Origin of the sequence: Mesorhizobium sp. M2E.F.Ca.ET.209.01.1.1, assembly GCF_004010375.2 — a bacterium.
Classification (GTDB): domain Bacteria; phylum Pseudomonadota; class Alphaproteobacteria; order Rhizobiales; family Rhizobiaceae; genus Mesorhizobium.
Window position 1 is genome coordinate 1 of the sequence record NZ_SADP02000010.1, and the last position, 57,435, is coordinate 57,435.

Consider the following 57,435-nt stretch of genomic DNA (forward strand, 5'->3'; position numbering starts at 1 on the left):
CAAAGCCAACCGCACGGAGTTCCAGTTGAGCGACGGCGACCGGATCGAAATCCTCTCGCCCATGCAGGGCGGCTAGCATGTTGGAGCTTTATGGAACCGAGCTTTCGTCGCGCCTGCTTCTCGGCACCGCTCAATATCCTTCGCCGGCCATCCTTGCCGATGCAGTCAAGGCGTCGGGCACGTCGGTGGTGACCGTCTCGTTGCGGCGTGAGATGGCGGGCGGTAGAGCCGGCGAACAATTCTGGTCGTTGATCCGCTCGCTGGGCGCCAGAATCCTGCCCAATACCGCCGGCTGCCTCTCCGTCAAGGAAGCCGTCACCACCGCGAAAATGGCGCGCGAGGTCTTCGGCACCAACTGGATCAAGCTCGAAGTGATCGGCAATCACGACACGCTACAGCCGGATGTGTTCGGTCTGGTTGAAGCCGCCCGCATCCTGTGCGAGGACGGCTTTGCGGTATTCCCCTATACCACCGACGATCTCGTTGTCGCCGAGCGGCTGCTGGAAACGGGCTGCAAGGTCCTGATGCCGTGGTGCGCACCGATCGGTTCCGCCTTGGGACCGGTCAACATGACGGCGCTGCGCTCGATGCGCGGATATTTCCCTGGCGTCCCGCTGATTGTGGATGCGGGGCTCGGACGGCCGTCGCACGCGGCCACCGTCATGGAACTCGGCTTTGACGCCGTGCTCCTGAACACAGCGGTCGCCAAGGCGGCATATCCGGTCGGCATGGCGCGTGCTTTCGGTAAGGCGGTCGACGCCGGTCGTGAGGCGTTCAGTTCGGGAATGCTCGAACCGCGCGACGTCGCCGTGCCATCGACACCGATGGTCGGCAGGGCCGTTTTTTCATGAAGCTCGATCCCTTTTATCTGATCGTCGACAGCGCTGCCTGGATCGAACGGCTGGTCCCACTCGGAGTCCGGCTTCTGCAACTGCGCATCAAGACCGTGGATGAGGCTGGGTTGCGCGCGGAGATCCGCACCGCGAAGGCCTTGTGTGCTCGATACCAGTGCCAACTCATCGTCAACGACCACTGGCGCCTGGCAATCGAGGAAGGCTGCGACTTCATACATCTCGGCCAGGAGGATTTGCAGACCGCTGACCTCTTGGCGATACGGGCAGCCGGCGTAAGGCTCGGACTGAGCACACATGATCATCAGGAGCTGGAAACGGCGATGGCCGCCGAGCCTGACTACATAGCGCTTGGACCCATCTATCCGACCATCCTGAAGAAGATGAAATGGGCGCCGCAAGGGGTCGAACGGATCAGCGAATGGAAGCGCCAGGTCGCGCCGTTTCAATTGGTCGCCATTGGTGGCCTCAACCCTGAGCGGCTCGACGGTGTCTTTGCGGCTGGCGCGGACAGCGCGGCGGTGGTGACCGACATCACGCTCAACGACGACCCCGAGGCGCGCACGCGAGAATGGATCGAAAAGACGGACCAATGGCGCTGAGGCGAGAACCACATGTGCTTGTCGTCGGTGGATCGGACTCCAGTGGCGGTGCTGGAATTGCACGCGATATCGAGACGATCTCTGCCATTGGCGTGCGCACCTGTCTCGCCGTCACAGCGCTAACGGTGCAAACGCATGACGCCGTGATCGAAATCTATTATTCGCCACCTAGCCTGGTGGCCAATCAGATGTGCGCCGCGCTGCAGGCCAACGACGTGGCCACAATCAAGATCGGCATGCTGGCGACTGCCAAGATCATTGTTGCCGTTGCCGCAGTGCTGCGCAAATTTCCGCATGTCCCCGCAGTACTCGACCCTGTGCTGGCCTCCACCTCAGGCCGCGCACTTCTGCAAGCAGGCGCTATCGCTGCCATGAAGCGCGATCTTATGCCGCTTTGCTGCATTGTCACGCCCAACCTCCCTGAACTGGCGCTCCTTAGTGGCTCCGAACTGGCAGTGGATGAGGACGGAGCGCTCCAACAAGGAAAAAGACTGCTGGCCGCCGGCCCTCAAGCCCTGCTGATCAAGGGTGGGCATGCGTCGGGAACCCGGTCGACCGATATTCTGTTACGCTCCGGGCACGAACCCATCCGCTTCGATGCACCGCGCCTTGCCACATCGATGCGCGGGACAGGTTGCATGCTGGCCAGCGCGATTGCGGCGCATCTGGCGAAGCCGAAGCCGCTCGAAGACAGCGTGCGCGAAGGCAAGCTGTTTGTCTTGGAGAGGCTTCAGAAATGCCGGCTGAATAACCACAGCGTTCTGCGTCCAGCCAAGCAGACCCATTTTCCAGAATTTTTCCCGTAGCGAGACTAGAGAAGGGGCTACTGCTTCTCTATGCCATCCTCACAACGCGTTGAGTTTCTCACTGCCAATTATGCGACTTTCGAGGTGCAAATAGCGAATATCGAGTTCTTAGTGACAGAAACGACCGGAATTGGTTGCGTGGATCACCAGGTCGCTACCGATTGGGTCAGCGACTCAATAGAACGTCACATCTCTGTCCACACTCGAGCTTATTTGCCGCAAACGCGTCGAGCCCCGCGTCAATCGGTCTTATAATAGTATCCGGGGCAGCTCCAAAGCTGTGGCATCGGCTACCCGCCGGCCGTGGCGCTTGCTGTTCGAGCGTCGGACGCCGCCTGCCATTGAACATCTGATGGGCTATTGGGTGGCGGCGACACACTCATCCAGGTGCAACTGGCTTTTTCAACTCGGGAACCAGCAGAAGCCTTCGCTGCGTCGCAACATTTGGATTATGTCGTACAGCCCGATCTTCCAGAGAAAACAAGACCTAACGTTCGAAACCTGTCACGCAACCAACCACCGAATGAAAGATCCAGCGTGCGATCGCAGGGAGGTAAGAATAACCGGTCTGGCTTTCCTATCGCCGGTCCAGGTTAAGACCAACGACGTCGTCACGACATCAACACAGTGCGCGAAGCGCTCGTATTCCTGAATCAGTGGCCAAAAGCGCGTCGGGGACCGGTATTCAGTTGCGCGGTGAGAAGCAGCAACGCAGCGATCGCCGGACAGATGACACCCGAGCAGGCGCGGCAAGCATTGTGGGATTTGCCAGGATTGCCGGCGTGCTGGCCAAATCTGATTTCGTCGTTGGTGGCGACTGATTTAAAGCTGCAGGAAGATCACCGCCGGTAACGCGTTGGCCCGCTGCTCGCCAAGACGGAAAGAACGCCGCCTTGTGAGTTCCAATAATGGGCGATGCGGGAATTGCACATGTCTGTGCCCATCTGTCCGGCCGAAATGCAAATGGCGTCACTGGCGAAGGTCAGCGAACGCGGCACGCAGGGCTGGATTCTTTTGACTTGCGGCAAGCCGACATAGGTGCTGGCTTGATGTCTCGGTCACTGCGACGTGTCATGCCGATTCATTCGTCAGCTACCATGACGATGCGGCGCGTCGCCTGCGATCAGTTGATCGAACCGCGGTGCAATTCGGGACGCTTCGTCGATCCCGACAGTTGCGCAAAGGGAAGCCAAATCAGCGACTAGAGGCAACGTGGCTACGGATTCGAAGGGACCCCGCTGTTGCCGAAGAGGTGACTGGTGGAATGTCAAAGATCACCTCGTGAAAGGCCATTTGGGGCCACCTAATGATAAAGCCGGATGCCGCTATCGGGTCCTGGCACGGGAATGACGGTCCGGCCCTACGGTGGATCGAGTTCGGTTCATGTCGCTTCGCAAGGAGGATGTGTTCCGGCGTCTGCCCGAACCCCTCTTTCTCGCATTCTGCGAGGTTGCGCGATCGGGCCGCTCGGTCTCTGTGCTGATCGCCCCTCCTGTTGCCATCGATCGATTCCGCTTCCGGTGCGCACGCACGTGTCGCGCGTGGCAATCATGCAAGGTCGTGAATCATAGGAGGATGTACATGCTTTTGTCGGATTTCGGCCGCATCGGGTTCGATCCGTTTGTGGAAATGCGGCGCATGCAACAGGAAGTAAACCAGCGTTTGGCCGGGCTGACCGCCAGCGCCGCTCAGGAGTTTCCGCCGATCAATCTTTGGACTGGCGAGGACAGCGTGGCGGTGGCCGCGGAACTGCCGGGGATATCACCTGACGAAATCGGCCTCACGGTGCGCGAGAACATTCTGACATTGAAGGGAACGCGCGAGCCTCGAACGGAGGACGAGAAATCCGTCTGGCACCGCCGTGAGCGCGCCTATGGGACCTTCTCCCGGACAGTGCAATTGCCATTCCGCGTCGACCCGGAACGGGTCGAGGCGCGTTTCGCCAACGGGCTGCTCGAAGTCGAGTTGCACCGGCCGGAGGCGGATCGGCCGAAGAAGATCCAGATCAAGGGATAGAGGGAGGCAAGCATGGCTCAGGAACGCGGATCGGCCGTCGCACCATGCTGCTCAATGCCCGCAAGGTGCTTTACGACCATAGTTCGGCCATCACCATCCTTCTCGCCTTCAATGACATAACGGCCCGTCGTATCATCGAGCGGGAGAAGGAAGAACTGCTCGGTCGCACCGAAGACCTGCTTCGGCAGAAAGACGTCCTGCTGCGCGAGATGGAGCATCGGGTTGCCAACAGCCTGCAGATCATTGCCTCGATCCTGTTGCTGAAGGCACGCTCGGTGACGTCGGAAGAGACGCGCCAGCATCTCAAGGACGCCCATCAGCGCGTTCTGTCCGTGGCCGAGGTGCAACGCCATCTCCACACCTCCGCCGGCGTCGACGAGATCGATGTCGGCTCTTACCTACCGAAATTGTGCAGCAGCCTCGCCTCGTCGATGGTCGGCGAAGCCCAGCCGATCACGGTCACCGTAATGGCCGAAGGCGGCAGGATAGATTCGCAAAGGGCAGTCAGTCTGGGACTAATTGTCACCGAACTCGTGCTCAACGCCATCAAATATGCTTTCCCCAAGAAGAGAACCGGCGCTCGCATCCAGGTGAGCTACGAGACCGCGGGCAGTGACTGGAAACTGACGGTTTCGGACAATGGCGTCGGCAAGATCGCCAACGACGTACCGGCTACCGGACTTGGAACAGCCATCGTCGAAGCACTGGTGAAACAACTGGAGGCCAGGGTGGAGATTATCAGCGATATTGACGGCACCAGCGTGTCGGTCACCCGGGCGACGTTCACCTCGCGCGTGCCGCGAGCGGCGTAAAAACCGTTACTACGATGCTGCCTTCCGGACATCGCCTGATGTCCAGGGGATCTTCTGCCGCCACGGCCTTGTCCCCGGAGCGCAGGACTGCCAGTCGCATCGCATAAGCCGAAACCTCTCAGTCGGTTGAGGGCGCTTCCGATGGCCAAGATCCGCTTTTTTGGCGTTCAGCCGGTGGGACCAAGCTCTGAAGCTGACGCTGCGCAGGTCTTTGCGTGGATGACTCGGTGCGGTCGGTAAACTCGAAGTGGCGGTTGTGTGCGTCAAGTTCTGCAAAATGGGGCGGCCACGATGCTGGTCATGCGGCTTGGCGTAGAGCGAGCTTCTTGTGCTCGCGCAGGTCGTCAATGTTGATGTAGGGCCTCCATCCAGTTTTCGTTGGTTTCGACAGCCGGCGCCCTGACGAGGCGCAGGCAGCTTTCGGCGTTGGGGAAGATGCGCACGACATAGGTGCGCCGGCGGATTTCCTCATTGAGCCGTTCAAGCATGTTGGTGCTCTTGAGATGCTTGTGATGCTGGCGCGGCAGGCAAAAGAAGGTCAGCGTGCGCTCGATGGTCTCCTCCACCGTCGTCCATCTCGGCCTCGAGCACCTCCTGCATCACCGCACGGATCATTTCGTGAAGTCCGTCCGGGTCTGAAAGCAGAATGTCTTTGACGGCAGCGCTGGCGGTCTTACTTTCAATCTTGGTCATGGTGGCGTTCCTTCGCGGGAATCGGCGACATGAACAATCACCAGATCCCATGGCGACGGATGGATAGCGGCGCGTGCTCTGGCAGAGTGACGCTGCTAACAAACACCCCGCGGAGGAACACCATGCATGTAGTGGCCGACCGATCCGAAACTCTGACTGCTATCCGGACTGGTCTGGGCGCAATCTTCGTATCGCTGGAGCTCAGCCGTTCAACCTGGCTGATCTCGTCGTTGTCGCCAGGTGGCGGCGAGAAGTTGTCGAAACACAGTGTCCCCAGTGGTGATTTATCCGCCTTGTTCCGTCGCTTCGATAGCGTGCGAGAGAAGGCAAGAGCACGCATGGGGCCAGACTTCCCCGTCGTCGCTATCCAGGAAGCCGGGCTCGATGGCTCCTGGATCCATCGGGTTCTGAGCAAGGCGGGGATCGAGAGCTACGTCGTTGATCCCGCTTCTATCGCAGTGTCTCGTCGCAGTCGCCGAGCCAAAACCGATAAGATCGATGGTGAAACGCTCGTCTCTCCTTGCCTTCAAGCGAGGCGAACCGCGCATATGTGCAATGGTCAAAGAGCCAACACCGGAGCAGGAGGATCGCCGGCGTATCTGTCGTGAACGCAAGGTACTGACGACCGAACGGGTATATAAAACGCCGCTCACTCAGAATGGTCTCGTCGCCCGAGCCCAGCGGCCGTAGGCGGGATGTTGGTGCAGCCGTGAAGAGCAGCGACCGAATGTGAGGTTGATCTGCTCGGTTACGAGCAGAGTCCTGCAAGTCGGGTTCAACCTGGATCCCATAATCGATATGACAAGCTAATCCCACTTTGACCGGCGCTCAGCACACCTAATTTCGAGCCGCGCCGACCTACACACCCGCTATCGACATGATCCGAGTGGCGGCCTGAACTAGGCCGGCAAACTCATGTTCGTTGGCACTGTTTTTCGCTTGCATCCCGGTTAGGCGGGGACAGACGCCCTACTGCGACGCCTGCCCGGCTTGTCCGTGTCTCGCTCGCCTGACGTTTCGGGTTCGGTCTCAATGATCTCGCCCGCCACCACGGCGCGGGTCCGCTCCAGCATCGCGGGGATGTCCCGCGCGGGCAGCGGGCGGCTGAGCAGGAAGCCCTGCGCCTCGGTGCAGCCTTCTCTTCGGACCCGTTCCAGCTGCTCCACGGTCTCGACGCCCTCGGCGGTGGTCTGCATCCCGAGGCTGTTGCCGAGGCTCGTGACCGCTCGAATGATGGCGACGGAACTGTCGATATCTCCGGCGTCCGTGATGAAGGATTGATCGATCTTGATCTTGTCGAATGGGAACGAGCGCAGATAGCTCAAGCTCGAATATCCGGTTCCGAAGTCGTCCATCGCGATATGAACGCCGAGCATGTGGATATGTTGCAGCATCGAGAGAGTCGCCTGGCTGTTGGCCAGCAGCACTGTCTCGGTGATCTCAAGCTCAAGCCGGCTGGGGGGCAGTCCCGAGATATCCAATGCCTCGACGATGGTGGAGAGCAAGCGCGCGTTGCGAAATTGCGCCGGGCACAGATTGACGGCGACCTTGATGCTACCGGGCCAGCTTGCCGCGTCGAGACAGGCTTGCTTGATAACCCATTCACCGATCGGGACGATGAGGCCGATGTCCTCGGCCAGCGGGATGAATTCTCCCGGGGATACGATGCCGCGCGTCGGGTGATGCCAGCGCAGCAGCGCCTCGAAGCAGCTGACCTCGCCGCGGTCGAGATTGAGGAGCGGTTGGTAGTAGATTTCGAACTGCTGCCGCACCACCGCTTCGCGCAGGTCGAGTTCGAGAAACCGCCGCGCCTGCATGCGCGCATCCATTTCCGGTTCGAAGAACCTGTAGGTTCCGCGGCCTTCCGCCTTCGCCCGGTAGAGCGCCATGTCGCCGGTCTTGAGAAGTTGGTCGGCGTCAATGCCATCGTCCGGCGCGATCGAGATGCCGATGCTGGCGCTGATCATAACCCCGTGGCCATCGACGACATAAGGTGCGCTCAGCCCATCAATGACCCGTTGGGCAAGAGCTGTCGCCTCGACCGGCTGATCAACCGCGGTTTGAATGATCACGAACTCATCGCCGCCGAGCCTTGCCACGGTGTCGCCTTCACGGGCCACCTGTTTCAGTCTGGCGGCGACCTCCTTCAGCAAGGCGTCGCCAACCGGGTGCCCCAGCGTGTCGTTGACCATCTTGAAATGATCGAGATCGAGGCAGTGGAAAGCAATCTTGCTACCATCACGCCGCATCTCGACCAAAGCCTCCTCGGCGCGTTCGCGGAACAATATGCGATTTGGAAGCTCGGTAAGTCCGTCGTGGCGCGCCATGTATGAAATCTTGGCTTCGCTCCGCCGCAAGTCGGTCACGTCATGGTGAGTGGCAAGCCACCCGCCGCCCGGCAGTGGCTGATGGATGAGGTCGATGGTGCGTCCGTCCCTGAGTTCCACCAGGCTCACCGTCCGCTCTGCGCGATCGATGGTCTCCGTCAGCTGCTGCACATACTTTTCCGGGTCATGGCCGGCATAGAGGCCCGCCGCGATCCGGAACCGCATCAAATCGATCCACGGCGTGCCGGGACGAGTCAGGGGCTCCGGCACATGGTAGAGATCGGCGTAGCTTTGGTTGCACAGAACCAGCCGCCTCTCCGCATCGAACATGCAAAGCCCTACGGGCATATTGGCGGCGGCCGCGGCCAATTGCTGCCGCTCCAGCTCGGCTTCTCGGGCCAAGGCATCGCTGCGCTCCAGGCTGGCCCGGTAGCCGGCAAAGGCCGAGAACAGCACTCCAACCTCGTCCTGCCGATCCCTTTTCAGCGCAATGAGACTCGAACGGCGCTCGCCCTGCGCCAAGCAACGCATCGCCTCGGTCACGGCGAGGATCGGCTTGCTGACATTGTGGCGTATCCAGGCGACAAGCCCACCAAGACACCCGGCGGCAAAAAGAACTGCCAGCCAAGTCAATCTTTGCGCAACGGTGTAGGTCCTGTCCGCCATCACCGCCGCGGCCGTGCTGCGCTCGTTGGTGAGGGCCAGCAGGTCGTCCAATCGCTGCGTGGCGGCGGCAACGGTCGGGAGCGATACCGTCTCGAACTCCTTGACAGCCATTGTTCGCCCTCCTGTTTCGAGGAGCGGGAAAATCGATGTCAGGGAATCTTCGTAGGCCGTCCATAGGTTGACGAACTGGTCGAACAGCTGCTGCTCGGCCAGCGATCCGGCACTCCGGCGATAGGCGCGCCGACCTTGCAGTATTTCGTCGCTTTCCCTCGCCATCTCCTTCTCAATGCCGGCTATCTGCGCAGCCTCGGCAGTGCGCACGCGCAACGTCGCATAGAGCTGGTGTTCCGCGAGGTTGCGCTTCATCTCGCCGACGATCTGGACCTGGGGCAACCAAACGCTGGTGATCTCGCTCGTGACCTTGTTGAGTGATCGCAGTTGCGCGACCCCAAATACTCCCACGGCCACGACGCACAGCAGCGCCAGCCCAAAGCCCAACGAGAGCTTGGTCCCGACGCTAATGTCCTTTAGCCCTCTCATCTAGAAAACTGCAAACGCAAGACCAGTCCTCGTCAAATAGCATCGAGCTTTAGCGAATAGTAAAAGTATTCCTAGTGTCGCGTCTAAGGTATTAATGCTGGCTTAAGACTGCGTAATCCCCTAGAGGATCGACCAAACCACGTTGTAAAAGGCCGGCGGATGAAGCTCACCGATTTCCATATGATCCGATGACGGGCCTACAATGAGATCGAGGTGCTCGCACCTAGTCTTGGAAGCCGCTTGCAGCTTCTTTCACCGCACCGTGGGATCGGCCTTCGATCCCCTTCGAATGTAGCGAGGCCAGCCCATATTATGCACGACGATGGGGCTTTGAGGCTGGCAGTCGAATCTATGATCGGCAGTGTTCATCAGCCGAGGAAGGAGCGCCGCGGCGCGCGCCGAGGCGGTGCGCGAACTCGAGCGTGATCGCCGAGATCGAGGCGAAGGAGCCGCTCGAAGCGCTCGACACCTTCATGGCGCAGAACGCATCGATGATCCAGGCCCAGCATGCAGCCTCCAGCTTCGATGTCCATCGGGTCCTTCAGGCCATGGACCACGAGCCGAGACCGCCGCAAGGCGATGCCGGACTGATGCGGCTGCCGGTGGTCGACATGCAAGGCCGGCCGCTGGCCAGCGAAGCCGAGTTGCGCTATTCCATTTTCCACCGCTTGACCTCGGGCGCGGTGAAGGTGGTGGCGGTGCAGCTAAAGGGAACTCCGACTGGAGCCATGCTGACACGCACGTTCACCGTGGAGGGCGTGCCCTACCGCATGGACCTGTTCGGCGGCAGCAAACTGAAGCCGCCGCAAAAGAGCCTGAACCAGCTTGCCTCTCACCTGCCTTTCACGGCCGCAGAGGCCCCAAGCGGCAAGCTTTTGGCGATCCCCTATGCCGAGACGGCTCCGGGTACGGCCTTTGAGCAGCTGTCGCGGGCCTGGGCGCCGTTCAAGGAAGCCTATTACTATACCCAGCGCCGCGGATTTGCCGCGCCGCCGGGCATCCCCGACATTGGCCCCCATGATTATGCGCTGGAAGGGTGCTTCAAGCTGTCCCTTCTGCCCGACCATCCCGCAGGCGCAGTGCATCCCTTCCGGTTCGAGGGGCGAGACGGCGAGATCGCCTTGCGGCCGCATGACGGCTGCGGCTTCATTAGGGCCTCACTGGCCGAGCGCATGCCGTCCATTGCCCGGGCTCGCCACGACGCTCCCGAGCGGATGCCTGCCTATGCCGATAAAAGGCAATCGGCGGTACCGCCCTCGGCGCTGCAACATTATCCGCGTAGCGTCGAGGTAGCACAGGAGACCCGCGAGAAGGCTCAGGCTTGGCTCGAAACCCATCAAAGCCTCACCGCCGAGGAGCTGTTCCGGACGGTCACGGGCGGGCATATCGAGGGTTCGAGCGCTATCGCCGTGCCGTCCAGCGACGAATGCCTGCATGTGCCGACGGGCAAGAGCAAGACCTTGACCCGTGACGCTGGCGTGCTTGTCGGACGCTCCCCCTATGACAAGCCCAACCTGCGCCCGTTCGCCGCCGACCGGGTCAGGTCGGCGCGCGATGGCGACCGGACCGCGGCGTTCCTGGATCGGTGCGTGGCCTTCCAATATAGCTTCAACTTCGCGCACAGGTCGGGGGCTGGGCTTGCCGCCGACGATCCGACCTTCTTTGCCAAAGGCATCTTGATCGTTGTGCCCGACGAAATGTGGCCGGCGGACTTCGCCGAGCGCGGGGTCGTGATGTCTGCCGAGGACGTAAAGTGCCATTCGTACTGGCTGGAGGAAAAGGACCGGGTCAAGGCCGACACCGCGCTCGAGTGCGTCGGCATCCTGCAGGCGACGGAGGTGTTCGCGCCCGGCTCTTTGGTTGCGGTTCCAAGCGTCGAACAAAAAATGCTCGACGGCGATTTTGATGGCGACACCGTCGTCATCATTGGCGACCAGCCTCGCCTTTACGAGCATGTGCGCCAGTTCGACGCGCAGCTGCAGGCGCGCGGCATCGCCTCGATGAAGCCGCCGAAGTCGCACACGCCGGCCATTGAGAAAAGCGGCTACCAGTTCACCCGGTCCAAGCAGATCCTGTCGGCCACCGGGCTGGTGCTGGAGACCTACAGCTGCCTGCAGCGCAACGTGCTGGCGCAGCCGCTGGAGGCGCAACGCTGGTTTGCCGAGCGTGCCATCTTCGGCACCTACGAGGGCATTCATAATGAGCTCAAGGCCGACATCCGCGCACTGTTGCAGGAAGATCGGCCGGATGGCCAGGCCCTCCATGAGCTCATCGCCAGGGCGAGGGAAGACAGCAAGGCCGCCAGGCATCCGGTGGCCTGCGAACTGGCCGCGTTGTTAGTGGCCGAGCTCCAGGACTGGAACCTGCAGCTCAATAGCGAGCCGGCTCATGAGCAGTCGGAAGTCAAGCTGCATGAAAGCGCCATCAATCTGTTGAGCGTCGGCATCAAGGTCGGCACTGACGCCTACAAGTCCGATACCGGTGCGCGGGTGTTCATGCAAAAAACCACCGAATTGCAGCGGCTCTTGGAGCAGAGGCCGGGCTTCAAGTCGGCGCCATATGTCAAGGCGCAGGCGGCAAAGCTCCACCAGGGCCGGTTCGACGTCGATGGCAGCCTGGCGGATCTGAAGGACAACCCCACGCTGGCGGCATCGGTCATGGAGGCCTCGATCAGACTCGCCGTCGAAAAGCGCATTCTGCTCAGCGCCTTAGCAATCTCGGCCGAAGACGACCGCGCCAGCACGATAACGCTGAGCAGCGAACAGGCCCTTGAGCGGGCCAGGCTCGAAGCCGCCCCCGCCGAAGCGCAAGAAAGCGCGATTACCAAAAATTGTGCATGCGGTTGCCGAGCTTTTGCGGCAGGACGGCATCGAGGTGAAGGTGCCGCATCTTGACCAACGGTCGGGCGGGCAGGTCTGGATAGCCGACGAGTTGACCGGCCAGAGCGTGAGCACGGCGCCGGAGGCCCAACTGGTCACCAATGCCGTGCGCCATGTCTTCGAGATCCCGGACGAGGCTTTTACGCGCGCCTTCAGGAAGGCGGCACTGGCCTTCGAGGAGCGGGACTGCAGCGAGGTCGAGACCACCAACTGGGTCATCAGGATGGACAGGCCGCGGTTACGCGGCGTTCACACGGCGTTCAGAACCGCGCAGAACTATCGCTTCGAGGTCGAGTTCCCTACGCCGGCCAGTTATCGGGCCGAGCTCGCGCACCGCGCGCAGAGCTCACAGCTAGTCCCCATTCCCCGTGGTGCCTGGGAGATATTACACTGGGACTCGTCAGGAGAAAGCAGGTCGAGGGCGGCAGGGACCTCCAGGTCGCCCATCGTCGCAAGACAACAGATTGCGGTCGCTCGCTCGCCGCAAGCCGGCGAGATCCTCGCGGCCCTCGGTACGCGGCCGGTCGTGCTCGTCGGCATGCCGGCGAGCGGCAAGTCGACCATCGGCGCCCAGCTTGCCAAGGAGTTGGGGGTGGAGTTTGTCGACATCGATAAGCATATCGTCGCCGATCACGGCAATCTGATGGAGATGTTCGCCGACCCTGGCCGTGGCGAGGCGCACTTCAGGGACCTGGAGACCAAAGAGCTCGCCAAGCAGCTGGAGAGAGGCCCCATCGTCATCGCAACCGGCGGCGGCTGCTTTGGCAAGGAGTCCAATCAAGCCCTGATTCTTAATAAGGCGAGGTCGATCTGGCTCGACACCCGAGCTGAAAGAGCTCCGCAGGCGCCTCGAGAGGGACACCAGCCGGCCGCTGCTGCAAGGCGCCGACATCGAGCAGAAGGTTGACCAGCTGTACGAAGAGCGCAGTCCGTTCTACCAAAAGGCCGATATCAGGTTGCCCCTCGTCCCGCCCTTTCAAAAAGACAAGAAGGACGCCCGCATTTGCGTGAAGGAACTCTACGCTTTCCTGTGCAGCGACAGAGAAGCCGCTCTGCCCGCTGCCGAGATATCACATGTCTCCGGTGCTTCCGGCACCGCCATCAGCATGTCCCCAACAGCTCAGCGCATGCACGATGATCATCACAACGGCTACGATTGCGGGGGCGGCGTCGTGGAAACCATCCAGGCGCCGGCGGCACTATTGAGTGAAAGGGAACGGCCGCCGCTCCTCGACACCCTCACCGCCGACCCGCAGCCTTTGCTGGCCGGCAATAACGCACGAGCGAATTTAGCGTCTTCCACGAGAAGCAGGGAACGCTCAAGTCGAGGACGATAGCTTAGGCGTCGCAGGTTTGGTGCAGGGTGCGGGTTCGCACCGAATGCTAATAAAAGTGGGAAACGCATGCATAAGTCGTGAGAAGCCTGATGGCCGAGTTGATCCGGCCTGGATGACACAAACGTACAAAGACGAACCGCCGGTGCCGGGTCGCGCGCCAAATCCTGGTGATCGACCGGAAAGGATCAGCTCCGAGTCTAAACGGCATCGTCAACTTAATGAAGCGCGGATACTATGACAGAGTGACCCAATCCACCGCCGCGCCATTGCGTCGGTTTCGACAGATAAGATGGATTGGGCAGGCGAGCTCAAAAGAGCGATTGTAAATCGCAGTTGTAGCAGTGTAACAAACTGCGTAACAAAAAGCGCGAAAAGATTAGCATTTTCAGCAGGATAGGCGTGAAACCGAATCCCTCCCTCTCCGCCATCCTGCTTCGCTCTCCGAGCTTCGCAGGACAAGTCCGCGAATTCTTCTCAACGCGAAGCGGGATGTCCTCCGGACAGCTTGCAGGCCAACCGAGCTATTGAACGCTCCGCTCGCGTACGGTCACGCCGTCGCCCACCCGGTCGCTCGGGTGCAGCACGACCCGATCGCCTTCCGACAGACCGGATTCGACCTCGGCCATCCTGTTGTCCCGGTGGCCGATCCTGACCACGGCCGTGCGCGCCCGTCCGGCCTCGGCGAGATACACGGCCCAGTCATCGCCCTGCCGGAACAGTGCCGCTACCGGGACGCCAAGGACATTGTCGCCCCGCCAGCTCGTCACGTGCACGATCACGCGATAGTCGTGCCCAAGTTGCGACCACATTTCGGCAGGTTCGACGATATCGATCTCGGTGTGGACGCGCTGCTCCTCGATCCCAAGCGCCGAGACCTTGAGAAACCCGGCCGGGTCGATCCGCGTCACCTTGCCATGAAGCGCGGGCCCACCCCAACCGTCGATACGAACGGAAGCACCGGGCCTGATCTGGACCGCGTCGGTCGAGAGCAGGTCCGCCGCCACCTGCAGATCGCGCGGGTCGCCGATCTCGACAAGCGGCGCGCCCGGTTGGACCATGCCCTCGCTCTCCTGAACGATCTTCAGGATGCGGCCGCTTACCGGCGCACGAAGCTGGATGCAGCAGGCCGGATCCGATTGTGCAACATCTCCGGCAGGCTGGCCCAGCCGTGCCTGCATCATCGCCTGTTCATTGCGCCGGACTTCGACCTGCGCCTTCGCGCTCGCCGAGGCTGCCTCGTTGGTGTCGACTTCGAACTTCGCCTTGTCGAGGGCGTTCTGCGAAATCGCCCCGGACTTGGCCAACCTTTCCGCGCGATCGAGTTCGGTGCGCGAATATGCAAGCGCCGCCTCGAGGCGTTTCACCTCCGCTTCCGCGAACGTCACGGCCGCTTCTGCCGCGCCAAGCGCCGCCAGCAGCTCTTCGTGCGTGCGAACATCGTGAAGGCCGGGGATGGTCGGCTGCATGACCGCCACCACCGTCTCGTCCTTGGCCACCTCGTCTCCGACATGATGCGGCGGCGAAATTCTGAGCACCTTGCCGGCGATCGGCGCCGACATCGTATAGACGTGCCGCACCTCGGTCTTGGCTTCATCGTCGACGGTCACCTCCATCGGACCCTTGGCTAGCGTCGCCAGGTCGACGGGAATCGGCTGCGGCCATGCGAACCAGACCGCGGCCGCCGCGATCAGGCCAAAGGCCGCAATGCCACCGATTCTCTTCATCCAGTTGGTCACCGATTTGGTGCGCATGGTCTTCAATCCCGCGTCTTGAGAACAGCAACGAGGTCGAGTTGATTAACCCGCCTGCGGACGATCAGGGCGGAGAGCACAGCCGCCGTAACGACGATCGCGCTGGCGAAAACATAAGTGGCAGGCTCGACAACCAGGCGTACACGCATCAGTTCGCCGGCCAGGTTCGTCTTCATGATCCAGGCAAGACCATAGCCGAGGGCCCAGCCCGGCGGCTGCGCGATCAGGGTCAACAGCGCGAGTTCAAGCAGAAGGATGCCGAGCACTTCGCCGCGGGTGAAGCCAAGCACGCGCAGGCTTGCCAGTTCCCTGGCTCGCTCGGACAGGGAGACACGCGCGTTGTTGTACACCACGCCGAACGCGATCACGGCCGCGAGCCCCGTGTAGATGCTGGACATCGTCGTGACCAGAAGTGCCACGGCGTCGCGGAACGTGGCGAGGGACGCCGTCTGCAGAGCTAGGCTGCTCACGACCGGCATGGCCTTGACCGCCGCGTAGAACTCATCCTGTCTGGTCTTGTCCAGGCTGACGCTCACCCCGTTCGCCATCGGCGCTTCACGCAGCAGCCTGGCGAGCGCTTCCTCATCCATCATCCCGCGCATGCCGAGATAGTCCTCGACCAGCGCCGCCACCGGAAGCGAGACCGTCCGGCGCTCGCTGTCGAGCAGATCGACCTCGACGGTGTCGCCAACCCGCACCTTCAGTATCTTGGCCAGCATGGCCGAGATCGCGAGGCCCGATTCCGGCAAGACCACCGGCCGCAGGTCCGCATCGATGATACGGTTGAGCTCCGCCCCGCGCGGCCTGGCGCGGATCATGATGCGGCGCTCGACATGGCCATTCCGGATGCGGACCTGGACTTCTCGATAGGATTCCGCATTCAGCACTCCGGGAAGCCTCGCAATCTGGAAGGCCACTTCCCGAGGGCGCTTCTCGAAAAAGCTGACAGTGGCGTCCTGTCGATCCGCAAGGAAGTAGGTAACGTCGACGAGCTGCTCCATCGTGCCCTTCGTGAAGAGCGACACGATCAGGATCGCCGTCGCCAGCGACATGCCGAATGCGGTGAGAAAAGATCGAACTGGATGATGCGCGATGTTGCGCAGCATCATTCTCATCGGCTGCGAGACAAGGCCGGCCGCGCTGAGGCTCAGTGGCAGCGTTCGCCGGAAAACCGGCGGAGCCGGCGGCTGCATGGCAACCGCGGGAGCCAGATTGACGACTTCGCGCAAGCCTCGCAGCGCGCCGATTGCCGCGGCAAGCGCGCTCAGTCCCGCCGCCGCGACGTAGAGATCGGGGCTCTTGGTGAACAGGAGAAACGGGAAGCGGAAAAAGTCCGCGAACACTCCGGTCACATAGCTGCCGAGCCAGGTGCCGATCAGGCTGCCGATGACGATGCCGGCCGCCGTGATGACGCCTACAAATTTCAGGTAGTGCAGGACGATGCCGGCATTGCGGTAGCCGAGCGCTTTCAGGAGTCCGATCTGTTCGCGCTCAAGCGAAACGAGGCGGCTGAGGGTGAGGTTCACAAGAAACGCCGAAACCAGCAGGAAGATCGGCGGCAGCGTGCGGCTCATGTTGTTGAGCATGTCGAGCTCGTGGTCGAGCCAGGCATGCGACGTCTGGTCCTTGCGCCCGTAGGCAGCGTACCCGCCATAGCGATCGAGCAGCCTGTCGAGACGCGTCATCACCTCGCGCTCCGACGTTCCCGGCAGCAGCTTCAGCGACACCGACGAAAAAGCGTCTTCCAGATCGTAGGCGCTGGCCAGAGCCCGTTCGGACATCCAGATGACGCCGAAGCGGTGGCCGTCGGGCATGATGTCGCCGGGGCCGACGGCATAGATGTACTCGGGAGAAAGCGCGATGCCGACGATCGTCAGATCGCGCCTGCGACCGTTGAGGGTCGCCGCGAAGCCCGAGCCCAGGGTGAACCGATGCGCTTCGGCGAAGGTCTCGTTGACGACGACCTCATCGTCCCGGCTCGGATCTGGTGTGCGGCCCGCACGCATATAGAGGCGATTGAGCTTCGGCTCGCCGACCTCGGGCAGCGAGATGACCACGCCGGTGGCCGGAGCCGTCAGACCCGGTGTTTCGAGCAGTGCGAACTGCGCGATGCGTGCATCGACGGTCGCCACACCTGGAATCTCGGCGATCCGGCCGAGGAGAGCTTTCGGCGCCCGCCGCACCGTGGCGAAGACATCGGCGAAGCGGTAGCGCTCGTAATAGGCCGTCCTCGTCTCATCGAGAGAGCGGTAGGAGCCGACGGCGAGGAGAAGCGTTGCCACGCCGCCGCCGACCACCAGCGCGATGGCCATTGCCTGCGCCCAAAGGCGGACGAGGTCGCGAAACAGCTTTATGTCCAGGGCGCGCATGGCGTCACCACTGCAGCTCGGCGACAGCGCGCCGGGCCTCGTTTGTGACGGCTTTCGATATCTGCCCGTCGCTGAAGAACAGAACCCGGTGCGCGACCTCCTGAATGATGGCGTTGTGGGTGATGATGACGGTGGTCGTGCCGAGCTCGGCATTGACCTTCATCAGCGCATCGATCACCCGAACGCCCGTCCTGGAATCGAGCGCGCCTGTCGGCTCATCGCAGAGCAACACCTCCGGACGCCTGGCGATCGCGCGGGCGATGGCGACGCGCTGCTGCTCGCCGCCTGACAGCTGCGCTGGGAAATGATGCATGCGCGGTTCCAGCCCGACGAGAGCGAGTGCTTCCTCGGGGCGCATCGGATCGTCGGCAATCTCCGTGACCAGCGCGACGTTCTCGTAAGCCGTGAGGCTGGGGATCAGATTGTAGAACTGGAACACGAAACCGACGTGGCGGCGGCGATAGGATGTCAGCCCCCGGTCATCGAGGTCGGTTAGCCGCAAGGCCTTGAAAAACAACTCGCCGCTGCTCGCGTGATCGAGCCCGCCCATGATGTTGAGCAAGGTCGATTTTCCGCTGCCCGAGGGCCCGAGCAGGACGACCACTTCCCCTGCCGAAATCTCCAGGCTCACGCCGCGCAGCGCGTGCACTTGCGTCTCGCCCGAGACGTAGGTCTTGGCGAGGTCCTTCGCGGTGAAGACAAGGTCGGACATGCGATCACTCCGCCCTGCCTGCCCGCATGGCAGCTTGCCTGAGCTCGACCAGGAACATACCCACGCCCGCGGCCCATAGGATCGCGATAGCCAGCAAGGCCCACCGGAAATCGGATCCTATGACGAAGTTGACAACGACCATCCATCCGATTGAGGCGACGCCGGCGGCGAGCACGCCCAGAAGAGCCGACCGCTCGTGCCGCCGGAACGACGTCGCGGCGATCGTGACGGTCAGAATGCCCGAGGCGACGGCATACCCGCCAAGCACCTGAAACACGCGCTCGAGCCATGATGCCATGCGTGGCTGCCCGGCCTGAAGCTGTTGCAGCGACAGGCCGACGAACCGCATGTCCTCCGGCAGGAGCGGCGGCCGAAGGAACATGAAGAACGCGCCGATGCAGACGAGCGCCACACCGAAGACGGCGAGCAGGATCGCCGAGAACGGCCAGGATCGGCGGTGCCGCGTCATGGCGCCAGGCCTCGTCCAGGGCCGCCGACCGACCCGCCGGAAAACCGGTTCCAACTCGGAATGAATCCCGGAACCTGTGTCATGTATTTGCGGTAAACGTCGCCGAATTCGGCAATCGCTTCACGCTCCTCGGCCCGCGCCAGCCTCACATACATCACGACCAGCACCGGGAACATCGCCAGCGTCAGCAGCGTCGGCCACTGAACGAGGAAACCCAGCATCACCAGGATGAAGCCGGCATATTGCGGGTGGCGCACGTAGCTGTACGGGCCGCTGGTGGCGAGAGAATGGTGCTGCTGAGCGTCGTAGAGAACGCTCCATGCGGCCGCGATCAGCCAGAACCCACCGCCGATCAGGACGAAGCTCAGCAGATGGAAGGGGCCGAAATGCGGATTGATCCGCCAGCCGAACATCATTTCCAGAAGGTGTCCGGCATCGTGCGAGAACCAGTCGATCCCTGGATAGCGGGACTGCAGCCAGCCGGAGAGCAAGTAGATGGTGAGCGGAAAGCCGTACATCTCCGCGAACAGCGCGACCAGGAAGGCGCTGAACGCGCCGAACGAGCGCCAGTCTCGCCCGGTCTGTGGCTTGAAGAAGCTGTAGGCGAACAGGATGAAGACGGCGGAGTTGACAATCACCAGGCTCCAGAGGCCGTAGGCCTGCATGTCGGAGCTCATGACGAATTCCTTTCGTCTGACCGGTTGCGGTGGCCGCCTCCATGCCCATGTCCTCCATGCCCATGGCCTCCATGACCGTGTCCTCCATGCATGAGGAAGTGCATGAAGACGCAGCCGAGCGGCAGCAGGTAGAACAGCGCGCCAAGCACATGGGCGCGGTGCTCGGTGAAGAGCAGGAACCCGCCGATCGCAAGGAAGCCAAGCAGGACAAGGCCTGCCCGGGAGGTCAGAAAGGAGCCTTGCGGCTGGTCGTGGTCCGAATGGTCGTGCATTGACATCTAGGTCTCCTATTCGACGATGAGGCGGCCGCGGAACATGCCCATGGGGCATGCGAATCCGAACTCGCCTTGTTCCTTGGGGATCAACTCGACGGCGACGGTTTCACCGGTCGGAAGATCGGCGTTTCTTCGGGCGAGTAGCCGCCGTTTGCCAGGATCGCTTCCTGGCTCGCTCACGGCGCAGGCCTTCAGAGAACGGAACGAGGAGGCCGAAAGGCTTCGTCAGGCCTGGTCAGCGCGAAACCGGATTGATCGAAGAAAGCTGGGGCGCCGGGCCTAGCTGCGGAGGCGACAACAGGGGAGGCTGCTAGAGCAACTGCCGAACAACCGAAGCAATGTCCACCCATGCACTGGCCGCAATTGGCATGGCCGTCGTGGCAACCTGTCTCATCCGGATTTGATGCCGACAGAACGGCCGCCGAGGCCAGCCGGCCCGCCTTACCATCGGCAACGGACTGGACGACCTTGGCTGACAAAAAGTCTGGCGATGCGCCGAACTCGTGCGCTTGCGCCGAGCCCGTCAGAAAGAGGAAAAGAGCAAGCCCGAACGCAACCATGATCGCACCGAAGGTACCGCTTGCGGTCCGATGGTTTCGCTGCCAAATGTGACAAGATCGTCCAAGCACAGCAAGGCTTCCAAGCCGTTCACCTTGTGCATGATCGCCCCTTCAGCCCGAATGCGCTTTGATGTGCGTCAATTCAATCGACTCCCTCGTGGGGGCTTCATCATGCCGTTCGACATCATGGTGTTAGACATCGAACCGCCCATCATCATGGGCATCGCCGGCCCAGCGCTTGGATCCGTCGCGGCAGGGAGCGGCGAGGCGTCTCCGCTGCCGGCTGGATGATGGGCATCGTTCGCGAGAACGGGCGCCGAGAGAGCGAGGACTGCTCCGATCGCCAAGGTCCCGAAGCGGGTATTCATATCATTCTGTCTCATGGTCCTGTCCTTGAAATCGGTTAGGCGGCGTAGTCGACGACCGTCATCATGCCAGTCGCCATGTGATAGAGGTGATGGCAGTGGAACGCCCATGTCCCTGGGTTGGCGGCGTCGAACGCCACCGTCACCTCGCGCATCGGCGGCAGCCAGACGGTGTCGCGCACAGCTCCCGCGAAGCGGCGGCCGTCGATGGCGACAACCTGGAAATGATGGCCGTGCAGGTGCATGGGATGGCCCATCATGCTGGCGTTGCGCAGGACGAGTTCGATGCGCTCACCCTTTCGCACGGCGATCGGCTTATGGTCGCCCCATTTCCTGCCGTTGAGCGTCCAGGAGTAGCCCTGCATGGTGCCGCCAATCTCGACGGCCTGGTTCCGGTCCGCGGACGCCAGGGCCAGAGGCTTGGCGGCGACGAGGCTGGACTCGAATGCAAGGTCGAACGCGGCTGTCACCTGGACGCCAGCCGGCGCGATGCGCTTTACCGCGCCGCCCCTGGTCGCCAGCACGAAACCAGTGCGCTCGACACTGCCCTCCCGCAGCGCCAGGATCGGCCAGGCTCCCGCCTCGTCCGGAATACGCAGCCGGATGTCGAGGCGCTGGCCCATGGCGAGCGGAAAGCGGCGACCGCGCACTGGCGTGACGGGATTCCCGTCGACAGCGATTGCTTCGCCTTCGATCGACCCGGTGTCGATCCAGAATGCCGTGGCGGTCGCGCCGTTGATGAGGCGCAGCCGGACAGTGCCGTTGCGTTCGACAGCAAACAGCTGTGGATCGTCCAGCGTCCGGTCGTTCGCCAGGTAGGCGTCGTACTGGATGTCGTTGACATCCATCGGCATGGCCATGCCTTGCCCGCCCGACATGCCTTGCATGTCCATGCCTGACATGCCCGACATCGAGTGTCCGGCCATGCCACCGTTTCCCGATGCAGGCGCCGATCCGGTCAGCCCGGCCAGCAATTCCTCAGGCGTCTTGAAGCTGAAGTCGTGGAACAGCACCACCAGGGGCTGCTCGTCCGCGCCTGCCTCCGCCGGGTCTGTGACGATCAGGGGCGCGGCAAGCAGCTGCTGTTCCTGCAGTGTGTGGGCATGCATCCAATGCGTGCCCGGCGTCGCGATGGGGAAGCTGTAGTCATAGGACTGGCCCGGCTGCAGCAACGGTTGCGGCAGGTCGGGCACGCCGTCCTGTCCGAACGGCGGCGTCAGGCCGTGCCAATGGATCAAGGTCGGCGCGTTCAGCGCATTTTCGAGCCGGACCTGGAAGTCATTGGCGGCCGAGGTGACAAGCCCATGGGTGCCGTCGGGCTGGACGAGACCGAAAACATTAGCGGCACGGCCGGCCACCTCGATGATGCGGGTATCTGCCCCGATGACGCTCGCGGAGGCTGCCTGTACAGCGCGGGGATAGATCAGCGGCAGGACGACGCCCGCGGCGCCGGCAGCCACCGTGGATGCCAGGAACTGGCGACGGGATATGGATTGCATTGCAAAGCTCTCATGTTCGTGACTCGAGGGCCGGATTGACCGGCGGCGAAGCGCACGAACGCGAGGGCGCGCGTGCGCTCAGGCGGTCACGACGAGCTTTGGAGGGCGCAGCCCGACAGGCACGTCACTTGGGGAGGATACGAAAGGCGGCGCCGTCGCGACGGGATGGCTTCCCGAAATCGCGACGAAGAGATGGACGTCAACCGGGACGCAGAATGAGCAGCTTGAAGCCGAGATGCAGCATGTGCCTTGATGGGGCGCATGGCCGAAATCCTTGCACGGGGCGGGACCATCATGTCGGATCGCTGCGGAGCCATGATTATGCTCTGCGGCCCACTGGGCGCCAAGCGGAGCCGCGGCCGAATTGGCATGGCTGGAAAGGACGGTGGTGAACGCCATCAGCAAGGCGAGGCAGACGGCTAGCCAACGCGAACCGTCGAATCCTGACCAGCGCTTCATTTGAACGCCCAGCCTTGTCCGGATGCCTTTCCAATCCACAATTAAACCTCCAAGTGGCGGCGAACGCCATCTTGGGGTTAATCATATCCCCGAGACGTGAGCCGGGATTTGTTCCAGATCAAGGGCTCAAGGCTCTGGAAAGTCGTGAAGCGGCACACATACGCGTGACAGAAATCCGACCATCGTCGATAATGGTATGATCTCAAGGGATCATCCTGCGGAGGATCGTTTGACATGCGCTTTGGGCGGAATCCAACGGTCTCCGGTCGCCTTTCGGATCGACTGTTGACGGCGCGAACCATCGCGGCTGCCCTGGCAATTGCGTTTTCCGTCTCGCCTTCGCACGCGGCACAGCATCGTCTGCCGAGCGGTTACAAATGGGGCCGCTGCCTGCTTGTCGTTCACGGCGAGACCCGCATCTCCGGAAAATGCTCCTATCAGATCGAGCAGGGCGGCGATTTCAACATCCAGGGGCCCAACCAGGTTTTCGCAGGTACCGACTATCCCGACACGCATAGCGGGGCCGGTGAAATGTCGAAGGATTACTGGGCCGTCGTCTACAAGGACGGAGATTCTTGGGCAGGCTATGCCAACGGGGACATTCGCGAGACGCATGGCGAGGTGGGCGATTGGGGAGAGCTTCGCCGCGAAGGCGCCTGCTATATCGGAAAGGACGTCAAGATCTGCCTTTGGCGTTAACCAGCTCAAGGCGATTGCGGGGGTGAATCCAAGCAGATCGAATGGCGGCGAGAAGCCGGTCGCCGCCATCCTCCAAATCATGGAATGTGTTCACGCGGGGCGGTGTATCGCCGAGGCCCCGACGGCGAGGCTTTTGACCGCGAGAAGGCACACGCTTACTGCCCGCGGATGTGCTATATTTCACAGACGCGAACGTCTTTGAATGAAATTGCCAAGGGGACTAGCAGCAGAGCCGCGACTTGAGTTGAGGGTGCGCGCCATGAGGTTCTGGGCCGCCATCGTTGGTTTCTTCCTCCTGACCGCGGCAGATCTGCTGCTGCAGCCCGGTGCCCTTGCCGCCCAGGGCAACCGGGTCGCGCTGGTCATCGGCAACAGCAAATATGTCTATGCGCCCGCTCTCCCCAATCCCGCGAGCGATGCCCGCCTGATGGCCGACGTGCTGCGCAAGGTGGGGTTCAACGTCATCGAAGGCGTCGATCTCGACTATGCCGGAATGCGGGATCGGCTGAACAAGTTTACCGAGGCATCCTACGACGCGGATACGGCGCTGATCTATTATGCCGGCCATGGCATGCAGGTGAACGGCAAGAATTACCTCATCCCCGTCGATGCCGAGCTTACCGCGCCGGCGCACCTCAAGACCCGCACCGTCCAGATGGACGAGCTGCTGGCCGCTCTCCCGCCGGACCCGGCGGTCGGCATCGTCATTCTCGACGCCTGCCGCGACAATCCGCTGGCGAGGACCTTGGCGGCCTCCTTGCCGAAAAGCCGCTCGACCACTGCTCCGGGCCTGGCGCCCATTGATGTCAGCGGGTCGGACGTCGGCACCGGCGGCGTGCTGATCGCCTTTGCCACCGACCCCGGCGCCGTATCCTATGACGGCGGCGGCGCCAACAGTCCCTATACGGCCTCCCTTGCCAAGCATCTCGCCGAGCCCGGCGTGGAACTCCAGAGCGCCCTGACCCGCGTGCGGGGCGAGGTGACGGCCGAGACGAACGGCAAGCAGCGGCCCTGGCACAATGCATCGCTCGGCCGTGAGGTCTTCATCGGTCCGCAGACGCCGCAGCCGCCGGCACCGGTCCAGCCGGCTCCGCAGCCATCTGCGACCGCGACGCCGGCGGAGTCCGCCAGCAGCGACGGGCGCGGATGGGAAATCGAGCAGCGGGTGTGGGACGAGGCTTCGAAGCGCAACACGCTGGCGCATTATGAAGCCTATCTGCAGCAATTCCCCAACGGGGCGTTCGCCGATCTGGCGCGTCTCAACATCGACCAGCTCAAGAAGCAGCCAACCACCGTGGTCGCCAACACACAAAGCGAGACGTCGGTCGGCAACCGCCGTGGAATCTCCGGCCGCCGCGCCCAAGCCGGAAGCCGACGCCGGGACCGAACTGACGGAAAGCGCGATCGGGCTTGATCGCCAGGGCAAGGTCGACTTGCAGGAACGGCTTCTGGCGATCGGCTACGACCTGGACGCGGCCGACGGCGACCTCGGCGCCAAGACCCGCCGCGCCATCGGCCAGTGGCAGGAGGCGAATGGCTTGCCCCCGTCCACCTTCCTCACCCCGAAGCAATATGCCCGCCTGAAGCTCGACACGGTCGACGCGCTGAAGACGTACCGAGCCGAGCGGGCGTCCGAAGCGCAAGCAAAGAAACAGGAAAGCGTCGTGCCGCAAAGGCCGCAGAAACCGCAACCGGTCGTCCGCGCCAGGCCGAGGCGCCAGGAGCAGCGCGAGGCTGCCAATCCAGGACCGGCGCCGAAGCCAAAGGCAACACCAGCGCGGAAATCCGCATACCACATGTGCAACGGGATTGACGGCACCTTCGAAATCCCCGCAGCGCAGAGATGTCCTTTGAGCGGCTACGCCAACCACTGAAAAGGTCTCGGGCTTCCACCGATCCCGGCGTCAGTTCACTTGCGCCTCGGCCGCGCCCGGACTTCACCGAACTCCACATCCGCCTCGCGGATGAAATCGCGCAGCATTTCCATGTCCCAGGACAGCGGCCGGTCGTCGCTGTAGTGCGGGATGCGTCGGCGCACGGCTTGGTAGATCGCATCGGTGCCAGGTGCCCGCGCGGCCTTGCCGGACAGGAAATCATGCGCCTGCGCGGCGGCCATCAGCTCGATCGCCAGGATGTATTCGGCGTTGTCGATGACGGCCAGGAGCTTGTTGGCCGCCACTGTCGGATGGGCGAGGAAATCCTCCTGCAGGCCGGACGTGACGCCACCATCCGTCGCCGCCGGCGCGGCGAGGCGCCGATTGACGTTGCTGAGCGACGCGGCGGTGTACTGGGCGATCATGAAGCCCGAATTGCAGCCGCCTTCGGCGGCGAGGAATGCCGGCAGATTGTTGAGCAGCGGATTGACGAGGCGATCGATGCGGCGCTCGCTCATCGCCGCGACCTGCGCCAGCGCGATCGTCAGACCGTCGGCGGTCTGCCCGAGCGCGGGAGCCACCGGATGCGCCTGCGAAAACACTTTCGGTTCATCGGGCGTGCCGGCCACGGCCGGGTTGTCGGTCACCGAGGCCAGCTCACGGTCGACCAGCAGTGCCGAGCGCTCCAGCACCTCGCGCGCCGCGCCATGCACATGCGGCACCGCGCGCAGGCTGAGCGCGTCCTGCGTGCGGCTGCCTTGCGCCGCCTGGATCAGTCCGCTGCCGTCGAGCAGACGCCGCAGCGAGGCGCCGACCGCCTCGATGCCAGGTGACGGTCGCATGGCCAGCACGGTTTCGTCGAAGGCCGCCATTTGCCCGCCGGCGGCTTCCAGCGTCAGAGCCGCCGCCGCATCGGCCCAGGAGAGCAGACGCTCGGCGCGAACCAGCGCGATGCTCGTGAGGCCGGTCGCGCATGCCGTGCCGTTGACGAGGCTCAAGCCCTCCTTGGCGCCCAGCACCAGCGGCTCCAGGCCGATCTCGGCCAGCGCCTCGCGGCCGCTCATCTTGCGTCCGGCGACCGTCGCCCTGCCCTCGCCGATCAGCACCAGCGCGATATGGGCATTGTGCGTGAGATATCCGGCCGATCCTCGCGACGGAACGTCCGGAACGCAGCCGCGCTCGAGCAAGGTGAGCAGGTTGCGCACGATCTGCGGCCGCACGCCCGAATGGCCATGCGCGAAATTCGCCACCTGCGCGGCAATGACGGCGCGGATGCTGCGCTCGGGCACCAGTTCACCGACGCCGCAAGCGTGGCTGAGAATGATGTTGCGCGACAGCTTCTCCTGCAAGGCCGGCGCCACCACCTGGCTAGCCAGCGCCCCGACCCCGGTGTTCACGCCATAGGCGCGAATGCCCTTCTCGACGAGGCTTGCGACGATCTTGTTGGCAAGCGCGATGCGATCCCAGCCGGCCGGCGCCAAGGCCAGCATTTCGCCGTCGCCGACACGCGCGATGTCGCGCCAGCTTGCGGCATTGTCGATGATTACTGTCATTGCGAACCCACCCAGGCTGATAGCCGTCGAAAAGTTTGCGCCCTGCGACAAGTCCCCAGCGGCAGGGTGGTACCTAAAGCTTCTCGAACACGGCCTTTGTCGGAATTTCGCCGTGGCGGCGGGCAAATTTGAAAATATTAGCGCAACTCGGCTGGTCCCGATCAGCTTCCGGCGTTTGCGGCCCCGTAGTTGTCTCTCGATACTGGCGGCAGCGGGAGACCTAGGTCGCCTGATGCGCGGCGATCGCGCTCAGGAAAACCTCGCCGAACTCCTTAAGCTTGGCGGCGCCCACGCCGTTCACCTCGGCGAATTCGTCGAGGTCTTGCGGGCGGCGCTCGGCCATGTCGATCAGCGTGCGGTCGGAGAACACCACATAGGCCGGCACCTGGCGCTCCTTGGCGAGCCTCAGCCGCAGCGTCTTCAGCGTCGCCAGGAGCGATGCATCGACGCCCTCGCCGTCAATGGCGGCGCCTTGCGCGGCGCGCTTGCGGCCGCGCGCGAGACGGTCCCGGCCCTCGACACGATAATCGAAGGTAACCTCGCCGCGCCCGAGCGCGCGGCCGCTTTCCGAGATGACGAGACCGCCATGGCCGTCCGGATCCGGCACCAGGAAGCCGCCGGCGACCAGTTGCCGGATCAGCGACAGCCAGACCGGCTTCCTGTGCATGATGCCGGTCCTGAAGCTGGCGAGCTTCTGATGGCCTCTCGCCAGCACCTTCTCGGTCTCATGGCCGAGCAGGATATCGATGACATGGGCGGCGCCGAAACGCTCGCCGCTCTGCGCCACGGCCGCAAGGATGACGCGCGCCTCGGCGCTGCCGTCGGCGCGCGGCGCCTGGTCAAGACAATTGTCGCAATTGCCGCAGGCCTTCGCCTCCTCGCCGAAATAGCCGAGCAGCACCTGGCGCCGGCACTGCGCCGTCTCGCAATAGCCGATCAGCGTGTCGAGCCGGCGATGCGCCCGTCTTTTGTGCTCGGGCGAGGTATCCTCCTCGTCGATGAACATCCGGCGCGTGCGGATGTCGCCGGCGCCGTAGAGCATATGTGCTTCCGCCGGCCGGCCGTCGCGCCCGGCGCGGCCGATCTCCTGGTAATAGGCCTCCAGGCTGCCCGGCAGATCGGTGTGGAAGACATAGGCGACATCGGGCTTGTCGATGCCCATGCCGAAGGCGATGGTCGCCACCATGACGACGCCCGACAGGGTCATGAAGGCGTTCTGGTTCGCCTCGCGCGCCTCCTTGCTCATGCCCGCATGGTAGGGAAGCGCGCGCACGCCGCTCTTCTCAAGGAAGGCGGCCATCTCCTCTGTCTTGCGCCGTGACAGGCAGTAGATGATGCCGCTTTTGCCCTGGTGCCGCTCGACGAAGCGCAGCAGCTGGCGCTTGCTGTCCTGCTTGGTCTCCATGGCCAGCTTGATGTTGGGACGGTCGAAACCCAGCACCAGGGTTTCGGCGCGCCCGGCAAACAGCCGCGCCTCGATATCGCCGCGCGTGGCCTCGTCGGCGGTCGCCGTCAGCGCGATGATTGGCACGTGTGGAAACACGCCGCGCAGCTGCGACAGGTCCTCATATTCACGCCGGAAGGCCGGGCCCCATTGCGAGATGCAATGCGCCTCGTCGATGGCGATCAGGCTGACATCGAGCCGCGACAGCGCGTCCAGCATCCGATGCGTCATCAGCCGTTCCGGCGCCAGATAGAGCAGCCGCGTCTGCCCGGACGCCACGCGGCGCCAGGCCGCGACATTGGCCTCGCGGTCGAGCGAGGAGTTGATCGTGTCGGCGGCGACACCGGCGAGACGCAAGGCGGCGACCTGATCCTGCATCAGCGCCACCAGCGGCGACACCACGATGGTGAGCCCGCCCTTGACCAGCGCCGGAACCTGATAGCAGAGCGACTTGCCGGCGCCCGTCGGCATGACCGCCAGCACATGCCGCCCGGAGAGCAACGCCTCGATGACGGCGGCCTGCCCGGGGCGAAAATCATCGTAGCCGAAGACATCCTTCAGGACGCGACGCTTTGGATCTTCAAACAGGGTTTTCAAAACCGGCGTCACGGCAATCTCTTGCGTTATGAGGCTTGGGGAAGGTCGTAGCCGAATTCTCGGCAGAAAGCCTCGATGCGGTCGAGAAACGACCTCGGCAAGGTGTGGAGATAGGTGCGGAATTCCTCATTGCGTTCCCATTTCCGCAGCGAGCTCCGTCGAATCGGATTGTTTGGATCGGAGCTGAAGCGAAGCCTTGCCGCAAGGCCGAATGCATCGGCAATTGCCTGCTGCGCCGCATCGGGTCCGGCAATCAGGTCCTCATAACGCAGATAGTGGATGGCGCGCCGTGGCTGGGCCCGCCTCAGTCGCAGCAGCCCGTCATACTCAGCTTCCCAGCGCCCGGTCGTGACGTGGAAGCGGCGCACATGCATCGTCTCGGGATGCTGGCTCGTCAGCACATCGAAAGGATGGCGCACGCAGTAGATCAGGCCGATTTCAGCCGGCAAATGGCTGAGCAGTTCATGACTTTCGGCGGTGCGCTTGACCACGACATTGGCTTCCCGGCGCTTCAGGTCGATCAGCACCGGAAACGGGGCTTCGCCGCCGAGGACATAGGTGTCGTCGAAGCACGCCATCAGGTCGCGGGTCAGCGTGGTGCCGCTGCGCGCGCAGCCGGCGATGAAGATCCTGTTTGGCTGCTTCGGCCTCTTTCGGTCGAAAACCCGGCCAATCGCCTGCGCCAGGCGAGCGGTCTGGTCTTCGAGAGCGGCGACGGCGCGCGATGCCGACATCGGACGCGCTGTCTGCGGGCAAATTTCGGCCAGTGCTATGCCGCTCTCGCCGGCGGCTGCGTAGAGAAGCCAAACCCGCCCGTCTTCCTCGAAGATCGCGGGATCGCGCAGCGCGTTTTCCCTGCCTTCGGCGGGGCCTGTCCGGCTTCTGCGCAGCGGCAGACCCGCCCCTTCGAAATCAGTCCCTGGTCTCAGCAGCTCGATCCTTTCGCGCACGGTCCAGCGCCGCCAGCCGCGCGAGAGATCGACCGTGCCATAGAAGATCCGCTCCGGCTGGTCGCCCTTGCATGTATGGAAAACCCGCAACCAACGGCCTTGTTGCTGAACGGCGACATGCCTCGGCGCCAACCGCCCCCGTGAAGCTTGCAGCAGGACAGGCCCTTTCTCGAAACCGGAGAGGCCATCGCTCGACCGGCAAAGCGTGACGACGTCCGTGCCAAAGAGGCCGTACCACCAATGGCCATGCCGGAAGATCCGCGCATAGGATGGTCCAAGCGCTCTGGCACGGGGGCTGAAATGCAGCCCGTCGGCGGATGTGGCGGCGAAGGTCGTCTGCGCACGGCCGCCATTCCCGGTCGGACCATGGAAATAGAGGACGATGCGCCGGTTCTGTTCGTCGACATGCAGGTCGGGGGAAGCGATGTGTTCCTTAAGAAAAGGACATTCGGCAAGCGACAGCACGCCGCGAGGGTGGATATGCCAAGGACCTTCCAAAGCGTCGGCATAGGCAAGCCGGATATAGGTGCCGTTGTGATGCGCGAAGTAGAGGTAGTAGGCGCCAAGCCTGCCGGGCACCCAGCCCGGCATCTTGATCAGCGACGGACCGTTTATGTTGGCGCCGTCGTCGCCGGGCAGCATGTCCGGCGTGATCAGCGCGCCGAGCCGCCTTGCCGTGATGCCGCCGGGACGTTTGTGCCGCTGGATGTCGCTCAAGCTCTGCTTCCCGAAATCGAACAGCCGCCAGATAAGTCCATTTCCGGATTCGCGCCAATGGCTGGAGGTGTTCAGCCGGCGATAGCAGCCGGCCTCGACCGGCGTCTCTGTCTGGATCAACCATCACATCGGATGCGGAATTCCGTCGACTCGGCTTGCGATGCTATGGTCCGACCAGCCCGCTGCCGAGCGGCGGCAGACTTACAGGAGCCTTCGCATGATCGATCCCGCCACGCTCATCACCTATATCGCGGTCGTGTTCGGCTTCGTCTTCATTCCGGGACCGGCGACGCTGCTCACCGTCGCGCGCGCGACGAGCTCGGGCACGAAGGTCGGCATCGCCACCGGCGCCGGAGTCGCCGCGGGTGATGTCATCCACACCATCATGGCCATTATCGGCATCTCGGCCATCATCGCCGCCTCGGCGGTGCTGTTCGGCATCATCAAATATATCGGCGCGGCCTATCTCGTTTATCTCGGCATCCGCGCCATTATCGAAAAGGCGCCGGCCGACCTGGCGGGCAGGTCGCTGCCAACCTCGGCGGGCCGAGCCTTCCGGCAGGCGATCCTGACCGAAGTGCTCAACCCGAAGACGGCTCTGTTCTTCCTCGCCTTCCTGCCGCAATTCGTCCACCCGCAAAGCGGTTTCGTGGTGCTGCAGCTGATGGTGCTGGGCATCATCTTTGTCCTGCTCGGCCTCTTCAGCACGGTCGTCTTCGCCGTCAGCGCGGGCGGCCTGGGTTCCTTCCTGCGCCGCAACCCGGCGGTGCTGAAATGGCAGGGCAAGGTGGTCGGCGGCATCTATTGCGCGCTCGGCATACGGCTCGCGCTGCAGCAGCGCTGAACGAGCGGCTTACGCCAGCAAGGTCGCATCGCCTCCGATACGGCCCAACAGCGCCGCGATTAGTTTCCGCAGGCCCGTCGTCCTCGGTTCAACCGGGCAGAGTTCGGCCAGCGCTATGCCGCTTTCGCCGGCTACGGCATAAAGCAGCCAGGTCCGCCCATCTTCCTCGAAAATGGCTGGATCGCGCAGCGCATTCTCCCTGCCCTTTGCAGCGCCCATCCGGCCACGCCTGAGGGGCAGATCGGCGCCCTCGAAATCGGTGCCGTGCCTAAGCAGCTCGGTCCTGCCGCGTACCGTCCAGCGCAGCCAGTCGTCGGACAGATCGATACTGCCGTAAAGCACACGTTCGGGCGCGTCGCCCTTGCGTGTGTAATAGACGATCAATGAGCTGCCGTTTTTCTGCACCGCGACATGCCTGGGCCGAACCCGCCATGAGCCGGGCAGCACGACCGGTCCCTCCTCGAACCCGAAGAGGCCGTCGTTTGACCGGCGGAGTTGCACGTTGGCCGTGCCGAAGAGCCCATACCACCAGCCATCATGCCGAAACATCCGCGCGTAGAATGGTCCAAGCGGTTCGGGATTGGCTGTGAAACGCAGACCGTCGGCGGACGTGGCCGCGAAGGTCGTCTGCCCCTGGCCGTTCGAGGCCGGACCGTGGAAATACATGACGATCCGCTGGTTTTGCGCATCCACATGCACGTCGGGTGACGCAATATGCCCCGTGAGGAACGGACACGCGGCAAGCGAAAGCGCGCCGCCTGGATGGATCCGCCAGGGACCCTCTATCGCATCGGAATAGGCAAGCCGGATGTAGGTGCCGTTGTGATGCGCGAAATAGAGATGGTAAGCCCCGAGCCGACCCTTTGCCCAATCGGGCATCCTGACCAGCGACGGCCCGTTTATGTTGGCGCCGTCATCGCCAGGCAGCATGCCGGGCGTGATCAAAGGCCCATGTCGTCTGGCCAAAAGGCCAAATGCCGGCGTCATCCGCGAGCCCAGTCCGGCATATCATAGCCGAACTCGTCGCAGAACCCTTTGAGGCGTGCGAGAAATATTGGCGGCAGCGTGTGCAGATAGGTTCGGAACTCTTCGTTCCGTTCCCATTTCTTCAGGGAGGTCGCCCGTATGGGATTGCTTGGATCGTCGCTGAAGCGGATACGCGATTTGAGGTCGAATGCCTGCGCGATCCGCTCCTGCACCGCATCTGGCCGGGCGATCATGTCTTCATAGCGGGCATAGACGATCGCACGGCTGGGCTGTGCCTTCCTCAGCCGCAGCAAAGCGTCATATTCCGCCAGCCAGCGTTCGGGCGTGACGTGGAACCGGCGCTGCCCCCTGCTCTCCGGGTGCGAACTTGTAAGCACGTCGAAAGGGTGGCGGACGCAATAGATCAGGCCTATCGCGCGTGGCAATCTCGCCAGATGCGCATGACTCCGCTCGGAGCGCTTGACCACAAGGTTGGCTTCCGGGCGGTCCATCATGTCCAGATGGACGTATCTCGCTTCGGCTTGATGGACGAAAGTGTCTTCGAAACATCCCATCAGGCGCTGTGTAAGCGTCGTTCCGCTGCGCGCGCAGCCGGCGATGAATATCTTGTTGTAGCGCGCCGTGTCCGATTTCACCCACAGCCGCCACAGCCGCTTCAAGTCCAGCGCCAGTCGCCGTATCTCCCTGATCGGTCGCCTGGCGGCCTCGCGCAAAAGCGCTTCTGACTTGCGTACAAGGTCCATTCCCGACTCTCTCTCGCCGGCTATGTTTCCGCTGCCGGCGCCGGCATGCGAGGTCGAATGATCATCGCCGATCCGCCGTCTCTTTGGCCGATATGCCGGCAAAGTTCCAGTCCTCTTCGTTAAGCCAATCTTCACCCTGTTGCGGCACGGTTGGCCCTCCTGCGGCGATGTTTCGAGTACCGCGGCGGCGCCACAAGCGCCCAGGCAACAAGCCCGCGCTTCACGGCGCGGGCTTTTCGTTTTGAGTAGCCGGCCAGATCTTTGTTTTTGCCCAATTTTAGGCGGACAGGAAACAAATTACCGCGCCAGCCAGCCGCCATCGACCGGTACCACCGCGCCATGCATATAGTCCGACGCCCGCGCCAGCAGGAAAACGGCCGCGTCGCCGATGTCGTCGGGCCGTCCCCAGCGTCCGGCGGGGATACGTCCGAGGATGGCCGCGCTTCGCTCGGGATCGGCGCGCAGCGCCTCGGTGTTGTTGGTCTCAATATAGCCCGGCGCGATGCCGTTGACGTTGATGCCTTTCGCCGCCCACTCGCAGGCGAGCAGCCTTGTGAGGCCAAGCACCCCGTGCTTCGAGGCTGTGTAGGAGGCGACGCGGATGCCGCCCTGGAAGCTCAGCACCGAGGCTATGTTGACGATCTTGCCGCGCCGGCCCGGTTCTGCAAGCACGCGCCTCGCAAAACCTTGGCTGAGCCGAAAGACCGTCTTCAGGTTGACGTCCATCACCTCGTCCCAATCGGCCTCGCTCAGGTCGACCGCGTCGGCACGCCGGATGATGCCGGCATTGTTGACTAGCCCATCGAGCGGGCCGCTCCCGTCCCAGACCTGGTCGAGCATCGCGGCGGCCCCGGCCGGATCGCCGAGATCGGCCTGCACCGCTTCGAAGCTGCCGCCCGCGGCCGCGACCTTGCCGGCCGTGTCGTCCATCGCCGAGCGGCCGACGCCGACGACCAGGCCGCCGGCGCGCGCGACCGACATGGCGATGCCTTGCCCGATGCCGGTGTTGGCGCCGGTGACGAGGATGCGCTTGCCCGTGAGGCTGAAGGGGGAAAGATCGCTCAAGCTCGTTCTGCCTTTCGCTTGGCGTCGCTCGAAGGATTGGTCGTTCCGTGGCTCGCCCCCTTCACAGGCGATACGCCTTCTTGGCAAGTGTATAGGCCAACTCCGCGGCGAGCTCATGCGCCTCGTCCTCGCGCAGCCGATGCTCGGCCACCAGCCGCGCCAGGAAGGCGCAATCGACGCGGCGGGCAACGTCGTGCCTGGCTGGGATCGACGGAAAGGCGCGCGTGTCGTCGTTGAAGCCGACGGTGTTGTAGAACCCTGCCGTCTCCGTGGTCATCTCGCGAAAGCGTCGCATCCCTTCCGGGCTGTCGTGGAACCACCAGGCCGGCCCCAGCTTCAGCGCCGGATAGACGCCGGCGAGCGGCGCCAGCTCGCGCGCGTAGCTCGACTCGTCGAGCGTGAACAGGATGACCGTGAGGTCGCGTTCCAGCCCGACGCAGTCGAGCAGCGGCTTCAGCGCCGTCACATAATCCGTGCGCGTCGGGATATCGAAACCCTTGTCGCGCCCGAATTTCTGGAAAACAGAAGGCGAATGATTGCGCCATGACCCGGAATGAATCTGCATCACCAGGTCGTCGTCGCGGCTCATCTTGGCCATTTCGGTCAGCATCTGCGCCCTGAACAGCCGCCGCTCGCGCTCGTCGTCGGAGCCGCGGCGGATACGGTTGAACAGCTCCTCGGCCGCCGCGCGGAGAGATTGGCGGTCTCGGCGGTCGGATGGCCATGGTCGGACGAGGTGGCGCCGAACTCCTTGAAATAAGCGCGGCGCTTCCGATGCGCATCGAGATAGCCGGTCCAGCTGCCGGTATCGCAGCCGGTGATGTCGCCGAGGCGATTGAGATTGGCCGAGAACCCTTCGAAATCGGGATCGACCACCGCGTCCGGCCGGTAGGCCGTGACGACGCGGCCGCTCCAGCCGCTGTCGCGGATCATCCGGTGCCATTTGAGATCGTCGAGCGCGCCCTCGGTCGTGGCGATCACCTCGATGTTGAAGCGCTCGAACAGCGCGCGCGGACGATAGTCGTCGCGCTCAAGCAACGCGGCGATCCTATCGTAGGTGCGGTCGGCGCTGGCTGCCGTGAGTGGCTCCTCGATGCCGAACAGATGTTCGAACACATGGTCGAGCCAGAGCCGGGTCGGCGTACCGCGGAAGAGATAATAATGTTCGGCGAAGCGCCGCCAGATCGCCCGGCCATCAGTCTCGACCGGCGCGCCATCGAGCGTCGGCACGCCGAGCTCTTCCAGCCGCACGCCCTGGCTGAACAAGATGCGAAGGATGTAATGATCGGGCACGATGAGCAGCTGTGCGGGGTCCGGAAACGGCTCGTTGAGCGCATACCAGCGCGGGTCGGTATGACCGTGCGGGCTGACGATGGGCAGGTCTTTCACGCCGGCGTAAAGGGCGCGGCCCAGCGCGCGCGAATTCGCCTCGGGCGCAAGCAGCAGATCGGGATCGGTCAATGGGGCCACTTGGCTCCTCCCGGATTGCGTTGGACCATGATCTCGAACCGAAGGTCGGCGAACGCAAAAAGCGGGAACCGGTTTTCGGAAAAGATCATGCTCCGACAAAGAGTTAGATCGCAATAGCGATTCAACGAGACGTCATTCTGACCTAACGGTGAATCTGTCAGAGGCAATGTCAACATACAAAACGATCGGTAGCATGGCAGCTCTCGAAAGCAACGCAGCCATTGTGCGCGCCGACATCGAATGTTACGTCGCTGCCATCGTTTTTCGCCCGGCGTCAGGCGGGCAACCCGATCGGAGACTTCGCTTCCCATGAACGGTCGCCTGTCCAACGTCACCATCGCGAAGCTGCCGGCCGAAGTCCTGGTTCCTCGCTACGCCCGCAATTCTGTCACGCCCGGCATCGTCCATCTTGGCGTCGGCGCCTTCCACCGCGCCCACCAGGCGGCCTATGTCGACGCCTGCCTGGCGGATGGCGAGAGCAATTGGGGCATCGTCGGCGTCTCGCTGCGCAGCCCCGACACGCGCGACGCGCTCAAGCCGCAGGATGGGCTCTATACGCTGGCGATCAGGGACAGCGCCGGCGAACAGCTGCAGGTGATCGGCTCGATCCAGTCCTTGCTGGTCGCCCCGGAAGACCCTGGAGCGGTGCTCGCCGCGCTGACCGACCCGCGCATCCGTATCGTGACGCTCACCATCACGGAAAAGGCCTATCTCAGGGCAGCCGATGGCAATCTCGATGGCGGGCACCCCGATATCGTCCACGACCTCGCTAATCCCGGATCCCCGAAAACGGCGCATGGGTTTCTCGCCGAATCGCTTGCGCGTCGTCGCGCCGCCGGGACTCCGCCCTTCACGGTGCTCTGCTGCGACAACCTTCCGGCCAACGGCGCCACCCTGCACCGGCTTCTCATCGAATTCGCGAGGCTTCGCGATGCCGATCTCGCGCGCCATGTCGCCGACGAAGTCGCCTTCCCGTCTTCCATGGTCGACCGCATCGTGCCGGCCACGACGGATGCCGACCGGACGCGCATCGGCCAACAGCTCGGCGTCGAGGATGCCTGGCCGGTGATGACCGAGCCGTTCCGGCAATGGGTGGTCGAGGACCGTTTCCCGGCGGGCCGACCGGCCTGGGAGAGATTCGGCGTCACCATGGTCGAGGATGTCGGCCCCTTCGAGGACATGAAGCTGAGGCTACTCAACGGCGCGCATTCCGGCATCGCCTATCTCGGCCTGCTCAGTGGCCACGCCACCGTCGACCGCGCCTTCGCCGACCCGGCAATAAGGCAGTTCGTCGACGGGCTGTGGGCAGAAGCGATCCCGACCCTGCCTCAGGACGCCGGCCTCGACACGACCGCCTATACCGCGGAGCTTGCGCAGCGCTTCTCCAACACGGCGCTCGCCCACCGCACGGCGCAGATCGCCAATGATGGCAGCCAGAAGCTGCCGCAGCGCATCGTGGCTTCCGCGCTTGCAAGGCTCGAAGCGGGCGCTGCTCCGGAACGTCTGACGCTGGTGGTAGCCGCCTGGATCGCAGCTTGCGCGGCGCGCGGCAGGACCTTGCCGGAAAGCCACTTCACCGATCCGCTCGACGCGGCACTCGATGACCTGTTCGGCCGCAACCTGCCGACGGCAGAGATGGCGGCGGCCGTCTTTGATCTGGCCGGCTTTGCCATAGGCCACACGGAGCGCCAAAGGTTGATCGAGTTTGTCGCCACGCATCTGGTCCATTTCAAGCAGGGCGGTCCGAAGCTGGCCCTTGCCGCGCTCGGCATTGGCAACGAGCCGCCCAGGCTGGCCGATTAGCTATTCGCCCGCCTGCTCGTCAGGGATTGCGCCCCAAGCAGTGCGAAACTGGTCTCGCAACACCAAACAAAAAAGCGGGGCAAGCCCGCTTTTTCAATCTCACATTTTCAACAACAATCAGGCCGGCAGCAACGCGCCTTCCAGCGTGGTAAGCTGGGCGAGGAACTGCTCGGCGTTGCTGCGCGCCACATCGTCCTTGGCGTCGGCGGCGTCTTCCTTGGCGTCCTGGATACGACGCGCGAGATCGGCGCGGTCGATGTCGTTCACATGCACCGCCGACTCAGCAAGCAGCGTGCAGCCGGACGGCAGGATGTCGGCGAAACCGCCGAACACGACATAGCGGTCTTCCTTGCCGCCCGCGGCCTTCACCGTGACGACGCCGGGCTTGATGGTGGTCATGACCGGCGCGTGCTGCGCCATCACCGTCATCTCGCCTTCGGCGCCCGGGATGACGACAGACTCGACCTGCTCGGAAACGAGCAGCCGCTCCGGCGAGACCAGTTCGAACTTGAAAGCTTCAGCCATGCCTGTCTAGCGAGTAGGGAATAGCGAGTAGCGAGTAGTGAAGAAACTCGGCCGACCCACTGATCCCTATTCGCTACTCCCTATTCGCTATTCGCTTCGTTTACGCCGCTTCAGCCGCGAGGCGCTGTGCCTTCTCGACCGCCTCGTCGATGCCGCCGACCATGTAGAAGGCGGCTTCCGGCAGGTGGTCGTAGTCGCCGGCGCAAAGGCCCTTGAAGCCCTTGATGGTGTCGGCGAGGTCGACCAGCTTGCCCGGCGAACCGGTGAACACTTCGGCGACGAAGAACGGCTGCGACAGGAAGCGCTCGATCTTGCGGGCGCGGGCAACCGTCTGCTTGTCCTCTTCAGACAGCTCGTCCATGCCCAGGATGGCGATGATGTCCTGCAGCGACTTGTAGCGCTGCAGGATCGACTGCACCTGGCGGGCGACCTGGTAGTGCTCCTCGCCGACGACCATCGGGTCGAGCATGCGCGAGGTGGAATCCAGCGGATCGACGGCCGGGTAGATGCCCTTTTCCGAGATCGCGCGGTTGAGCACGGTCGTCGCGTCAAGGTGCGCGAAGGAGGTCGCCGGCGCCGGGTCGGTCAAGTCGTCGGCCGGAACGTAGATCGCCTGCACCGAGGTGATCGAGCCCTTGGTCGTCGTCGTGATGCGCTCCTGCAGCGCGCCCATGTCGGTGGCCAGCGTCGGCTGGTAACCCACGGCGGAAGGAATGCGGCCGAGCAGCGCCGACACTTCCGAACCCGCCTGGGTGAAGCGGAAGATGTTGTCGACAAAGAACAGCACGTCCTGGCCCTGGTCGCGGAAATATTCGGCGACGGTGAGGCCGGTCAGGCCGACGCGGGCGCGCGCGCCCGGCGGTTCGTTCATCTGGCCGTAAACGAGTGCTGCCTTCGAACCCTGGCCGCCGCCCTTCTTGTTGACGCCCGATTCGATGAACTCGTGATAGAGGTCGTTGCCTTCGCGGGTGCGCTCGCCGACGCCGGCGAACACCGAGAAGCCGCCGTGAGCCTTGGCGACGTTGTTGATCAACTCCTGGATCAGCACGGTCTTGCCGACGCCGGCGCCGCCGAACAGGCCGATCTTGCCGCCGCGGGCGTAAGGCGCGAGCAGGTCGAGAACCTTGATACCGGTGACCAGGATCTGCGCTTCCGTCGACTGGTCGACATAGGCTGGGGCCGGCTGGTGGATGGCGCGCAGCTCGACGCCGTCGACCGGACCGGCCTCGTCCACCGGCTCGCCGATGACGTTGATGATGCGGCCGAGCATGCCCGGACCCACCGGAACCGAGATCGGCGCGCCGGTATCATAGACGTCCTGGCCGCGGACCAGGCCTTCGGTCGAGTCCATGGCGATGCAGCGCACAGTGTTCTCGCCGAGGTGCTGGGCCACCTCGAGCACCAGGCGGTTGCCGACATTGTCGGTTTCCAGCGCGTTCAGGATGGCCGGCAGATGATCTTCGAACTGCACGTCGACGACGGCGCCGATGACCTGGCGGACCTTGCCGGCGGCACCGACGCGCTTCGTCGCGACGCTGGCTGCCTTCGCGGTTGCCGCCTTGGCCGGAGCCGCTTCCTTGGCCGGAGCGGCGGCCTTCGCGGCTGCTGCCGGGGCCTTTGCCGCCTTCGGGGCTGATGCCTCCTTGGCCGCGGTCTTCGGGGTAGCTGCTTTCGCCATCGTCTTTGCCCTTTTCGTCTATCCGTTGTTCACGCCGCTGCGAGGTCTTGGGACCCCGCCCGCGCGCGCCTAGAGCGCCTCGGCGCCCGAAATGATTTCGATCAGTTCCTTGGTGATCTGCGCCTGCCGCTGACGGTTGTAGGTAATCGACAGCCTGTTGATCATGTCGCCGGCATTGCGCGTCGCATTGTCCATCGCGCTCATCTTGGCGCCCATCTCGCCGGCCGCGTTTTCCAAGAGCGCCCGGAAGATCTGCACGGCGATGTTGCGCGGGATGAGGTCGGAGAGGATCTCGCCCGGCTCCGGCTCGTATTCGTAGACGGCGGTGGCGCCGTTGCCGGCATCGGCAGTGGCCGAGGCCTGAGCCGCCGGGATGACCTGCTGTGCCGTCGGGATCTGGCTGATCACCGACTTGAACTGCGAATAGAACAGCGTGCAGATGTCGAAGCCACCCTCGTTGAAGAGGTGGATGACCTTGCGCGCGATCGCATCGGCGTTGGCGAAGCCGAGCGTCTTGACCTCGCGCAGGTCGACGCGTTCGAGGATCAGCGAGCCGTAGTCGCGGCGCAATATGTCGAAACCCTTCTTGCCAACGCAGATGATCTTGACCTGCTTGCCGTCGGCGAGCAGCCGCCGGATGTGGTCGCGGGCGAGGCGGGCGATCTGCGAGTTGAAGCCGCCGCACAGGCCGCGCTCGGCGGTGCAGACGATGAGCAGATGCACGTCGTCCCTGCCGGTGCCCGTCATCAGCGCCGGGGCATCGCCGCCACCGCCGATCGCCTGGGTGATGTTGGCCAGAACCGCGCCCATGCGCTCGGAATAGGGTCTAGCTGCTTCCGCGGCCTCCTGCGCGCGACGCAGCTTCGCCGCGGCGACCATCTGCATCGCCTTGGTGATCTTCTGCGTCGCCTTGACCGAGGCGATGCGGTTACGAAGGTCTTTTAACGAAGCCATGCTTCAAACCTGATCCCGTGCGTCCGGCTTCTTCTTAGGCGAAGGTCTTGGCGAAAGCGTCGATTTCCGCCTTCAGCTTGGCGCGCAGATCGTCCGACAGCGCCTTCTCCTTGCGGATGCCGTCGAGCACGTCCTTGCCGGCCGAGCGCATGTGGCTGAGCAGGCCATGCTCGAACTTGCCGACCTGGTTGAGCGGCAGCTTGTCGAGATAGCCATTGACGCCGGCGAAGATCACCGCGACCTGCTCTTCCGTCTTGAGCGGCGAGAACTGCGGCTGCTTGAGCAGCTCCGTCAGGCGCGAACCGCGGTTGAGCAGGCGCTGCGTGGCGGCGTCGAGGTCGGAGCCGAACTGCGCGAAGGCCGCCATTTCGCGGTACTGCGCGAGCTCGCCCTTGATCGAGCCTGCGACCTGTTTCATCGCCTTGACCTGCGCCGACGAGCCGACGCGCGACACCGACAGGCCGACATTCACCGCCGGGCGGATGCCTTGGAAGAACAGGTTGGTCTCGAGGAAGATCTGGCCGTCGGTGATCGAGATCACGTTGGTCGGGATGTAGGCCGACACGTCGTTGGCCTGCGTCTCGATGACCGGCAGCGCGGTCAGCGAACCGGCGCCGTTGTCGTCATTGAGCTTGGCGGCGCGCTCCAGCAAGCGCGAGTGCAGGTAGAAGACGTCGCCCGGATAGGCTTCGCGGCCCGGCGGGCGGCGCAGCAAGAGCGACATCTGGCGATAGGCGACGGCCTGCTTCGACAGGTCGTCATAGCTGATCAGCGCATGCATGCCGTTGTCGCGGAAATACTCGCCCATGGTGCAGCCGGCGAACGGCGCCAGGAACTGCATCGGCGCCGGATCGGAAGCGGTGGCGGCAATGATGATGGAGTAGTCGAGCGCGCCGCGCTCTTCCAGCACCTTCACGAACTGCGCGACGGTCGAGCGCTTCTGGCCGACGGCGACGTAGACGCAGTAGAGCTTTTCCTTTTCCGGACCGTTGTCGTGCACCGACTTCTGGTTCAGCATCGTGTCGAGGATGATGGCGGTCTTGCCGGTCTGGCGGTCGCCGATGACCAGCTCGCGCTGGCCGCGGCCGACCGGGATCAACGCGTCGATGGCCTTGAGGCCGGTCGACATTGGCTCATGCACCGACTTGCGCGGAATGATGCCGGGCGCCTTGACGTCGACGCGCTTGCGCTCAGTCGCCTTGATCGGGCCCTTGCCGTCGATAGGGTTGCCGAGCGCGTCGACGACGCGGCCAAGCAGGCCGGGGCCGACCGGAACGTCGACGATGGCGCCGGTGCGCTTGACGGTGTCGCCTTCCTTGATGTCGCGGTCGTTGCCGAAGATGACGACGCCGACATTGTCGGCTTCGAGGTTCAGCGCCATGCCGCGGATGCCGCCCGGGAACTCGACCATCTCGCCGGCCTGGACATTGTCGAGGCCGTAGACGCGGGCGATGCCGTCACCGACGGACAGAACCTGACCGACTTCGGAGACCTCGGCCTCCTTGCCGAAATTCTTGATCTGGTCTTTCAGAATTGCGGAAATTTCCGCGGCGCGGATGTCCATCAGCCGACCTCTTTCAGTGCAAGCTTGAGCGAATTGAGTTTGGTTTTGAGCGACGTATCGATCTGGCGCGAGCCCATCTTGACGATCAGGCCGCCGAGCAGCGACGGATCGACGGTCATGGCGATGGCCACGTCCTTGCCGGCGATGCTCTTCAGCGTCGCCTTCAGTTCAGTCTGCTGCGCGGCCGTCAGCGCATGCGCCGAGGTGACCTCGGCGGACGCCTCGCCGCGATGGTCGGCGGCGATCTGGCGAAATGCCTTGATCATGCCGGGCACCGCGAACAGGCGACGGTTCCTGGCGACGACGCGCAGGAAATTGCCGACGAGACCGGTAATACCTGCCTTGCCAACGATGGCTGCGATGGCCTTGGCCTGGTCCTCGCTGGAGAACACCGGGCTGTTGATCAGCCGCTTGAGATCGTCGCTGTCGTTGAGCATCGCCTCGAAGCCGGCGAGGTCGGCCTCGACCTTGGCGACTGAATTTTCCTGCAGAGCAAGCTCGAACAGCGAGCCTGCGTAGCGTTCTGCGACAGCTGAGATTGGCGATGACGATTGGGCCACGGACCGTCTTTTCTCTTGTCTGACAGGCCGCAGATTGTTGGCGCGAGCGAGAACTCTGGCTAAATCTTTGACCTTACTGCATTTTTCCAAGCACGGAGGCGCGGCTTCCGCTATCCCCGGTCGAAAGTCGATTGCCGTCTAGCACAGGCTTTTTAAGACCGCAATGCATCGTCCGGCATGGTTTTCAGGCACTTTTGTCGCATCAGGCGGTGAAGGCCAAGCTCAAGCGCCGAATTCACGGCACGAAGCCGAAGGCAAAGGCCAGCGGCAGCGCCGCCAGCGCCAATTCAACCACGATCGAAACCCAGTTGAAAGGGGTGTTGGCGCCGTCCGACATCATCGACAGCAGCCGGCCGAAGGCGGTGAACAGCCAGGAGAAGCCCAGCGCCATGTAGAGCAGCGGCTGCGCGAGCAGGATGCAGCACAGGCTGACGCCGAGATAGAAGCCCGACATGCGGCCGCGCCCTTCGGCGATGGCCGCCGCTTTCTCCGGCCTTGGCTGCAGACGCAGCACGCGAAACGCAAGCCCCGGCGCCAGGAACAGGAAGAGGCCGAGGACCAGTGTCACGACGGCGCTCGACCAGGCCAGCCATTCGCCCTGGCTCGCGGGCCACGGAAACGCAAAGTCCATAAGGTCCCCCTCGTAAAGTCTTGTTCTGAAATTGCCGGCATTCTAGCGGAGGAAAATGGGCACGCCAGATGGCCGCCGGCACATTAGAAAAGAAGCATCAGACGAGCGGCCGGTCACGACAGCGCGAAGTCGATGGCGGCCTCGGCATGGATGCGCGTCGTGTCGAAGACCGGAATGTCGAAATCGCCCTGGCCGATCAGCATGGTGATCTCGGTGCAGCCCATGATGACACCGTCCACCTGGTCGGCGCGCCGCATCCGGCCGACCTCGTCGAGATAGGCGGATTTCGAATCGGGTTTGACGATGCCCTGGCAGAGCTCGTCATAGATCACCTTGTGCACCATATCGCGGCCGGCCTGATCGGGCACGATCGGCTGCAGGCCATATTTGTCAGTAAGCCGCCCCTTATAGAAGTCCTGCTCCATGGTGAAGCGCGTCGCGAGCAGCGCCGGCCGCTTCACACCGGCTTCAACCACGACGCGCCCGGTAGCGTCGGCGATATGGATGAGCGGGACCGATACCGCAGCCTGCACCGCGTCGGCCAGCTTGTGCATGGTGTTGGTGCAAATCACCAAGCCCTCGGCGCCTCCAGCCTCCAGCTTGCGCGCGGCTTCCACCAGAAGCGCGCCGGCGCCTTCCCAGTCGCCCGCATGCTGCCGTTCGGCGATCTCGGCGAAATCGAACGACCACAACAACAGCTTCGCAGAATGCAGCCCGCTCAGCCGCTCGCGCACGATCTCGTTGAGCAGGCGATAATAGATCGCCGTCGATTCCCAGCTCATGCCGCCGATGAGGCCAAGGGTTTTCATGAGCGGCACTCCGTTGGGACTATGGCTTTATAGAAAGCTCTGCGGGTCGATGTCGACCTGCACGCGCACCGAGCCGCGCAGCTTCGGGCCCTCCGCCAGCATAGCGCGTATGAAACGCTGCATGTCGGCGCGCCGCTCGCCCTGGACAAGCAAGCGGAAGCGATGCCGTCCGCCGATCAGCGACAATGGCGCCTCGGCTGGGCCGAGCACGAACAAGTCCGAAGCCTGGGGCGCTGCGCGCCGCAGGCCGCGCGCATGGCCCTCGGCCTCGCCCCGCGTCGCCGCGCTCACGATGATGCCGGCGAGCCGGCCGAACGGCGGCAGTCCTGCCCGCTCGCGCTCGGCAATCTCGCGCTCGTAGAAGGCTTCCGAATCGCCGGAGACGATGGCCCGCATCACCGGATGGTCGGGCTGGTAGGTCTGGAGCAGGCCTAGGCTTTTCTTGCCGGTGCGGCCGGCGCGGCCCGTCACCTGGCTGAGCAGCTGGAAGGTGCGCTCGGCGGCGCGCGGATCGCCATTGGCAAGCCCGAGATCGGCGTCGACCACGCCGACCAGCGTCATGCCCGGGAAATTATGTCCCTTGGCGACAAGCTGCGTGCCGATGACGATATCGGCCTCGCCATTGGCGACGGCCTCGAGTTCGAGCCGCAGCCGGCGCACGCCGCCCAGAAGATCCGACGACAAAACGATGGTGCGCGCATCCGGGAAATGCCCCACCACTTCCTCGGCAATGCGCTCGACACCCGGCCCGCAGGCCACGAGGTGGTCGAGCGTGCCGCATTCGGGACAGGCCTCCGGCCGCCGCTCATTGTGACCGCAATGATGGCAGACGAGTTGGCCGCGAAAGCGATGCTCGACCAGCCAGGCCGAACAGACCGGGCAGCCGAAGCGATGGCCGCACACCCGGCAGAGCGTCAGCGGCGCGTAGCCGCGCCGGTTGAGGAAGAGCAGCGACTGCTCCTTCCTCTCCAGCGTGCGCTGCATCTGTTCAAGCAGGACCGGCGACAGGAAGCCGCCGCGAGCCGGCGGCGAACGTCGCATGTCGATCGACTTCAAATCGGGGAGTGCAGCTTCCGCGAAGCGCGACGACAGCACGGCCCGGTCATAGCGGCCCTGGCTGGCGTTGACCCGGCTTTCCACCGACGGCGTGGCCGAGGCGAGCACCACCGGGAACCCGCCGATATGGCCGCGCACCACCGCCATGTCGCGGGCATTGTAGAAGACGCGGTCCTCCTGCTTGTAGGCGGGATCGTGCTCCTCGTCGACGACGATCAGGCCGAGTTCCTTGAACGGCAGGAACAGCGCCGAGCGTGCGCCGGCGACGACGCGCACGCCGCCTTCGGCCACTTGCCGCCAGACGCGTTCGCGCATCCTGGGCGGCAGGTCTGAATGCCACTCCGCAGGCTTGGCGCCGAAACGGTCCTGGAAGCGTTCGAGGAAGGCATGGGTCAGCGCGATTTCCGGTAGCAGGATCAGCACTTGCTTGCCCTTGTCGAGGGCCGCCGCAACCGCTTCGAAATAGACTTCCGTCTTGCCCGACCCGGTGACGCCGTCGAGCAGGGTGACGTTGAAGGCTTCGGCAGCGATTGCCGCGCGTAGCTTCTCCGCCGCAGCTTCCTGGTCTGGCATCAATTCCGGCAATGCGTGAGAGGGGTCGGGCGCCGCCACCACCGGACGCGGCGGGATCATCACCGTCTCGAACACGCCCTGCGCCCGCAGGCCATCGATCACGGTCGAGGAGACGCCCGCCGCATGCGCCAGTCCCGAGCGCGTCCAGGCCAGCCCGCCTTCGGCCGTCTCCAGCACGCGTCGCCGCGCGTCCGTCAACCGGTCCGGCTCGGCCAGCGTGCGCTGCAATCCCTCGATCCAGGGCTCCGGGTCGAAAGCCTCCGGCGCGCGCAGCAGCATCCGCGCGACCATGCCGGGGGCAGACAGCGTGTATTGCGCGATCCAGTCGACGAAGCGGCGCATTGCCTTGTCGATTGGCGGGCAGTCGAACACCTCCTCGATCGCCCGCAATTTCTTCGCATCGACCGTCTCGACCGCGCCGTCCCAGACGATGCCCGCGACCTGGCGCGGCCCGAGCGGCACGCGCACGATCGAGCCCGGCACCACGCGCATGCCCGGCGGCACGGCATAGGTGTAGGGCCGTTCGGCCGGCATCGGCACCAGCACGGGCGCGGCTGCGACAAAGGGCGAATCTTCCATCATGAGGCGTGACCTTGCCCCGACTTTGCTCTAGATCAAAGGGGACCCTCTTATGTGCCCGGCCGACGCCGGGCGATCCCCAAGGAGACAGCCATGAAGTTTTTTGTCGACACCGCTGACATCAAGGAAATTAAGGAGCTGCACGATCTGGGGCTTCTCGACGGCGTCACCACCAACCCGTCGCTGATTCTGAAATCGGGCGGCAAGATCGCCGAAGTCACCAAGCAGATCTGCGACATTGTCGAAGGCCCGGTCTCGGCCGAGGTCGTGGCGACCGAATTCAATCAGATGATGGCCGAGGCCGAGGTGCTGGCCAAGATCGCGCCCAATGTCTGCATCAAGGTGCCGCTGACGCTGGACGGCCTGAAGGCCTGCAAGACGATCCGCACCGAGATGAAGCGCATGGTCAACGTCACGCTCTGCTTCTCGGCCAACCAGGCGCTGCTCGCCGCCAAGGCCGGCGCTTCCTTCATCTCGCCCTTCGTCGGCCGCATCGACGACACCGGCTCGGACGGCATGGAGCTGATCTCCGAGATCCGCACCATCTACGACAATTACGATTTCAAGACCGAGATCCTGACCGCCTCGGTGCGCACGGTGAACCATGTCAAGCAGGCGGCGCTGATCGGCGCCGACGTCGTGACCGCGCCGCCGGCGACGCTGAAGGCGCTTGTCAACCACCCGCTGACCGACAAGGGCCTCGCCGCCTTCCTCGCCGACTGGGCCAAGACCGGCCAGAAGATCGGCTGACGCCGACATCTTGTCACACCAGAAAAAGGCCGGGTGACCGGCCTTTTTTGTGGCTAGCGCGGCGCTCGGAGCCCGTTTCGAAACTCGCTCCTGCGAGTCATATGAAGGTGTTTTCGAGAACCGGAGCGGAGCGTACGTTCAGTACGTGAGCACCGGAAGCGCAGAAAACGCGTTCAGATGGCCGCGGGAGTAGAGTTTCCAAACGGGCTCAGGCTTTCTTGCCGTGCCTGGTTAGATCCTGCGCGATCGACAGCCGCAGCAGGTCGGCCAACTCGCGCGCCGCGCGGTTCTCGGCGTCGATTTGTGCCCGGTAGGCCGCGAATTCCTGGCGCGGCCGGTCGAAGGATGAGGGAATCGAGCGCTTGCCGACGGCGATCACCGTGTTGGTCGCGGCATCGCGCAACACATAATTGGCCGTCAGCGTGACCGTGCCCGCCGTCGGCTCGTCTTCCTGCGTCTGCACCTGCACGATGGCCGCCGATTCGACCAGCTCGGTGACGCCGAGGTCGAGCGAGTAGGCCGGCGAGGCCGGCTCGCCCGAGCCTTGCCCGAAAGCGAAGATCAGATTGTTGCGCACCTGCTGCGCGTAGCGCGTCTTGACCGGCTTGATCGAGATCGAGGCGAGCTCGGCGGACGCGCTGAGCTGCGATCCGGGCGAGAGCGGCTGGTTGGAATAGAGCGGCCGCACCGTGCAGGCCGAGACCAGCGCCAGAGCGGCGGCCATGCCGTAGACCGCAAGATGGCCGCGCAGGCGGATCGCTTGTGACTTCACCGGATCAGGCAACGACATTGACGATCCTCTGCGGGACGATGATCACCTTGCGCGGAGCCTTACCTTCCAGTGCTTTTTGCACGAAGTCGAGAGCCAGCACCGCTTTTTCGACGGCACCTTGATCCGCGTCGCGGGCAATTGTCAAATCCCCGCGCTTCTTGCCGTTCACCTGCACCGGCAGCACGATCTCGTTGTCGACGACCAGCGCCGGATCGTAGACCGGCCAGGGCCGCTCGGCGACCATCTCCGTGCCGCCCAGCGCCTCCCAGCATTCCTCCGCCAGATGCGGCATGACCGGCGCGATGATGTGCACCAGAATCTCCACCGCCTCGCGGCAGGCGCCCTTCAGCGCCGCGTCGGCCTTGCCCTCGGCAACGTCGTTGAGCGGCGTCGCCAGCGCATTGGCGAGCTCGTAGATGCGGGCGATCGCACGGTTGAAGCCGAGCTTCTCGATGTCCTCGCCGACCGCCTTCAGGATCTTGTGCGCGGCCTTGGACACGGCGCCCGCCTCGCCATCCTTCGCCGCCGCCGGCTTCACGCCGGGCAGAGATTCGGCGGCAATCTGCACCAGGCGCCAGATGCGCTGCACGAAGCGATGCGCGCCGGCGGCGCCGTCGTCGGTCCATTCGACATCGCGTTCCGGCGGCGAGTCCGACAGCATGAACCAGCGCGCCGTGTCGGCGCCGTAACCGTCGGTGATCTCTTCGGGGCTCACCGTGTTCTTCTTCGACTTCGACATCTTCTCCAGCGCGCCGACCGTCGCCTCCTCGCCGGTGGCGATCTCGACGGCGCGGCGCTTGCCGTTGACGTCCTCGAGCCTGACCTCGCTCGGCGACAGCCAGCGTCCGTTGTTCGACGGGCCGCCGACACGGTAGGTCTCGTGCACCACCATGCCTTGCGTGAACAGGCCCTTGAACGGCTCGGCGAGGTTCAGGTGCCCGGTCTCGCGCATGGCGCGGGTGAAGAAGCGCGAATAGAGCAGGTGCAGGATCGCGTGCTCGATGCCGCCGATATACTGGTCGACGGCCAGCCATTCGTCGGCCGCTTTCGGCTCGGTCGGCTCATTCGCCCAGGGCGCGGTGAAGCGCGCGAAATACCACGACGAATCGACGAAAGTGTCCATCGTGTCAGTCTCGCGCCGCGCGTCGCGGCCGCATTGCGGGCACTTCACATGCCGCCAGGTCGGGTGACGGTCGAGCGGATTGCCCGGACGATCGAACTCGATGTCGTCGGGCAGCTTCACCGGCAGGTCAGCCTTCGGCACCGGCACGACGCCGCAGGCTTCGCAGTGGATCATCGGGATCGGGCAGCCCCAGTAGCGCTGGCGCGAAATGCCCCAGTCGCGCAGGCGGAAATTCACCTTGCGCTCCGCCATCGGCCGGCCGCCGATCGTCTTCTGCTCCAGGAGCTTCGCCACTTCATCGAAAGCCTTCTGCGGCTTCATGCCGTCGAGGAAGCGCGAATTGATCATCACGCCGTCATCGACATAGGCCTCCTCGATGACCTGGAAGGTCTTGGCGTCGCCGTCTTCCGGCATCACCACCGGGATCACCGGCAGGCCGTATTTGTTGGCGAAGTCGAGGTCGCGCTGGTCGCCCGACGGGCAGCCGAAAATGGCGCCGGTGCCGTATTCCATCAGCACGAAATTGGCGACATAGACCGGCAGTGTCCAATTCTCGTCGAACGGGTGGACGACGCGGATGCCGGTGTCGAAACCCTTCTTCTCGGCCGTCTCCAGCGCCGCTACCGAGGTGCCCATATGGCGGACCTCCTCGATGAACTTGGCCAGCTCGACATTCTCCTCGGCGGCCTTCCTGGCCAGCGGATGGTCGGCGGCGACCGCCATGAAGGAAGCGCCGAAGATGGTGTCGGGCCTTGTCGTGTAGACTTCCAGCTCATGCGCATCGCCAACCGGCTTTGCCAGCGGCCAGCGGATCAGCAGGCCTTCGGAGCGGCCGATCCAGTTGTGCTGCATCAGCTTCACCTTCTCCGGCCACTCTTCGAGCAGGTTGAGCGAATCCAGCAGATCCTGCGCGAAGTCGGTGATCTTGAAGAACCACTGCGTCAGCTCGCGCTGTTCGACCAGCGCGCCCGAGCGCCAGCCTCGGCCGTCGATGACCTGCTCGTTGGCGAGCACGGTCATGTCCTCCGGATCCCAGTTGACCTTGGAGGATTTGCGCGTCACCAGCCCCTTCTCGACGAAGTCGAGGAACAGCATCTGCTGGCGGTGGTAATAGTCGACGTCGCAGGTCGCGAACTCGCGCGCCCAGTCGAGCGACAGGCCCATCATCTTCAGCTGCTCGCGCATCACCGCGATGTTTTCGTAGGTCCAGTCCTTGGGATGGACCTTGTTTTGCATGGCGGCGTTTTCGGCCGGCATGCCGAAGGCGTCCCAGCCCATCGGATGCAGCACGTTAAAACCCTTGGCGCGCTTGTAGCGCGCCACCACGTCGCCCATCGTGTAGTTGCGGGTATGGCCGATATGGATCTTGCCCGACGGATAAGGGAACATCTCGAGCACGTAATATTTCGGCTTGGGATCGTCGTTGCGAGCCTCGAACAGCTTCTTTTCGGCCCAGGCCTTCTGCCATTTGGGCTCTGACGTGCGCGGATTGTAACGTTCGGTTGCCATCGGATGTTTTTCACTTAAAAGCAGGTGCGCGGTGCTGGATTAGGGCGTGTTGATATTCAGGTCAGGCCGAGCCGAAAATGGCGGGTTCCGAGAACCGGAGCGGAGCGTACTTAAAGTACGTGAGCACCGGAAGCGCAGGAAACCGGCATTTGCAGGCCGACATCACCTCAATATCGACACGCCCAGCCGGCAGCCGAGACAAATGTCGTCGCGGTGTTCACCATGGATTGCCGGACCCGTCAACTGCGGCGAGCCGGCCCGGCCATGAAAACTATAGGCAGGATAGTGGCATGACGAGCGCCGTGGAGCAGCTTCAAGCGGTCAAGGCGAAGATCGTGGGCGCCGAGCGAGAGGCGAAACGCGAGCCCGGCGCCGTCACGCTGGTGGCAGTGTCGAAGACCTTCGCGGCCGAGGATATCCGGCCCGTCATCGAGGCCGGCCAGCGCGTTTTCGGCGAGAACCGCGTGCAGGAAGCCCAAGGCAAATGGCCGGCGCTGAAAGCGGCATTTCCCGATCTGGAGCTGCATCTGATCGGCCCACTCCAATCCAACAAGGCCAAGGAAGCCGTCGCGCTTTTCGATGTCATCGAGACCGTCGATCGCGAGAAGATCGCCGCGGAGCTTTCGAAGGAAATGGCAAGGCAGGGCCGGGCACCAAAACTCTATGTCCAGGTCAACACCGGCTCCGAGCCGCAAAAAGCCGGCATCGAGCCCCGCGAGGCGGTCGCCTTCGTCAAGCGCTGCCGCGACGACCATGGCTTGGCCATCGAAGGTCTGATGTGCATACCGCCGGCCGATGAAAACCCCGGCCCGCATTTCGCGCTGCTGGAAAAGCTTGCCCGCGAGGCCGGCGTCGAAAAACTGTCGATGGGCATGTCCGGCGACTACGAGACCGCGATCGCCTTCGGCGCGACCAGCGTCAGGGTCGGATCGGCGATCTTCGGCAGCCGGTGACGCCGTCACCCGCTGCCTTTCGCTGGAGTTGATTGATAATCCGCTGCTGCCGCGTTATATCTAGCCAAGCTAGCTAGGAGCTGCGTATGAACTGGCATCTTCAGGACGCGAAGAACAATTTTTCCAAAGTGGTCCAGCGCGCGCGAACCGAGGGGCCGCAGACCGTGACGCTTCGCGGCGAACGGGCTGCAGTCGTGCTGTCCGTGGAGGATTACGACCGCCTGGCCGGGAACAAGAAATCGCTTGCTGAATATCTTCTTACCGGTCCCGGATGGGACGATGAGTTTGATAAGGAAATCACCCGGCGCTCGGATACGATGATCCGGGACGTCGACCTCTGATGTATCTGCTCGATACGAACATTGTTTCAGACGCGCAAAGGCGGCTGCCAAAGCCGACCGCCTGGATAGCTTCGATCGATCCGGCGTCGATCAACCTTAGTGTCATTACACTGGGTGAGATCGAGCGAGGAATCGTCAAACAGCGCAAGATCGACCCTGAAAGGGCGGCTCGGCTCGATATCTGGCTGCGAGAACTTCGAAGAGACAATACGGACCGCATTCTCGCGATCACGGAGGAGGTCGCCCTTGCCTGGGGTCGCATAACGGCGGGACGCACACGGGGGAGCGCCGACTCGCTTATTGCGGCGACCGCCCTCGTGCACGACCTGATCCTGGTCACCCGAAACGTCGCCGACTTCGAGGGCGTCGGTGTCACAGTCCTCAATCCCTGGGAAGTCTGACCGTTCTGGGATCCGCCGGCAGGCAACTTCACGCCAAGTTGACCACCGTGGTTGTGCCAGCGCTTGAAACGAAACGGGCCGTTCCTATATGCCTGTTGTCATTCAATCCTTCTCTCGGGAAATCTCACCATGCGTTACAATCAGCTTGGCAACACCGGCCTGTTCGTCTCCGAACTCTGCCTCGGCACCATGACGTTCGGCGCCGCCGGCGAGAATGCCCAATGGGGGCTGATCGCCAGCCTCGACCAGAAGGGCGTCAACGAGATCGTCGCCCGCTCGATCGCCGCCGGCGTCAATTTCTTCGACACGGCGGATGTCTATTCCTTCGGCCAGTCCGAGCAGCTGCTGGGACAGTCGCTCAAGGACCTCGGTGTAAAACGTTCGGACGTCATCATCGCCACCAAGGTGCATGGCGCCATGGGCAACGGGCCGAACGAACGCGGCTCCTCGCGCGGCCACATCATGGATTCCGTCGACGCCAGCCTGAAGCGGCTGCAGCTCGATCATATCGATCTCTATCAGTTGCACGGCACCGATACGGTGACGCCGATCGACGAGACGCTGCGCGCGCTCGACGATCTCGTCGCCAGCGGCAAGGTGCGCTATGTCGGCGTCTCCAACTGGCAGGCCTGGCGCATCGCCAAGGCGCTGGGCATTGCCGAGCGCAAGGGTTTTGCCCGCTTCGAGACCATCCAGTCCTACTACTCGATCGCCGGCCGCGATCTCGAGCGCGAGATAGTGCCTTTGATCAATGAAGAGAAGCTCGGCCTGATGGTCTGGTCGCCGATGGCCGGTGGGCTGCTTTCCGGCAAATACGGTCCCGGCGCGCCGGGCAATGGCGAGGGCCGCCGCGCTTCCTTCAACTTCCCGCCGGTCAATGAAGACCGCGCCTGGGCGGCGGTCGCCGTCATGCGCGAGGTGGCGAAGAAGCACAAGGTCAGCGTCGCGACCGTGGCGCTGGGCTACGTGCTGGCCAAGCCTTTCGTCATGAGCGTCATCATCGGCGCCAGCCGCATGGACCAGCTCGAGCAGAATCTCGCCGCGACCGGTTTGAAGCTCGATGCCGACGACCTCGCCAGGCTCGACGAGGTGAGCGCGCTGCCCGCCGAATATCCCGGCTGGATGCTGGAGCGGCAGAGTGCCGGCCGGCGTCCGGCGCCTTTCGTGCCGAAAGCGTGATCCGCCTTCAAATGGGCCGACTTTTTTCGGGAGCCGCGCTTGTTGAAGCGCGGCTCTTTCGTTTCAGAGGCGGACAGTCTCCGCAAGAAAGTCGAGAAAGGCCCGCACCCGGGCCGGCAGATGCTTGCCCTGGCCGACATAGACGGCATGCGTCGGCTCCTCGTCGCCGGGATTGAACGCCTCCAGCAGCGGCACAAGCCGCCCTGCGGCAATGTCGGGCTCGACATGCCAGCGCGCCAGCCTTGCGACGCCAGCGCCCGCCAATGTCGTCAGCCGCATCGCCTCGCCGTCGCTCACTATCGAATTGCCGGCGATCGGAACCACGACCGGCGTGCCTTTCGCATCCACGAACGGCATGCCGTCGATATGCCGCACGAAGCCGAACGCCAGCAGATTGTGGCGGGCCAGTTCGGCCGGCGTCCGCGGCGTGCCGCGCTCTTCCAGATAGGCGGGCGCCGCGACCACGACCATCGGGCTCTGGCCGAGCTTGCGCGCCACCAGCCGTGATTCGCGCAGCGGCCCGGCGCGGATCGCAATGTCGGCGCGCTCCTCCATCAGGTCGATGACGCTGTCTGTCAGCACCGCCTCGACCGAGATTTCCGGGTAGCGCTCGAGGAAACGCGGCAACAGCGGCATCAGCCGGTGCTGGCCGAACGGCACATAGGAGTTGACCCTCAGCCTGCCGCGCGGCGCGGCGCCCGCTGCCGCCTCGCGCTCGGCCGCGTCGAGATCGGCGAGGATGCGCAGGCCGCTGTCATGGAAGGCGACCCCTTCCGGCGTCAGTTGCAGCTTGCGTGTCGAGCGGCTGACCAGCCGCGCGCCGAGCCGTGCCTCCAGCCGCGCGATCAGCTTGCTCACCGCCGAGGGCGTCATGCGCAAGGCCCGCGCTGCCGCCGAGAAGCTGCCTGCCTCAACGACACGGACGAACACTTCGATCTCGCCGGAGCGGTTGATTTCGGGTCTCGCCATTCGTGAATCTATTTCACAGAAAATATGCCTGATGCAAGGCTGTTTCACAGCTCGCCAGATCACGATCTTCCGGTCCGGGGCGCGGGATTGGGCGTCCCTTCCTGATCAACCGGACCGCAGCCATGCCCCTTGCTCTCTATGCCCTCACCGCCGGCGCCTTCGGCATCGGTGTCACTGAATTCGTCATCATGGGCCTGCTGCTCGATGTCAGCGCCGATCTCGGCGTCTCGATCTCGGCTGCCGGCCTGCTCATTTCCGGCTACGCGCTGGGTGTCGTCGTCGGCGCGCCGCTGCTTGGCGCTTTGACCGGCCGCCTGCCGCGCAAGACCTTGCTGCTTGCGCTGATGGTTGTCTTCACCGTCGGCAACCTCGCCTGTGCGCTGGCGCCCGACTACTGGACGCTGATGGCGGCGCGTGTGCTGACCGCCTTCGCCCACGCCTCCTTCTTCGGCGTCGGCTCGGTCGTCGCCACCAGCCTGGTCGCGCCCAACCGGAAGGCCTCGGCCATCGCGCTGATGTTCACCGGCCTCACCGTCGCCAACATCCTCGGCGTGCCCTTCGGCACCTGGCTCGGCCAGGCCTATGGCTGGCGCTCGACCTTTCTGGCCGTCACGCTGGTCGGCGTCATCGCCTTTGCGGTGATCGCGCTTCTCGTGCCGCGCGACGAACCGGCCGCAGCGGACGAGGAGGAAAGCTCCGAAGGCACGCTCGCCGTGCTCGGCCGCCGGGCGGTGCTGCTCGGCCTTCTGACCACGGTGCTGAGCTGGGTCGGCGTCTTTGCCGCCTTCACCTATCTGGCGCCGATCCTGACCCGCGTCACCGGCTTTTCCGAGGGAGCCGTCTCGCCGATCCTGCTCGTCTTCGGCGGCGGCCTGGTCGCCGGCAACCTGCTTGGCGGGCGCCTCGCCGATCGTCATCTGGTGCCGACGGTCGTCGGCACGCTGGTCGCGCTGTCGGCGGCGTTGTTCGTCATGACCGCGGCGATCCATCAGCCGATCGCGGCGATCATTGCCGTGGGCCTGCTTGGTGCTGCCGCCTTCGCCACTGTCGCGCCGCTGCAGATGTGGGTGCTGGAGAAGGCCAAGGGCGCCGGCCAGGGCCTGGCATCCTCCTTCAACATCGCCGCCTTCAATCTCGGCAACGCCATCGGCGCCTGGCTCGGCGGCTTCGTCATCGACCACGGCCCCGGCCTCGGCGCCGTCCCCCTCGTCGCCGGTCTGGTGCCGATCGCCGCGCTCGGCGTGGTGCTCATGGCGCTGCGTCTCGAACGCGGCCACGCGATCGGCGAGCCCGTCACGGCGCAGTGCTGATCGCTGATCCCTTCGACATCCAATCAGGAGAAAAAAGATGGACTATCGATCTCTCGGCGCCTCCGGCCTGAAGGTGCCGGCGCTTTCCTTCGGCGCCGGAACTTTTGGCGGCTCCGGCCCGCTCTTCGGCCATTGGGGCAACAGCGACGCGCAGGAAGCGCGCCGCCTGGTCGACATCTGCCTGGAGGCAGGCGTCAATCTCTTCGACACGGCCGATGTCTATTCCAACGGCGCTTCCGAGGAGGTCCTTGGCGAGGCGATCAAGGGCCGACGCGACGCGGTGCTGATCTCGACCAAGACCTCGCTGCCGATGGGCGACAGTCCGGCCGACTGGGGCTCGTCGCGCTCGCGCCTGATCCGCTCCGTCGACGCGGCGCTGAAGCGCCTCGGCACCGACTACATCGACCTGCTGCAGCTTCACGCCTTCGACGCCTCGACGCCGGTCGAGGAGGTGCTGTCGGCGCTCGACGACCTCGTGCGCTTGGGCAAGCTGCGCTATGTCGGTGTCTCCAACTTTTCCGGCTGGCAGGTGATGAAGTCGCTCGGCCTGGCCGACAGGCACAGCTACCCGCGCTACGTCGCGCATCAGGTCTATTACTCGCTGGTCGGCCGCGACTATGAGTGGGAATTGATGCCGCTCGGCCTCGACCAGGGCGTCGGCGCCCTGGTGTGGAGCCCGCTCGGCTGGGGCCGACTGACCGGCAAGATCCGCCGCGGCCAGCCCTTGCCGGAAAAAAGCCGGCTGCACGGCACCGCTGATTTCGGGCCGCCGGTCGAGGACGAGCATCTTTTCAAGGTGGTCGACGCGCTGGAGGCGGTCGCGGCCGAGACCGGCAAGACCGTACCGCAGGTCGCCATCAACTGGCTCTTGCAGCGGCCGACCGTGTCATCGGTGATCATCGGCGCGCGCAACGAAGAGCAGCTCCGCCAGAACCTCGGCGCCGTCGGCTGGGCATTGACGCCCGAGCAAATCAAGGCGCTCGACGAAGCGAGCGCGGTGACGGCGCCTTATCCGTATTTCCCCTATCGCCGCCAGGAAGGTTTCGCCCGGCTGAACCCGCCGGCGGTGTGAGTGCCAGCGTTGAAGCTGCCAATCTCCCCCCTTGCGGGGGAGATCAGCTGTACCGCCACTCAGTGCAAGACAAACTCCCCATCCACTTTCCGCCACTCATTCGGCGCGATCAGAGTCTGGTGCGTGTAAGTCACCGAATGCAGCGGCCCGTCGAGCTTGGTCTTCCAGAACTCGATGAAGCGGATCAGCACCGGGAATTTCGGAGCTATGTCGTAATCCTGCCAGACGAAGCTTTGCAGCAGGTGCGGGTGGTCCGGGTAGTGGTAAAGGATCTTGGCCGTGGTCAGCCCATATCCCCTGAGCATCAGGTCCATTTCGGAATTGTCGCGCATTGCGTTTCCTTGGTTGATTCTCCTTCCTCCCAACGCCGAATTGTGCGCACGGTTGCTTAACTGTCTATGGATTTCTGCGCCGTCCTTCAAAATTTTCCCGTTAAAACAGGCGGTTAGCAGCCGCCAAGCGAGAGTGCTAATAGACTTGGGCGCTTGACCCTGCGTCATCCCGCCGCGCGAATCCAACGTCTAATATTGCCGTCACCGCGGAACTGTTAATAATGCCCGCGAATTCGCGGCCGTTTTGCCGCGATGCCGCTGGCGGCTCAAGCCGGTGGAGTGGTTTGGGAGGAAAGCAAGAAATGTCCGATGTGCATGTCCACCGCGTCCAGCCGGCGTGGAAGAAGAACGCGTTGATCGACAACGACACCTATCTCAAATGGT

At 63.8% G+C, this 57,435-nt stretch carries 50 protein-coding genes and 4 pseudogenes (1 of these 54 only partly in view); 25 read left to right on the top strand and 29 right to left on the bottom strand.

The window, feature by feature from the left end; genetic code table 11:
• The 7 genes and pseudogenes from EN852_RS18835 to EN852_RS18870 form a co-directional block, all read left to right on the top strand.
• A partial coding sequence (locus EN852_RS18835) for a MoaD/ThiS family protein (protein WP_189348009.1) occupies window positions 1–76 on the top strand: 76 nt, incomplete at its 5' end.
• 1 nt (window position 77) lies between these two features.
• Window positions 78–851 (top strand): thiazole synthase, encoded by a 774-nt coding sequence (locus EN852_RS18840; protein WP_126057619.1) that lies wholly within the window; start codon window positions 78–80, stop codon window positions 849–851.
• Entirely contained in the window at window positions 848–1,453 is a 606-nt protein-coding gene (locus EN852_RS18845) for a thiamine phosphate synthase (protein WP_126057618.1), read from the top strand. Before EN852_RS18840 ends, EN852_RS18845 begins: the two co-directional genes overlap by 4 nt.
• Window positions 1,444–2,259, top strand: a complete 816-nt coding sequence (locus EN852_RS18850; RefSeq protein ID WP_126057617.1) for a hydroxymethylpyrimidine/phosphomethylpyrimidine kinase — start codon at window positions 1,444–1,446, stop codon at window positions 2,257–2,259. The genes EN852_RS18845 and EN852_RS18850 overlap by 10 nt, the downstream gene beginning before the upstream one ends.
• 627 nt (window positions 2,260–2,886) lie before the next feature.
• Complete coding sequence (locus EN852_RS18860) at window positions 2,887–3,111, top strand: DUF982 domain-containing protein (protein WP_245454712.1); 225 nt, start codon at window positions 2,887–2,889, stop codon at window positions 3,109–3,111.
• Between the two features lie 531 nt (window positions 3,112–3,642).
• Entirely contained in the window at window positions 3,643–4,275 is a 633-nt protein-coding gene (locus EN852_RS18865) for an Hsp20/alpha crystallin family protein (RefSeq protein WP_126057616.1), read from the top strand.
• A gap of 29 nt (window positions 4,276–4,304) precedes the next feature.
• Window positions 4,305–5,087: pseudogene (locus EN852_RS18870) on the top strand (sensor histidine kinase); the annotation flags it as partial.
• A 298-nt stretch (window positions 5,088–5,385) separates the two neighbouring features.
• On the opposite strand, the pseudogene EN852_RS18875 reads toward EN852_RS18870, so the two are convergent.
• Together EN852_RS18875 and EN852_RS18880 are read right to left on the bottom strand one after the other, a co-directional pair.
• Window positions 5,386–5,668: pseudogene (locus tag EN852_RS18875) on the bottom strand (transposase); the annotation flags it as partial.
• Complete coding sequence (locus EN852_RS18880) at window positions 5,568–5,780, bottom strand: hypothetical protein (protein ID WP_126057615.1); 213 nt, start codon at window positions 5,778–5,780, stop codon at window positions 5,568–5,570. The gene EN852_RS18880 and the pseudogene EN852_RS18875, both read right to left, overlap by 101 nt.
• 122 nt (window positions 5,781–5,902) lie before the next feature.
• Between EN852_RS18880 and EN852_RS40885 the strand changes: the two are divergent.
• Window positions 5,903–6,416: pseudogene (locus EN852_RS40885) on the top strand (transposase); the annotation flags it as partial.
• Between the two features lie 314 nt (window positions 6,417–6,730).
• On the opposite strand, the gene EN852_RS18890 reads toward EN852_RS40885, so the two are convergent.
• Complete coding sequence (locus EN852_RS18890) at window positions 6,731–9,313, bottom strand: EAL domain-containing protein (RefSeq protein WP_126057614.1); 2,583 nt, start codon at window positions 9,311–9,313, stop codon at window positions 6,731–6,733.
• Window positions 9,314–9,735: 422 nt separating this feature from the next.
• Here EN852_RS18890 and EN852_RS18895 point away from each other — a divergent pair, with 422 nt between their 5' ends.
• From EN852_RS18895 to EN852_RS42405, 3 genes are read left to right on the top strand one after another with little or no spacing between them, the layout of a single operon-like run.
• Window positions 9,736–12,207, top strand: a complete 2,472-nt coding sequence (locus EN852_RS18895; RefSeq protein WP_245455307.1) for a hypothetical protein — start codon at window positions 9,736–9,738, stop codon at window positions 12,205–12,207.
• Window positions 12,167–13,099 (top strand): shikimate kinase, encoded by a 933-nt coding sequence (locus tag EN852_RS43195; RefSeq protein ID WP_245455306.1) that lies wholly within the window; start codon window positions 12,167–12,169, stop codon window positions 13,097–13,099. Before EN852_RS18895 ends, EN852_RS43195 begins: the two co-directional genes overlap by 41 nt.
• Window positions 13,068–13,529, top strand: a complete 462-nt coding sequence (locus EN852_RS42405; RefSeq protein ID WP_245454879.1) for a hypothetical protein — start codon at window positions 13,068–13,070, stop codon at window positions 13,527–13,529. Before EN852_RS43195 ends, EN852_RS42405 begins: the two co-directional genes overlap by 32 nt.
• A gap of 521 nt (window positions 13,530–14,050) precedes the next feature.
• Here the strand turns inward: EN852_RS42405 and EN852_RS18900 are convergent.
• The 6 genes from EN852_RS18900 to EN852_RS18925 are packed head-to-tail and all read right to left on the bottom strand — an operon-like array spanning window position 14,051 to window position 19,785.
• A complete protein-coding gene (locus EN852_RS18900; protein ID WP_127876415.1) occupies window positions 14,051–15,280 on the bottom strand; it encodes an HlyD family efflux transporter periplasmic adaptor subunit in 1,230 nt (409 codons plus the stop codon).
• Between the two features lie 5 nt (window positions 15,281–15,285).
• The gene (locus tag EN852_RS18905; RefSeq protein ID WP_127876416.1) at window positions 15,286–17,649 is read right to left on the bottom strand and encodes an ABC transporter permease; all 2,364 of its coding nucleotides are present in this window, start codon (window positions 17,647–17,649) and stop codon (window positions 15,286–15,288) included.
• A 4-nt stretch (window positions 17,650–17,653) separates the two neighbouring features.
• Window positions 17,654–18,361, bottom strand: coding sequence for an ABC transporter ATP-binding protein (locus tag EN852_RS18910; RefSeq protein WP_127876417.1), 708 nt, complete (start codon window positions 18,359–18,361; stop codon window positions 17,654–17,656).
• A gap of 4 nt (window positions 18,362–18,365) precedes the next feature.
• The gene (locus EN852_RS18915; protein WP_127876418.1) at window positions 18,366–18,830 is read right to left on the bottom strand and encodes a hypothetical protein; all 465 of its coding nucleotides are present in this window, start codon (window positions 18,828–18,830) and stop codon (window positions 18,366–18,368) included.
• Window positions 18,827–19,507 (bottom strand): isoprenylcysteine carboxylmethyltransferase family protein, encoded by a 681-nt coding sequence (locus EN852_RS18920; RefSeq protein WP_127876419.1) that lies wholly within the window; start codon window positions 19,505–19,507, stop codon window positions 18,827–18,829. Before EN852_RS18920 ends, EN852_RS18915 begins: the two co-directional genes overlap by 4 nt.
• Window positions 19,504–19,785 (bottom strand): DUF2933 domain-containing protein, encoded by a 282-nt coding sequence (locus EN852_RS18925; protein ID WP_127865863.1) that lies wholly within the window; start codon window positions 19,783–19,785, stop codon window positions 19,504–19,506. The genes EN852_RS18920 and EN852_RS18925 overlap by 4 nt, the downstream gene beginning before the upstream one ends.
• 506 nt (window positions 19,786–20,291) lie before the next feature.
• Here EN852_RS18925 and EN852_RS18935 point away from each other — a divergent pair.
• Window positions 20,292–20,633 carry a hypothetical protein gene (locus EN852_RS18935; RefSeq protein WP_127876420.1) on the top strand — a complete coding sequence of 114 codons (342 nt, stop codon included), beginning with the start codon at window positions 20,292–20,294 and terminating at the stop codon, window positions 20,631–20,633.
• Window positions 20,634–20,745: 112 nt separating this feature from the next.
• Here the strand turns inward: EN852_RS18935 and EN852_RS18940 are convergent, their stop codons facing one another.
• Complete coding sequence (locus EN852_RS18940; protein ID WP_127876421.1) at window positions 20,746–22,206, bottom strand: multicopper oxidase family protein; 1,461 nt, start codon at window positions 22,204–22,206, stop codon at window positions 20,746–20,748.
• A 744-nt stretch (window positions 22,207–22,950) separates the two neighbouring features.
• On the opposite strand from EN852_RS18940, the gene EN852_RS18945 reads away from it, so the two are divergent.
• From EN852_RS18945 to EN852_RS18955, 3 genes are all read left to right on the top strand, one after another.
• A complete protein-coding gene (locus EN852_RS18945; RefSeq protein WP_127876422.1) occupies window positions 22,951–23,364 on the top strand; it encodes a hypothetical protein in 414 nt (137 codons plus the stop codon).
• Window positions 23,365–23,623: 259 nt separating this feature from the next.
• Window positions 23,624–24,778, top strand: coding sequence for a caspase domain-containing protein (locus EN852_RS18950; RefSeq protein WP_127876423.1), 1,155 nt, complete (start codon window positions 23,624–23,626; stop codon window positions 24,776–24,778).
• Entirely contained in the window at window positions 24,702–25,238 is a 537-nt protein-coding gene (locus EN852_RS18955; RefSeq protein ID WP_127876424.1) for a peptidoglycan-binding domain-containing protein, read from the top strand. Before EN852_RS18950 ends, EN852_RS18955 begins: the two co-directional genes overlap by 77 nt.
• 35 nt (window positions 25,239–25,273) lie before the next feature.
• Here the strand turns inward: EN852_RS18955 and hutH are convergent, their stop codons facing one another.
• The 3 genes from hutH to EN852_RS42410 all read right to left on the bottom strand — a co-directional run bounded on the left by hutH (window position 25,274) and on the right by EN852_RS42410 (window position 30,619).
• Window positions 25,274–26,791, bottom strand: a complete 1,518-nt coding sequence (hutH, locus tag EN852_RS18960) for a histidine ammonia-lyase (RefSeq protein WP_127876425.1) — start codon at window positions 26,789–26,791, stop codon at window positions 25,274–25,276.
• Between the two features lie 220 nt (window positions 26,792–27,011).
• Window positions 27,012–28,844 (bottom strand): DNA helicase RecQ, encoded by a 1,833-nt coding sequence (gene recQ / locus EN852_RS18965; protein WP_189546049.1) that lies wholly within the window; start codon window positions 28,842–28,844, stop codon window positions 27,012–27,014.
• 14 nt (window positions 28,845–28,858) lie between these two features.
• Window positions 28,859–30,619, bottom strand: a complete 1,761-nt coding sequence (locus EN852_RS42410) for a sulfotransferase (protein ID WP_246694327.1) — start codon at window positions 30,617–30,619, stop codon at window positions 28,859–28,861.
• Between the two features lie 97 nt (window positions 30,620–30,716).
• Between EN852_RS42410 and EN852_RS18975 the strand changes: the two genes are divergently transcribed.
• A complete protein-coding gene (locus tag EN852_RS18975) occupies window positions 30,717–31,343 on the top strand; it encodes a LysE family translocator (protein WP_127876427.1) in 627 nt (208 codons plus the stop codon).
• Between the two features lie 9 nt (window positions 31,344–31,352).
• Here EN852_RS18975 and EN852_RS18980 read toward each other — a convergent pair whose 3' ends face one another.
• From EN852_RS18980 to uxaC, 4 genes and pseudogenes are all read right to left on the bottom strand, one after another.
• Entirely contained in the window at window positions 31,353–32,330 is a 978-nt protein-coding gene (locus EN852_RS18980) for a hypothetical protein (protein ID WP_127876428.1), read from the bottom strand.
• A complete protein-coding gene (locus EN852_RS18985; protein WP_127876429.1) occupies window positions 32,327–33,073 on the bottom strand; it encodes a sulfotransferase domain-containing protein in 747 nt (248 codons plus the stop codon). The genes EN852_RS18980 and EN852_RS18985 overlap by 4 nt, the downstream gene beginning before the upstream one ends.
• Window positions 33,074–33,370: 297 nt before the next feature.
• Window positions 33,371–34,138, bottom strand: coding sequence for a 2-dehydro-3-deoxy-D-gluconate 5-dehydrogenase KduD (kduD, locus tag EN852_RS18990; RefSeq protein WP_127876430.1), 768 nt, complete (start codon window positions 34,136–34,138; stop codon window positions 33,371–33,373).
• A 61-nt stretch (window positions 34,139–34,199) separates the two neighbouring features.
• A pseudogene (gene uxaC / locus EN852_RS18995) lies at window positions 34,200–35,608 on the bottom strand (glucuronate isomerase).
• A gap of 309 nt (window positions 35,609–35,917) precedes the next feature.
• Here uxaC and EN852_RS19000 point away from each other — a divergent pair.
• Complete coding sequence (locus EN852_RS19000) at window positions 35,918–37,411, top strand: mannitol dehydrogenase family protein (protein WP_127876431.1); 1,494 nt, start codon at window positions 35,918–35,920, stop codon at window positions 37,409–37,411.
• Window positions 37,412–37,528: 117 nt separating this feature from the next.
• Here EN852_RS19000 and EN852_RS19005 read toward each other — a convergent pair whose 3' ends face one another.
• From EN852_RS19005 to EN852_RS19040, 8 genes are all read right to left on the bottom strand, one after another.
• On the bottom strand, window positions 37,529–37,936 hold the full coding sequence (locus EN852_RS19005) for a F0F1 ATP synthase subunit epsilon (RefSeq protein ID WP_127876432.1): 408 nt from the start codon (window positions 37,934–37,936) through the stop codon (window positions 37,529–37,531).
• Window positions 37,937–38,036: 100 nt separating this feature from the next.
• Window positions 38,037–39,614 (bottom strand): F0F1 ATP synthase subunit beta, encoded by a 1,578-nt coding sequence (gene atpD / locus EN852_RS19010; RefSeq protein ID WP_127876433.1) that lies wholly within the window; start codon window positions 39,612–39,614, stop codon window positions 38,037–38,039.
• 69 nt (window positions 39,615–39,683) lie between these two features.
• Window positions 39,684–40,568, bottom strand: coding sequence for a F0F1 ATP synthase subunit gamma (locus EN852_RS19015; protein WP_127876434.1), 885 nt, complete (start codon window positions 40,566–40,568; stop codon window positions 39,684–39,686).
• Window positions 40,569–40,602: 34 nt separating this feature from the next.
• Window positions 40,603–42,132 (bottom strand): F0F1 ATP synthase subunit alpha, encoded by a 1,530-nt coding sequence (gene atpA / locus EN852_RS19020; RefSeq protein WP_127865879.1) that lies wholly within the window; start codon window positions 42,130–42,132, stop codon window positions 40,603–40,605.
• Complete coding sequence (locus EN852_RS19025; protein ID WP_127865880.1) at window positions 42,132–42,692, bottom strand: F0F1 ATP synthase subunit delta; 561 nt, start codon at window positions 42,690–42,692, stop codon at window positions 42,132–42,134. Before EN852_RS19025 ends, atpA begins: the two co-directional genes overlap by 1 nt.
• Before the next feature lie 235 nt (window positions 42,693–42,927).
• On the bottom strand, window positions 42,928–43,323 hold the full coding sequence (locus EN852_RS19030) for a DUF4345 family protein (protein WP_095816594.1): 396 nt from the start codon (window positions 43,321–43,323) through the stop codon (window positions 42,928–42,930).
• 113 nt (window positions 43,324–43,436) lie between these two features.
• On the bottom strand, window positions 43,437–44,132 hold the full coding sequence (locus tag EN852_RS19035; protein WP_127865881.1) for an aspartate/glutamate racemase family protein: 696 nt from the start codon (window positions 44,130–44,132) through the stop codon (window positions 43,437–43,439).
• Window positions 44,133–44,159: 27 nt separating this feature from the next.
• Window positions 44,160–46,343, bottom strand: a complete 2,184-nt coding sequence (locus tag EN852_RS19040) for a primosomal protein N' (protein ID WP_127876435.1) — start codon at window positions 46,341–46,343, stop codon at window positions 44,160–44,162.
• A gap of 90 nt (window positions 46,344–46,433) precedes the next feature.
• Here EN852_RS19040 and fsa point away from each other — a divergent pair, with 90 nt between their 5' ends.
• On the top strand, window positions 46,434–47,090 hold the full coding sequence (gene fsa, locus EN852_RS19045; RefSeq protein ID WP_112128566.1) for a fructose-6-phosphate aldolase: 657 nt from the start codon (window positions 46,434–46,436) through the stop codon (window positions 47,088–47,090).
• A gap of 208 nt (window positions 47,091–47,298) precedes the next feature.
• Here the strand turns inward: fsa and lptE are convergent, their stop codons facing one another.
• On the bottom strand, window positions 47,299–47,880 hold the full coding sequence (gene lptE / locus EN852_RS19050) for an LPS assembly lipoprotein LptE (protein ID WP_127876436.1): 582 nt from the start codon (window positions 47,878–47,880) through the stop codon (window positions 47,299–47,301).
• Window positions 47,867–50,494 carry a leucine--tRNA ligase gene (gene leuS, locus EN852_RS19055; protein WP_127876437.1) on the bottom strand — a complete coding sequence of 876 codons (2,628 nt, stop codon included), beginning with the start codon at window positions 50,492–50,494 and terminating at the stop codon, window positions 47,867–47,869. The genes lptE and leuS overlap by 14 nt, the downstream gene beginning before the upstream one ends.
• Window positions 50,495–50,784: 290 nt before the next feature.
• Here leuS and EN852_RS19060 point away from each other — a divergent pair, with 290 nt between their 5' ends.
• The 4 genes from EN852_RS19060 to EN852_RS19075 all read left to right on the top strand — a co-directional run bounded on the left by EN852_RS19060 (window position 50,785) and on the right by EN852_RS19075 (window position 53,368).
• Window positions 50,785–51,447, top strand: coding sequence for a YggS family pyridoxal phosphate-dependent enzyme (locus EN852_RS19060; protein ID WP_127876600.1), 663 nt, complete (start codon window positions 50,785–50,787; stop codon window positions 51,445–51,447).
• 86 nt (window positions 51,448–51,533) lie between these two features.
• Window positions 51,534–51,788 (top strand): type II toxin-antitoxin system Phd/YefM family antitoxin, encoded by a 255-nt coding sequence (locus tag EN852_RS19065; protein ID WP_127865887.1) that lies wholly within the window; start codon window positions 51,534–51,536, stop codon window positions 51,786–51,788.
• The gene (locus EN852_RS19070; protein ID WP_127865888.1) at window positions 51,788–52,189 is read left to right on the top strand and encodes a type II toxin-antitoxin system VapC family toxin; all 402 of its coding nucleotides are present in this window, start codon (window positions 51,788–51,790) and stop codon (window positions 52,187–52,189) included. Before EN852_RS19065 ends, EN852_RS19070 begins: the two co-directional genes overlap by 1 nt.
• A 129-nt stretch (window positions 52,190–52,318) precedes the next feature.
• Complete coding sequence (locus EN852_RS19075) at window positions 52,319–53,368, top strand: aldo/keto reductase (RefSeq protein WP_127876438.1); 1,050 nt, start codon at window positions 52,319–52,321, stop codon at window positions 53,366–53,368.
• Between the two features lie 63 nt (window positions 53,369–53,431).
• Here EN852_RS19075 and EN852_RS19080 read toward each other — a convergent pair whose 3' ends face one another.
• Window positions 53,432–54,337: a LysR family transcriptional regulator gene (locus EN852_RS19080; RefSeq protein WP_127876439.1), complete on the bottom strand. Its 906-nt coding sequence runs from the start codon at window positions 54,335–54,337 to the stop codon at window positions 53,432–53,434.
• 122 nt (window positions 54,338–54,459) lie between these two features.
• On the opposite strand from EN852_RS19080, the gene EN852_RS19085 reads away from it, so the two are divergent.
• Window positions 54,460–55,647, top strand: coding sequence for an MFS transporter (locus tag EN852_RS19085; protein WP_127876440.1), 1,188 nt, complete (start codon window positions 54,460–54,462; stop codon window positions 55,645–55,647).
• Between the two features lie 37 nt (window positions 55,648–55,684).
• Complete coding sequence (locus EN852_RS19090) at window positions 55,685–56,719, top strand: aldo/keto reductase (RefSeq protein WP_127876441.1); 1,035 nt, start codon at window positions 55,685–55,687, stop codon at window positions 56,717–56,719.
• A 59-nt stretch (window positions 56,720–56,778) separates the two neighbouring features.
• Here the strand turns inward: EN852_RS19090 and EN852_RS19095 are convergent, their stop codons facing one another.
• Entirely contained in the window at window positions 56,779–57,051 is a 273-nt protein-coding gene (locus EN852_RS19095) for an usg protein (RefSeq protein ID WP_127865893.1), read from the bottom strand.
• A 302-nt stretch (window positions 57,052–57,353) separates the two neighbouring features.
• Here EN852_RS19095 and acs point away from each other — a divergent pair, with 302 nt between their 5' ends.
• Window positions 57,354–57,435: the 5' portion of an acetate--CoA ligase gene (gene acs / locus EN852_RS19100; protein ID WP_127876442.1), read on the top strand. 1,874 nt of this gene lie beyond the right edge of the window; the window shows 82 of its 1,956 coding nt (coding positions 1–82); it begins with the start codon at window positions 57,354–57,356; the stop codon falls past the right edge of the window.

Excerpts from the sequence above, each read along its gene's own strand:
- fsa (WP_112128566.1), top strand. The coding sequence starts at position 46,434 with ATGAAGTTTTTTGTCGACACCGCTGACATCAAGGAAATTAAGGAGCTG.
- EN852_RS18920 (WP_127876419.1), bottom strand. The coding sequence starts at position 19,507 with ATGAGCTCCGACATGCAGGCCTACGGCCTCTGGAGCCTGGTGATTGTC.
- EN852_RS19080 (WP_127876439.1), bottom strand. The coding sequence starts at position 54,337 with ATGGCGAGACCCGAAATCAACCGCTCCGGCGAGATCGAAGTGTTCGTC.
- atpD (WP_127876433.1), bottom strand. The coding sequence starts at position 39,614 with ATGGCGAAAGCAGCTACCCCGAAGACCGCGGCCAAGGAGGCATCAGCC.
- EN852_RS18845 (WP_126057618.1), top strand. The coding sequence starts at position 848 with ATGAAGCTCGATCCCTTTTATCTGATCGTCGACAGCGCTGCCTGGATC.
- EN852_RS19000 (WP_127876431.1), top strand. The coding sequence starts at position 35,918 with ATGAACGGTCGCCTGTCCAACGTCACCATCGCGAAGCTGCCGGCCGAA.
- EN852_RS18950 (WP_127876423.1), top strand. The coding sequence starts at position 23,624 with ATGAGGTTCTGGGCCGCCATCGTTGGTTTCTTCCTCCTGACCGCGGCA.
- EN852_RS18840 (WP_126057619.1), top strand. The coding sequence starts at position 78 with ATGTTGGAGCTTTATGGAACCGAGCTTTCGTCGCGCCTGCTTCTCGGC.
- EN852_RS19030 (WP_095816594.1), bottom strand. The coding sequence starts at position 43,323 with ATGGACTTTGCGTTTCCGTGGCCCGCGAGCCAGGGCGAATGGCTGGCC.
- EN852_RS18980 (WP_127876428.1), bottom strand. The coding sequence starts at position 32,330 with ATGACGCCGGCATTTGGCCTTTTGGCCAGACGACATGGGCCTTTGATC.
- atpA (WP_127865879.1), bottom strand. The coding sequence starts at position 42,132 with ATGGACATCCGCGCCGCGGAAATTTCCGCAATTCTGAAAGACCAGATC.
- lptE (WP_127876436.1), bottom strand. The coding sequence starts at position 47,880 with ATGTCGTTGCCTGATCCGGTGAAGTCACAAGCGATCCGCCTGCGCGGC.
- EN852_RS19085 (WP_127876440.1), top strand. The coding sequence starts at position 54,460 with ATGCCCCTTGCTCTCTATGCCCTCACCGCCGGCGCCTTCGGCATCGGT.
- EN852_RS18910 (WP_127876417.1), bottom strand. The coding sequence starts at position 18,361 with ATGTCCGACCTTGTCTTCACCGCGAAGGACCTCGCCAAGACCTACGTC.
- EN852_RS18985 (WP_127876429.1), bottom strand. The coding sequence starts at position 33,073 with ATGGACCTTGTACGCAAGTCAGAAGCGCTTTTGCGCGAGGCCGCCAGG.
- EN852_RS18905 (WP_127876416.1), bottom strand. The coding sequence starts at position 17,649 with ATGCGCGCCCTGGACATAAAGCTGTTTCGCGACCTCGTCCGCCTTTGG.
- EN852_RS19065 (WP_127865887.1), top strand. The coding sequence starts at position 51,534 with ATGAACTGGCATCTTCAGGACGCGAAGAACAATTTTTCCAAAGTGGTC.
- EN852_RS19060 (WP_127876600.1), top strand. The coding sequence starts at position 50,785 with ATGACGAGCGCCGTGGAGCAGCTTCAAGCGGTCAAGGCGAAGATCGTG.
- EN852_RS18915 (WP_127876418.1), bottom strand. The coding sequence starts at position 18,830 with ATGACGCGGCACCGCCGATCCTGGCCGTTCTCGGCGATCCTGCTCGCC.
- EN852_RS18925 (WP_127865863.1), bottom strand. The coding sequence starts at position 19,785 with ATGTCAATGCACGACCATTCGGACCACGACCAGCCGCAAGGCTCCTTT.
- EN852_RS19035 (WP_127865881.1), bottom strand. The coding sequence starts at position 44,132 with ATGAAAACCCTTGGCCTCATCGGCGGCATGAGCTGGGAATCGACGGCG.
- EN852_RS18900 (WP_127876415.1), bottom strand. The coding sequence starts at position 15,280 with ATGCGCACCAAATCGGTGACCAACTGGATGAAGAGAATCGGTGGCATT.
- hutH (WP_127876425.1), bottom strand. The coding sequence starts at position 26,791 with ATGACAGTAATCATCGACAATGCCGCAAGCTGGCGCGACATCGCGCGT.
- leuS (WP_127876437.1), bottom strand. The coding sequence starts at position 50,494 with ATGGCAACCGAACGTTACAATCCGCGCACGTCAGAGCCCAAATGGCAG.
- EN852_RS18865 (WP_126057616.1), top strand. The coding sequence starts at position 3,643 with ATGTCGCTTCGCAAGGAGGATGTGTTCCGGCGTCTGCCCGAACCCCTC.
- EN852_RS19075 (WP_127876438.1), top strand. The coding sequence starts at position 52,319 with ATGCGTTACAATCAGCTTGGCAACACCGGCCTGTTCGTCTCCGAACTC.
- EN852_RS18880 (WP_126057615.1), bottom strand. The coding sequence starts at position 5,780 with ATGACCAAGATTGAAAGTAAGACCGCCAGCGCTGCCGTCAAAGACATT.
- EN852_RS18850 (WP_126057617.1), top strand. The coding sequence starts at position 1,444 with ATGGCGCTGAGGCGAGAACCACATGTGCTTGTCGTCGGTGGATCGGAC.
- EN852_RS19090 (WP_127876441.1), top strand. The coding sequence starts at position 55,685 with ATGGACTATCGATCTCTCGGCGCCTCCGGCCTGAAGGTGCCGGCGCTT.
- EN852_RS19040 (WP_127876435.1), bottom strand. The coding sequence starts at position 46,343 with ATGATGGAAGATTCGCCCTTTGTCGCAGCCGCGCCCGTGCTGGTGCCG.
- EN852_RS19005 (WP_127876432.1), bottom strand. The coding sequence starts at position 37,936 with ATGGCTGAAGCTTTCAAGTTCGAACTGGTCTCGCCGGAGCGGCTGCTC.
- EN852_RS19015 (WP_127876434.1), bottom strand. The coding sequence starts at position 40,568 with ATGGCTTCGTTAAAAGACCTTCGTAACCGCATCGCCTCGGTCAAGGCG.
- EN852_RS19070 (WP_127865888.1), top strand. The coding sequence starts at position 51,788 with ATGTATCTGCTCGATACGAACATTGTTTCAGACGCGCAAAGGCGGCTG.
- EN852_RS18940 (WP_127876421.1), bottom strand. The coding sequence starts at position 22,206 with ATGCAATCCATATCCCGTCGCCAGTTCCTGGCATCCACGGTGGCTGCC.
- EN852_RS19095 (WP_127865893.1), bottom strand. The coding sequence starts at position 57,051 with ATGCGCGACAATTCCGAAATGGACCTGATGCTCAGGGGATATGGGCTG.
- EN852_RS18890 (WP_126057614.1), bottom strand. The coding sequence starts at position 9,313 with ATGAGAGGGCTAAAGGACATTAGCGTCGGGACCAAGCTCTCGTTGGGC.
- EN852_RS18975 (WP_127876427.1), top strand. The coding sequence starts at position 30,717 with ATGATCGATCCCGCCACGCTCATCACCTATATCGCGGTCGTGTTCGGC.